We start from the raw sequence: 57,671 nt of genomic DNA, 5'->3' as shown, positions 1-57,671 counted from the left end.
CGGTTCTGCCGGGTGCGCCGGTCCACCTCGGCCAGCATCGCCTCGGTGCTGCTCGCGGTCAGTTTCCAGTCACCGAGGCCGTACGCGTCGGCCTTGATCGCCTCCTGGATCGTGGCGTTGCCGGGCGCGCCGGGCTCGATGCCGAGGATCTCACGGCCGAACGCGTCGGCGTGCGCGTCCAGGTCTGCCAGCGAGGCGACGCCGAGTTGCGTGGCGACGGCCCCCGGTACGGCGGGCGCGTACTCCGTGCCGGTCAGCAGCGTGCCGGCCACCTCGGCCCGGCCTTCGTCCAGCACCGGCTGGAACGTCTCCTGCTGGCTGGGCCACCAGTTGCCGAGATAGGCGTCGGCCTGGCCGGTGGCGAGCGCCTCGGCGGCGAGTGGCACCGACACCTCCTGGGTGCTGGTCCGGTAGCCGAGCCGGTCCAGGATCTGCATCGCTATCCGGGTCTCGACCACCAGGTCGGCCCATGGCTGCTGCACGAAGCGGGCGACATGCTCCCCATCGGTGGAGCCGGCGAAGTCGTCGCCGGACTCGCCGCTGCAGGCGGTGAGCGCGGTGGTGAGCGCGGCCACGGTCATGGCAGCGCACAGTCTTCTCAGCATGTTCTCGTCTCTCGTCGGTTGGCCGGCCCGGGCGTATGCGGGCCCGGCACGAAGCGCCATCGGCGGACAACGTGTCCGTACGGGCTGCGGCGGCGTGGCGCCGGAACGCCGACAGGTGGCCGGCTTCGCCGTTCGCGGGATGGGCGGCACAGCGAGACCGGCCAGTGCGGGACGACGCTCGGCCACGTGGCCATCACAGCACACCGTTGATCGGCGAATGCACACTCGACGGTAGTTTTGTAATGATATATAGGTATTTAAACCCCAGGTCCGGCGCGTACTTTGTCGCAAACGTGGGGATGCAGTCATGGGATCGTCATACGGCACCGAGCGACCGCCCGAGGTGGAGGACGGCATCGGGGATCGGGCTCGCCGGCCGGCGGCCCTCAGGCTGTGGGCGAGATCAGCCGCCGGACTCGGTCGTGACCGCCGACGCCTCCCAGCGCCGGCGCCACTCGGCGGGCGGCACCTCACCCGCGGCCTCGACCAGCGCGTTCACCAGCGCGGCGAAACCCAGCGGCCGAGTGATGGCCAGATCGGCGACCAGGTCGGCGATCGCGGCACGGCGCACCGCCATCGCCTCACCGACCAGATCCCGGCCCTGCGGAGTGAGCGCGACCCAGGCCGCACGCCGATCGTCGGCGCGCACGTGCCGGGCCACCAGTCCCTTGCGGACCAGGCGGTCACACATCCGGGTCGCCGTGGAGGAGCTGACGTCCAGTTCCACCGCGAGGTCGACGATGCGCTGCGGGCCACGGGAGACCAGCAGGACCAGCGTGCGGAACTGCGGGAGGGTGACCTCCTCGTCCAGCCGGGCCAGTGAACGCGCCGCGGTGCCGACGAACACCCTGCTCAACGCGAGCAGCGCGTCGGTCACCTCCTCCTCGGCGGCGCTGAGCCGCTGCACCGCACCCGCCATGCCACCACTGTAACGATCGGCCCACCACCGCCTGCCGACACCGGCACCGCCACCCACGGCAGTCCACGGTGAGGATGCCGAACACCGCCACAACAGGTGTCTTGCTGCACATAAATTGTGACGGTTCCACGACGATTACACATCAGCCTCACGACGATCTCAGCTATTCGCGCGGCAATAGGCCACGACAGTCGCCACCGTCCCCACCGCAGCACGGGCGCGGAGGCGGCGCATTAGGTGCTGTCGTACACTCAATGTCGTTCAAAGGCCTGCTTGCGCGTTCAGGAGCGACGGTGAATGACGAGGAGACGACCGCGCCGTGCAGGGTGCTGCTCGTCGACGGCGATGCCGCGTCCGAGGCCGCCGTCCGGGACACGTTCGCCGACTACAAGATCGATAATGAGCTGCAGGTCGTCCGCGACGGGTCCACCGCCCTGGCCCTCCTGCGCCGCCAGGGACGCTTCGCCGCCATGGCGCGCCCGGACCTGGTGCTGATCAACATGGTTCTGCCCGGCCTGGACGGCCACCATCTGCTGTGGGGCATCCGGCACGATCCCGACCTCGCGGACATCGTCGTCGTGGCCCTCACCGGGTCCGCCGCGGATCAGCGGGGCCTGCGGGAGCAGCACCTGCCGGTCGATGCCTGCCTGCGGCAACCTGTCAGCCTCGACGGCCTGGCGCAGATTCTCCGGGACGGGGATCGGCTCGGCATCGTCGTACACCGGAAGAGGTAGTCATGCGAACCGTGCCCGCCCTCTGCCTGATGCTGTCCGTGACGGCCTGCGCCCCGGCCGTCACCGCCGCCCCACCGGCCGAATCCCTCGGCACCGAGGTGTTCACCCCGTGCCAGGAGGTGTTCCGGCCGGGCCGGACCATCGTCCGGTCCGAGGCGCTAACCGCATGCGCGGCGATCGACGGCACCTCCCGCACACCGCAGTACATCCGGTGCGTCGACGGCCGGCGGCTGTGGCGCATCGACGAGACCATGAGCGACGCGCCGGGATGGGGTTTCGGCGGCAGCGTCTTCTTCGCCTCGGCCGACCTCGACTCCGACCCGGACCTCGCCGCCGCGCAGCGCCGCTGCCGCAACTGACCGGCGGCTTCGGCGGAGGCTGGGCGGTCAGGCGTCCGGCGGGCCCACGTCGACCGACGTGCTGCCGACAGCCGAGATGGCGCCGTTCGGCAGCGCGGCACTGGTCAGGGAGGCGTTCCCGTCGATGGTCACCTCGGGCCTGCGGATGCCAACCGCGTTCGCCGTGCTGGCTGTCCGCCGGACGTCATCGGGATCGCCGATGTCCTACCTGCGACGGCGCGATCGGCTGCTACTGGCGGGCATGGCCGCGATCGGCACGGTCGGCTTCACGCTACCGCTGTCCTACCTGCTCCTCGGCAAGTCGTTCACATGGATCCACGCCGTCGGCATGGCCGCGGCCGTCGTCGCCTACGGCGACGCCCGGCCCAGCTGACGACGAACTGCAGTCCGACCAGCACCGTGAATGCGATCGCGCCGGGGTGGCGCATCTGTCGCTGGTGCCGGGCGCGCGGCGTGGTCATGGTGCCGGATACGCGGCGTTGTCCGCCGGCCGGATCGATGAGGATCTGCTGCGGGACGTGCTGGCGTCGGCGCGACAGCGGTCGTGGCGGCCGGATTTCGCGATCGACGGGTCGGTCTGGGCACGCTGTGATGCGGAGTGCTCGCCGGGGCGTGGTTTCTACTATCACCCGTCGCGGCATTCGGCGGGGCAGCCGATCGTGGCGGGCTGGTGCTATTCGTGGCTGGCCGGGCTGTCCGGCCGGGCAGGTTCGTGGACGGCGTCGCTGGACCATCGCCGGCTGGCGGTCGCCGACAACCCGAACCTGGTCGCGGCCGAGCAGGTCCGGGCGGTCCTGCCGCGGCTGGGTGTCCTGCTGGTGCCTGCGTTGTTCGCCTTCGACGCGGGCTACGACCCGGTCCAGTTGTCGGTCGTGCTGGCCGGGACCGGAACGCAGATCGTGGTTCGGGTCCGTAACGACCGCACCTACTACGGGCCGGGCGGTCCCCGCGCTGACGGGCGGCCCGGCCGTCCGCGACGGCACGGACACCGCCTGTCCTGCGCCGACCCCGCCACCTGGCCGTCACCGGACGTCCGCCTTGACACCGCCGATGACGTCTACGGCCGGGTCGAGGTGTCCGCCTGGCACCGGCTGCATCCGAAACAGGACACCTACCGCGACCCGGATGGCGCGATGACGGTTGTCGAGGGGACCCTGATCCGGCTGCACGTGTCCCGGCCGCCCGGCCGCCGGGACCGGGAACCGAAAACGGTCTGGCTGTGGTGGCACGGCCGCATCGATACAGGCCGCCGCCCTGCTGGTCGCAATCACTGCTGGTGGTTGCGGGTTCGATGCGCTGGTGGTGGGTGAGTACGAGCGGGCGTTCTGCGGCCGCCAGGTCTTCGACCTGCTCCCGGTTCTCCATCAGGCGGGTGTGGTGTTGTGGCTTCCGGAGTTGCTCGGTCCGGTCGATGGTGATGATCCGGTGCATCGGGCGGTGTTGATCGAGTTGGGTGCGCGGTCGTTGCGGGAGGTGCAACGGTCACGGCATCGGGCGTGGGAGGCGATGCGGGTCCAGGCCCGGGACCAGGGCCGGTATCTGGGTGGTCGTCCGCCGTACGGGTACATGCTGGTCGAGATCGGCCCGCATCCGAACCCGGCCCATGCGCGGTGGGGCCGGATGCTGCTGGGCTTGGCGCCGGATCCGGTGACGGCCCGGCATGTGGGGTGGATCTTCGCCCGGCGGCTTGCCGGGGACAGCATGGCCGACATCGCCTGCGCCCTCAACGCGCGCGGTGTGCCGTGCCCGTCGGCGTATGACCGGGCCCGGAACCGGCACCGCACGGGTGCGGGCTGGCAGGTGCGGTCGGTCGCCGCGATCCTGACCAACCCGCGATACACCGGCCGGCAGGTCTGGAATCGGCAGTCCCAGCACATCGACGTCGCCGGACCCGACAGCGGCACACCGTCACGGGACTGGAACGACCGCGATGACTGGGTGATCTCCGCTGAGCCCGCGCATCAGGCGCTGGTGTCCGAGATGGATTTCGTGGCCGTACAGAAGGTCAGCGCGCTTCCGGTGCCGGCGGACGGCTCTCCGCGACGGGTGTACCGGCTGACGGGCCTCCTGATCTGTGCGTTCTGCAACCGGAAGATGGAAGCTCACTGGGCGCATGGGCAGGCGTGGTACCGGTGCCGGCATGGCGTCGATCGGACGAGGCCCGCTGCGCCGGGCACGGCGCGCGCGTTGTACGTGCGTGAGGACCGCGTGCTGGCGCTGATCTCGGAGGCTCTGTCCGCGATGGATCCGGGGCGGGAGCAGTCCGTGGTGCATCCCGAGGCGGTGCTACCTCGACGGGGTCTCGTGGTGGATTGCGGTCGTGAGGCGCTCGCATTGCGCGGGGAGCACGTGGTGACGTCGGGGCGGGGAGGTGTCCCGTGCTGCGGTTGCACCTGAGATGACTCGGGGCGTGAGTGGGTGGCCTGGCGTCGGGTGTGGCTGTTCACGATGGGTGGAGTTGGTATCGCTGGCGGTGGATGGGACCGTACAGTGAACGGGTTGTGCCCACTGCGTCACGGAGGGTGCGTTGGATCTTTCTTCCGTCATCCGGTCGCTCCAGCGGCCGGCGAGGCTTCATGTGGATTCCTCCGATCAGTTGTCCATTGATGTCGCGAAGGCGGCAGAGAAGTCGAGGGCGAGGGCGAAGCACGAGTCCAAGAGCGATGAGGACTCGCGAATCTACATGAAGACGCCGCAGGTGGTCGATGTCCCTCCACGGCTGGCGGTGAGTGCGGGTGATGTGCTTCGGGAGCTGGGGGTGGCGACGACGTTCCTGACGGACTCACCATTCGTGCCGATCGCGCAGTTGTGGGCGCATGTGCGGTACTGCGCGACGATGGAGCCGGGCCGGAGCGGGCTGCTGTCGCTGACGGCACATGCGCACAAGGAAGTCGTGCACCATCACAAGGTCGCCCAGTCCGAGCAGATCGGGATCGGCCTGGCTCTGGTGGTCGCGCGGGCGGTGATGCGGCAGCAGCATCCTGGTTGCGTCTTTCAGGTGGTGGATGCTGATGTCGCGCTGGCGGCCGGTTTCATCGATGAGGTCAAGGGGCGGGTCGAGAGCCGGCCGCAGACGAAGAAGCGGCCGGACTACTTCCTGATCGGCCGGCGGCCCGACGCGGCCGCAGGCAGGAGCACGGTCTATATCGCTGTGCTGGAGTGCAAAGGGACGCACTTCGCCCGCGCGAAGGTCGTCAAGCAACTGGGCGATGCCTGCCTGCAGGTCCAGACCGTGTCGATCGGCCGCAATCCGCTCTACGGGCTCATGGTCGGGTCGAGTTTGAACAAGTCTGGGATCACCTCATACGTCCTCGATCCACCTGGCAGCGACCAGCTATGGGAGGGCGACACCGATACGCTCGACGCCCTGATCCAACATGAACCCGACGAGCCGCACTGGCGTCCCGGCCAGTACGAGGAACCACCGGATGCAGATGGTGACGGCGTGCCGGGGCCTGAGGCAGCAGGCCGGGAAGATGCCGAGCCGGAAGAGCCGCCTGCGCCGTATGCGGTGCCGCCGCAGCGGAAAGGGTGGCTGGCACAGGTTCTCACCCGGTCGCACGCGGCCGCGGTACTGCTGTTCGCGGGCGACAACGCGACCGCGGCACACTATCTGACACCGCGTCAGCGCGGGCATCAGCAGGGCACGATTCCTGATTCGGAGCAGTGGCCCGACTACTCCCAGCGCGCGGTCAAGCTTCCGGGCGGTCCACGCCTGCACGGCACGACGGTGGCGATGCCGCTGCCCGGCGGGCAGGTCCTGGAGATCTTCCGTGGCATGGACGAGCGCCTCTACCGGGACTTGGCGGAGGGCAAGCTGTCGACGTACGGACGTCACGCGAGCCGGCTGCAGCGGTGGTGGCGCGGGCACCAGCGTCGGCCGGGTGATGTGCTGTCCGTCGGTGCGGACGGTACCGCGCTGCTGATGCGTGTCCGGGACCGGCGTGATGCCTGACCCGGCGGCACGCCGATGAGCGTCTCGGTGCCCGCGATCGGGACTCGCGATGCCAAACGGCTGATCTCGCGTGCTCGGGTGCTCTACGACGACGCGCGGTCGATCACCGGCCTACCGGACCGGATCGCCGCTGCGGTCCGGGCGCAGCACGCGAAGCTCCGTGCGGACCTTGTCAGTCAGCGCCTCGCACAGATGCCGGTCGCCGACCTGTCGCACTTCGCGGAGAGGGCACCGCAAGGGCTACGGCACCTGGCCGGCGAGGGGTATACCAGCGTGGCATCCGTGCTCGCGCTGCCCGTGCCACGCTTGCAAACGATCAAGGGGATCGGGCCGAAGTCGGCTGCGGCGATCGCGGAGGCTGCACATCGAGCACGCGCGGCAGTGGACCAGGAGACCACGGTCCGGCTCGACGCGGGCCGCCCTACGTCAGGGCATACCAGCCTGCTTCGTAGTCTTCGTCTGCTCCGGGCGACGAACCAGATCGTCGTGCGGGCCGCGGGCCCTCGGCAGCGGCTGACCTCGCAGTTGCAACGCCGGATCGCGGAGGCTGGCAATGGAGGCAGCCGGCTACGGGTCTGGTTCTCACGCCCACCCGCCCGGGAGCAGCTGCAGCGGGCCCTGACAGGGCTGGCCGAGGCATTGGCCGGCCCGGACGCCACCGCACTCACCAGCGCGTATACGGCGTGCGACGCCGCCGACACGGAGTCGCAGCGGGCCCCGGAGAGTGAGGTATGGGGCGACTTCAAGCAGCACCCGGCTGAATACCAGACGCTGCTGGCGAACGTGCTCGGCGCCGGGAAGCTCGCCGCCGCGGATCTGGGACACATCCCGCGCGCCGTGGCGAACGAGGCCAGGGCTGTTGCGCTCGATCTCACGGCGTTGACGGCCGTTCTGCGGAACTATCAGGTGTTCGGTGCCCAGTACGTGCTGTCACGCCGGGGTGCGATCCTCGGCGACGAGATGGGGCTCGGCAAGACGATCGAAGCAATCGCCGTGATCGCGCACCTGTCACGAGCCAGCCGGCTACGGTGCCTGATCGTGGCCCCAGCCAGCGTGGTGCTGAACTGGCTGGAGGAGATCAGCACGCACAGCCGTCTGTCCGCGGTCAAGCTCCACGGCGCAGACCGCGCCGACGAGGTGTCCCGGTGGATCACCGACGGCGGCATCGCCGTGACCACATTCAGCACGCTCCGACGACTTCAGCTTCCCCCTGATCTACGGCTCGACCTGCTCATCGTCGACGAGGCCCACCAGATCAAGAACCCGCAGGCGCAGCGCTCGCAGCAGGTCGGTGCGCTGGCAGCACGTGCGGGACGGGTTCTGCTGATGACCGGCACACCGATGGAAAACCATGTGCGGGAGTTCCGGAACCTGGTGCGGTACATCGACGGTCCGCTCGCCGACCGGCTGCTGCCGCACGACAACGCGTTCGTCGACCAGATCACCTTCCGCGAGAAGGTCGCGGCTGTCTATCTGCGCCGCAATCAGGAAGATGTCCTCGACGACCTCCCGAAGATCATCAGGAACGACGACCTCGTCGCCCTCGAGGCACCTGAAGCACGCGTCTACGCGGAAGCGGTCGCCGGGCGGTGCTTCGACGACATGCGCCGCGCCGCATACGACGGTGGACCGGATAGCGCCAAGATCGTACGTCTGCGGGAGATCGTGGTCGAGTCGGCAGAGAACGGCTGGAAGGTCCTCGTCTTCTCCCGGTACCTGCGCACGATCGGGGCGATCGAGTCGGCCCTCGCGAAGACACCGCATGTCGTGGTGACCGGCGCTGATACCGGCAGCCGTCGGGCGGCCCAGAAGCTTGCCTGGTTCACCGGCCATGGCGGGCACGCGGTGCTGATCGGTCAGATTGACGCCGTTGGCCAAGGGCTGAACCTGCAAGCCGCGTCCGTCGTTATCCTCGCCGAGCCACAACTCAAGCCCTCTACCGAGGACCAAGCCATTGCGCGCGCGCAACGCATGGGGCAGACGGTCAGGGTCCGTGTTCACCGGCTCCTCGCCAAAGACACCGTTGACGAACGCATCGAAGAGATTCTGGAGCAGAAAAGGCGCGCGTTCGACGCGTACGCGCGAGACAGTGCTGCCAAGAGATTGGATGCCCGTGCGGTCGACCCGACCTACCTAGGACTGGAGATCGGCCTGGCGGAGCAGGAACGGATCATCAACACCGAAGCCCGGCGGCTCGGCACGTAGACATAATCGCTTGGCCCGACCACGCCCGACGATGTGTAAGTGTCGCAGTGACGACTACAAGACGGCGCTCCGCGTGAAAGGGCAGACGGTGTCGTGGGGTCGCGTATGGTGCTCGGGATGTCCGACTCTTTGCCGTTTGCTGTTCAGATCGGGCTTGCCGCCCCTCGCGTCGCGGTCGTCTTCAACGGCGGTCAGAACTGGCACTACTGGGCACGACTGGCGATTCACGCTGCCTCGCGAATCTGGGGAGGGCGTGGCTTCTTACTGGTTCCTCATGTCGACGGCGTAGTGGATCCGCTTCTGCTCGCTGCGGCGCGGACCTACGACCCAGACTACGTAGTGCTCCTGGAGACCACGTTCGGGCAATGGGAGAAAGCCGCTCCGAATACCCAGCCGATCCGGATTGGCGGGCGGACGCGGGAAGGCGAGGAACGTGCCCGCATGATGAGGCAGGTGGCGGATCAGTGCGTGCAGGATGCTGCGGGAGCTGCAGCTCGTCAGACGGTCGCGGCGGCGTGTTCCCCGTATCGCCGCCGGCTCGATGACGGACGGGTGCGAGAACGACTGACGACGCTTGGCGTGCACAAGGTACGAAGTCCGTTGACGGCGCTGGCCTCGGTCCCGGCCGCTGCGGGTAGCCCGTACCTGTCGGCTCCGCGGGACTGGGATGGGGCGCTGGGCGTGATCGCGGCGGCACAGTGCGGGCTCTTCGAGGAGCCGGAAGTGGGCTCGAGCCCGGACCTCAGCGACGCGGACCGCTGGCAACTGCTGCACTGGCTGCTGACCAAGGGCGCGGCTTCCACCAGGCCGCCGACAGACGCCTTGCTGGGACAGTTCCTTATGCCGTTCCGCGGGGGCGACGATCCTCATCGAGCTGGCATGGCCTTCCAGCGCACCACGCTCGGTCTGGGTCAGGCGGGGTTCGGCTACCGGGACCAGGACCATCTCGCGTTCGTGATCGGCGACACCGCAGCCGACTTCGCGGCCGCCCATGCCCGCGACCTTCTCTACGGTGACGGCATCTGGCTTCCTTCTGAGTTGTCGCCGTGCGGCACCGATGAGAACGTCCAGCGCATGCGCATCATGCTCGACACCACCGTCGTAGCGTCCATAGTCCTGCGCCGCGGTCGCGTCACCGTGTCAACAGTGTCCGCGGCTCCCGTCGCCGTCGAAGAGACGGTTCAGGCACTGCGCGACCCCGACATGGGGTGCAACGGATCCGCCGTCAGGGAGCAGGAGGACCTTCACGCCGAGGCGGTTAGAAGCGGCGATCTGGCCTACCCTCGCAGCGGCGCGCTGAGCTGGGCCGTCGAGGACGACCTTGATCATCCAGCGGCTGTCCCGGCGAGCCGTGACGAAGACGGCACGACGACCATGCTGTCGCCGACGCCAGTACCTGACGTCAGTGCCGGCCTGCTGCGCGAGTCTGTCGAGTTGACCTGGCAGGTCGAAGTGCGTCCGGAGGGCACCGGTACACCGCCCGGACGTGGGCTCGCCGGCACCTATCTGCTCGCGCCGGGCGAGAATGAACTACTGACCTGGGTGCGTAGCGGCCGGAACGGCATCCGGTTCGAGTCGCACCGCTACGACCGCATCACCGCCGGAACACCGCGGCTGTCGCGTCTGGCCCGACCCCGACTACGCGAATTGTCGGTCATCGAGTGGGCACGCTGCCTGACCGCCCAACAGGGCACAACGATCCGGCTGTCAGGCGCCGGTCGTCGCGCCGAAGTCCTGAGCCGGCTCGTCGGCGGCCGGGCGCCGCTCGCCGCGCTCTTTGCCGGACCCATGCTGCCCGTGCTCCGCGGCTATCTCAGCAAGACCGGTAAGACGTCGGTCCGCTACCCCAAGAAGCAGGGCGTCGTCCTGCACTCCGGCGGGACCAACGACACGGGCTACGAAGGATATCTGACCTTCGAGGGCATGCAGGACTTCAGCACCCGCCAAGACGAGACAGCGCTCCGAGAAGACATCGACGATCTCTGCACGACTGGTCTGCTGCGCCGCGGCATAATCGTCAACTGCCGGATCTGCTCCAGGGTCAGCTTCATCGCGCTCGACGATGCGGGACAAACGTTTGCTTGCCCGCGCTGCCGGGCCACCAACCCGCTGACGAGTGAACGCTGGCGCGAGCCCGCCAGCGGACCAGGCTGGTATTTCGACCTGCACCCGGTGGCACGCGATCTGCTGCGCGACAACGGGGAGGTTCCCCTGCAACTCGCTCATTACCTGCGCAGCACAGCCCGTTCCTACACCGACGCCTCCGAATTCGAGCTGTGCGGACCCGATGGCGATCCCATCGCAGAACTCGATCTGCCTGCCTACGTCGACGGGCAGGTGATCACCGGCGAAGCGAAGTGCAGCACCACCCTCGGCAAGCGCCTGAGCGTCGAGGTGCGCAAGAAGATCGTGCTCGCCGACGCGCTCCAGGCGGATCAGATCCTGTTCGCCAGCACTGACACGTGGGAGTCCGCCAGCCTGAAGGCCATCGGTGAGCACGTCACGCGGCATCAATGGACCAGCGGCAAGACCCCTGAAATCCGCATCATCACCGAACTCGGCCAGCCTGCCTGTCAGGACCGGCGGTTGAACCCACGCAATGGCCGGCTCTTGAACAGATAGTGGGTCCGCGCGAGCGCGGGCTGCTGGCCCGCGACGGCCCGATCGCACAGCGGGCATCGCCTCTGCCCGCTGCGCTGCTGACTGCGATCAAGGCAGCACAGCGGCTCGGATTCACGCTCGACGAGGTCGCCGCGCTGACCGGCATCGGACGGCGCCGACATGCCGCTGCCGGCCTGCGGCAACGCGCGCCTGACAAGATCGCTGAGGTGGACGCACGGATCGCGGACCTGACCGCGATCCGCGGCACGCTGGCCGATGTCGTCGATGCCCGCTGTGACAAGCCTCATCGACTGCACCGGCGCGGTCGGCCTGGAACAGCGCCGGAGGGTGACCCCCGAGTGCACGGTTCCGAGGTAACGGGCAGCTCCACCGACGGGCTCAGCGGCTAGACAAACATCGTGGTCGCGCCCAGGATCTCCCAGCGCTGGGCGGCCAGTTGGACCGCGTCCCACGGGCTGCCCAGCGGCGGTGTGTACGACAGGTCCATCTCCGCCACCTCCGCCACACGCGCACCGTGGTGTAGCGCCGCCGCGAAGATGTCCACCCGGGTGGCCACCGCCGCGTCCCGATGGCCGACGAGCTGGGCGCCAAGCAGGCGTCCGCTGTCGGGATCGCCGGTGACGGCGATTGCGATCGGCTTAGCGCCCGGGTAGTACGCCTTGTGGTCGTCCGCATGCGTGAAGACGGTCCGTGAGCTGAGCGACCGCGCTATCGCATCCCCGGTCGCGCAGACCCGTTCGGGCCGCTACCAGGTCGAAAACCTTGACGACTTGGGTGCCGACCGCGCCCGCAAACCGCGTGTCGCCACCTGCCGCGTTCTCCCCCGCGATGTGGCCCTGCTTGTGCGCGGTGCTGCCCAGCGGCAGGTACACGTTGTCGTCGAGCAGCCGGTGGTACGTGTGCGCGCAGTCCCCCGCCGCGAACACGTGCGGCACGCTCGTGCGCATGTGCCGGTCGACCGCGATCGCACCGGCCTGGCCGAGCCCCGCGCCGGCGGTCCGGGCGAGCACGGTGTCCGGCCGGACCCCGACGACCACGAGCACCAGCTCCGCCGCGAGCGTGACCGGCAACGCGTCCGGGCCGCGCGCGGCGATCCGCAGTCCGTCGCGGGTGGTGGTGAGGCCGGTGACGGTGGTGCCGGTGCGTACCTGGACGCCGTGGCGGATCAGCTCGTCCTCGACGAGCCGGGCGAGCTCGATGTCCAGGGTGCCGAGCACCTGCGCCAGCTGCTCGACGACGGTGACCTCCAGTCCGCGCAGGGTCAGCGCCTCGGCCATCTCCAGGCCGATGTACCCGGCGCCGATGATCAGCGCGGTCGACGGGCCGCGGGCCAGCGACTCGGTGAGCGCGAAGGTGTCACCCATGGTGTGCAGCAGGTGGACGTTATCGGCGGGACCCAACCGGTCGAGGCCCTTGATCGGCGGCCGTACCGGTGTGGCACCGGTGCCGAACACGAGGTTGTCGTAGGGCAGGCGCTGTTCGCGTCCGTCGGCCGCGGTCACGATGACGAGCCGAGAGTCCGGGTCGATGCGCCGTGCGCGGGTGTCGAGCAGGAGTTGCAGGCCTGCGGTCTGCAGTTCGTCGCGGGTGCGGTGGGCCAGCGATCGCCAGTCCGGGACCTCACCGGACACGTGGTAGGGAATGCCGCAGATCGAGAAGTTCGGGTACGCGTCCGCCACCACGAGCAGCGGTTCCACGCTCGGGTCCGTCTGCCGGGCGCGCAGCCCGGCGCTGATGCCCGCATCACTGCCTCCGACGATCACCAACCGGCTCATCGCTGCACCGCCTCATAAGCAGAAACTGATGTGGATGTAGGTTAGAGCGTGGCGGGCGCCCGCGGCGTACCCCCGAGGCGGTGATGCTCTTGATTTGGGTGAACGTTCGGCAAACTGATGCATGAGCAGCACTGAGATGCTGAGACGATGCACGCGAGCGAGGCCGAGGAGGCTGCGACTTGACGACCGGCAACCAGATAAGCGATGGTTTACGTAAATGACAGTTGATACAGATGCCGACGAGGTCGCGGTCCTCAAGGCGATAGCCGACCCGCTGCGGTTCAAGATCCTGCTGGCGCTCGCCCGCGAGCAACTGTGCGTGTGCCACCTGGTCGAGGACCTGCGGCAGACCCAGCCGCTGATCAGCCACCACCTGCGCATCCTGCGCAAAGCCGGCCTGGTCGAGACCGAGCGGCACCGCTACTGGACCTATTACCGGCTGCGCCCGGTCGCGTTGCACGCCATCGGCGCGCAGCTCACCGCGATGGCCGTCTCCGCCCCCACCGGCGGTGAGGGCCGACGCCCCTGCGCGCCGGACGCGCCCGCCGACCTCGAGTAAGGAACGCACATGAGCACCACCACGGCCGAGACGCCACGCCTGTCGACGCTCGACCGGTTCCTGCCGCTGTGGATCGGCCTGGCGATGGCCGCCGGCCTGCTGCTCGGCCGCACCGTTCCCGGGCTCGACGACGCGCTCGATGCGATCGAGCTCGGCGGGATCTCGGTCCCGATCGCGCTCGGCCTGCTGATCATGATGTATCCGGTGCTGGCGAAAGTCCGCTACGACCGGCTCGGCACCGTCACCGGCGACCGGAAACTGCTGATCAGCTCCCTGGTCATCAACTGGCTGATCGGCCCGGCCGTCATGTTCGGCCTGGCCTGGCTGTTCCTGCCGGACCAGCCCGAGTACCGCACCGGCCTGATCATCGTCGGCCTGGCCCGCTGCATCGCCATGGTGATCATCTGGAACGACCTCGCCTGCGGCGACCGCGAAGCGGCGGCCGTGCTGGTCGCGCTCAACTCCGTGTTCCAGGTCGTCGCGTTCGGGCTGCTCGGCTGGTTCTATCTCGGCGTCCTGCCCGGCTGGCTCGGCCTGGAACAGGCCGCGCTGGACGTCTCCGCCTGGGACATCGCGGCCAGCGTGCTGGTCTTCCTCGGCATCCCGCTCGCGGCCGGCTACCTCACCCGCCGCATCGGCGAGAAGATCAAGGGCCGGCGATGGTACGAGGAGCGCCTGCTCCCCCGAATCGGGCCGTGGGCGCTCTACGGCCTGTTGTTCACGATCGTGCTGCTCTTCGCGCTGCAGGGTGACACCATCACCAGCCGTCCGTGGGACGTCGCCCGGATCGCGCTGCCGCTGCTCGCCTACTTCGCGCTCATGTGGGCCGGCTCGTTCGCGCTCGGCCGCGGCATCGGCCTGAACTACGAGCGCACCACCACGCTGGCGTTCACCGCCGCCGGCAACAACTTCGAGCTGGCCATCGCGGTCGCGATCGGCGTCTTCGGCGTCACCAGCGGCCAGGCCCTGGCCGGCGTCGTCGGCCCGCTCATCGAAGTCCCCGTCCTCGTCGCGCTGGTCTACGTCTCGCTCTGGGCCCGCGACCGCTTCTTCCGCACCGAGGTGACAGCATGACCAGTCCGCAGCAGCACCAACGCCCAGACCTGCTCGACACCGACGCCGTCCTCGAGCGCGTCGCCGCCCGGCTCGCCGACAAGTTCGCCGGCACGTTCAACACCGAAACCGTCCAGCGGTACGTGTTCGAGTCCTACGTCGCGCTCTACCGCACCGCCAGCGTCCGGCACCACCTGACCGCGCTGGCCGAGAACTTCGCGGCCGACCGGCTCATCGCGCTCGCTCAGGCGCGCGGCGAACTCGCCAAGCCGGTCCCGGAGGTGCTGTTCCTCTGCGTGGCCAACACCGGCCGGTCCCAGATGGCCGCCGCGCTGCTCGCGCACCGTGCCGCCGGGCGTGTGCACGTCCGCTCGGCCGGCTCATTGCCCGGCCATGATGTGGAGCCGCCCGCGGTCGAGGCGATGCGGGAGGTCGGCATCGATATCGCGGAGGCCTACCCCAAGCCGCTGACCGACGACGTCCTGCGTGCCGCCGACGTCATCATCACCATGGGCTGCGGTGACGCCTGCCCGGTGCTTCCCGGCAAGCGCTACCTCGACTGGCCGATCGCCGACCCCGCGGGAGCGACGCTGTCCGCCGTTCGCGCGATCCGCGACGACATCGACGCCCGCGTGCAACTCCTGATCACCGAACTCACCACCGAAGGAACAACCCGATGAGCACCAAGCCCAGCGTCCTGTTCGTCTGCGTGCACAACGCCGGCCGGTCCCAGATGGCGGCCGGCTGGCTGCGGCACCTCGCCGGGGACGCGGTCGAGGTCCGGTCGGCCGGGTCCGAGCCCGCCGACGCGATCAACCCGGCCGCGGTCGAGGCGATGCGCGAGGTCGGCATCGACATCACCGGCGGCACACCGAAGAAGCTCGAGTGGGAGACCGCGGAGAGCTCCGACGTCATCGTGACCATGGGCTGTGGCGACACCTGCCCGGTGTTTCCCGGCAAGCGGTACGAGGACTGGAAGCTCGACGACCCGGCCGGGCAAGGTGTCGAGGCGGTCCGGCCGATCCGCGACGAGATCCGTACCCGCGTGGAGAAGCTTCTGGCCGAGATCACCGGCTGACTAGGCTAGACTTTCATCGTCAATCGGCGATAAACGATGAAAGTGGTGGACGGTGACGGACCTGCTCGACCGGACGATCGCGGACGAATACGCCTCCTGGTTCCGCGCGCTCGCGGACGGCACCCGGGTGCAGATCGTCGAGCTGCTGGCCCGGCAGGCACGGCCGATGAGCGTCGGCGAGATCGTCGCGGCGGTCGGGCTGGCGCAGTCGACGGTCTCCCAGCACCTGAAGATCCTCGCCGACGTGCGGTTCGTGCTGATCGAGGCGGTCGGCACCGCACGGCACTACCGGATCAACGACAACTGCATCGCGTGCTTCCCGTCCGCCGCCGACGTGGTCATGGGCCGGCCCGCACCCGGCGCGAAAACGACCTGCTGATGCGCATCCGGGCCATGACCAGCGGCGGCGCGCCGGCCGTGCTGGCGATCTACCAGGCCGGGCTCGACGGCGGCCACGCCAGCTTCGAGACCGTCGTGCCGGACTGGGCCACGTTCGACGCCGGCAAGCTCGCCGCGCACCGGCTGGTCGCGGCCGACGGTGACGGGACCGTGCTCGGCTGGGTCGCGGTCTCGCGCTCGTCCGCCCGCGCGGCCTACGCGGGCGTGGTCGGGCACTCCGTCTACGTCGCCACGGCCGCACAGGGCCGCGGCGTCGGACGGGCGCTGCTCGACGCACTGATCGCCTCGACCGAGGCGGCCGGGATCTGGACCATCGAGTCCGGCGTCTTCCCGGAGAACACGGCCAGCCTCGCGCTGCACGCCGCCGCCGGATTCCGCACGGTCGGGGTGCGAGAGCGTGTCGGACGCCATCACGGGCGCTGGCGCGACGTCGTCCTGATCGAGCGCCGCAGCACCGTCGTGAACTGACTTCGTACCCCATCTGATCTTTGAATGTGAGGAGTCTGCCGTGGATATCCACCCGCAGGATCTGCCCGTCGTCGTGATCGGCGCCGGGCCCGTCGGCCTCGCCGCCGCCGCGCACCTGCACGAACGCGAGCTGCCGTTCACCGTGCTCGAAGCCGGCGACGGACCGGCCGCGGCCGTGCGCGAGTGGGCGCACGTGCGGCTGTTCTCGCCGTGGCGCTACAACATCGACTCCGCCGCCCGGCGACTGCTCGCCGCCTCCGGCTGGACCGAGCCCGACCAGGAGACGCTGCCGACCGGCGGGCAGCTCGCGGACGACTACCTGCGGCCGCTCGCCGCGCTGCCCGCCATCGCGCCGCACGTGCGCTACGACACCCGCGTGGTCGCGGTGACCCGGCTCGGCATGGACCGGGTCCGCACCGACGGCCGCGAAGCCGCGCCGTTCCTGATCCGGCTCGCCACCGGCGAGGACCTGCACGCCAGCGCGGTCGTCGACGCCACCGGCACCTGGGGTCTGCCGAACTGGCTGGGCGCCTCCGGCATCCCCGCCCACGGCGAGCGGGAGGCGGCCTCGTTCGTGTCGCACGCGCTGCCGGACGTGCTCGGCACCGACCGGGACCGATTCGCGGGCCGCCGCACGCTCGTCGTCGGCGCGGGGCACTCCGCGGCGAACACGCTGCTGAAACTGGCCGACCTCGCCGGCCAGACGCCAGGCACGACCGCGCTGTGGGCGATCCGGTCCGCGAGCCCGGCCCGCACCTACGGCGGCGAGGACGCCGACGCGCTGCCGGCCCGCGGCGCGCTCGGCAGCCGGCTGCGTGAGCACGTCGAGTCCGGCGCGATCACATTGGTCACCGGCTTCTCCGTGCGGTCGGTCACCGCCGCCGGCGACGAGGTGCAGGTCTCCGACGGCGACCGGACGCTCACCGTGGACCGGATCGTCAGCGCCACCGGCTTCCGGCCCGACCACGACATCGTCTCCGAGCTGCGCCTCGACCTGGACCCGATCATGGGTTCCACCCGCGCGCTGGCGCCGCTGATCGACCCGAACGAGCACTCCTGCGGCACCGTCCCGCCGCACGGCGTGGAGGAGCTGACCCACCCGGAGGCCAACTACTACGCCATCGGCGTGAAGAGCTACGGCCGGGCGCCGACGTTCCTGCTGGCCACCGGATACGAGCAGGCGCGCTCGGTGGTCGCCGGGCTCGCGGGCGACTGGGACGCCGCGCACGACGTTCAGCTCGATCTGCCCGAGACTGGCGTCTGCAACAGCAACCCGATCCTCGGCGACGACACGATCTCGTCCGGTGGCGGCTGCTGCGGCGCGCCCGCCGCCGAGCCAGTCTCGGCCGGCAAGGGACTGGCGAACGGCCTCAGCGGAGGACTGCTCGCCGCTCCGCTCCAGCTGGTCACGATCGGCGGTAAGCCCAGCACGGACGAGCAGGCCGGCGGCTGCTGCTAGCCGCATGAAGCGGTGGCCATGTCTCACCGCGTCGTTACGAAGTCCTGACGACCTCGTCGTTGGCGCGAGCCTGCGCGGCGAGGTCGGCCAGGTGCAGCGCGGCGCCCTGCAGCGCGCCGGGTACCAGCCGGTGGTGGGTGAACCGGCCGCGGGACTCGCTGGTCACCACACCCGCCTCGCGCAGGAGCTTGAGGTGGCCGGAGACGTTGGGCTGCTTGGCGCCGGTGTCCGCCACCAGGTGCGAGGTGGTGGCCGGGCCGCCCGCGAGGGTGCGGACGATCTGTGCCCGGAGCGGATCGCCCAGCAGACGCACCACATCAGGATTGCTTGATATCACTGGAACCTGATTCATCGGCTGCGCCGGCACGCCGGACTCGCCAGGGGAGCCGGGAGGACCGGCCTGACCGGTGGCGATCAGGGCGCCGAGCAGGTTCAGGTTCTCCCGCTGCGCACGGTAGTAGACCCAGGTGCCGCGCTTCTCGCCGTCCACCAGACCGGCCTCGCGGAGCACGCGCAGGTGGTGCGAGATGGTGGGCGGGGTGACGTCGAACGCGTCGGTGAGGTCGCACACGCAGACCTCGTCCGCGGCCGCGATCAGGGACAGCAGCCGCAGCCGGATCGGGTCGCCGAGCGCCTTGAACACCGCCGCAAACTGGCCCGCGACCTGCGGCGCCAGCGGCTGTTCCGAGATGGGCGGGCAGCACGCCTGTGCCACGGACGTGTTCAGCACCGGGAGGACCGACATGCGTATAGCTTGACACCAGTCTAATAGCCGTGCAAGGTGAGGACATCGATTCGATACTGGTCGAGATAGTGATGCCGGGCCGGTGATGCACTCCCAGCCCAGCTTGACAACATCGGGAGAGTTCAGATGGGTAATGACACGGCCGCCTCCTGTTGCGGCGACAGCAAAAACACATCATCACAGAATGATGTGAAGAGCCCTGTGGTCGTGATCGGTGGCGGGCCCGTCGGGCTTGCCGCCGCCGCGCAGTTGCATGAGCGTGGCCTGCCCTTCGTGCTGCTGGAGGCCGGCGCCTCGGCCGGCGCATCCGTCGCCGAGTGGGGACACGTGCGGATCTTCTCGCCATGGCGTTACAACATCGACAAGGCCGCCCACCGCCTGCTCGACGCCGCCGGATGGGCCGAGCCGAACCCGGAGGCACTGCCCACCGGCGCCGAACTCGTCGACCTCTACCTGCAACCACTGGCGAAGCTCCCGGCCCTGTCCGGCAGCATCCGCTACCACGCCGAGGTCGTGGCGATCGGCCGCGCCGGCGTGGACCGGGTCACCACCGCCGGCCGCGAGTCCGCCCCGTTCGTGGTGCGGCTCGCCACCGGCGAGGACGTCCTCACGTCCGCGGTGATCGACGCCTCCGGCACCTGGCGCACGCCGAACGTGATCGGCGCGATCGGCCTGCCCGCGCACGGCGAGCGCGACGCCGCCGCGTTCGTCGAGTCCGCGCTGCCGGACGTGCTCGGCGCCGCCCGCGACCGCTACGCCGGCCGGCACACCGTCGTGGTCGGCTCCGGGCACTCCGCCGCCAACACGCTGCTCGCGCTCGCGGAGCTGGCCGAGCAGGAGCCCGGCACCCGCATCACCTGGGCGACCCGCGGCGGCAGCATCGACCGCGCGGTCGGCGGCGGCGACGCCGATGCCCTGCCCGGCCGCGGCGCGCTCGGCACCGGAATGAAGCTGCTCGCGGACTCCGGCCGCGTCGCGCTGCTCACCGGCTTCGCCGTGCACGCCGTGACCCACGACGGCACCAGCGTCACGCTCACCGCCGCCGACGGGCGCACCATCACCGCGGACCGGATCATCGGCGCCACCGGCTTCCGCCCGGACCACACCATCGCGGACGAGCTGCGCCTGGACCTCGACCCCGCGCTCGGCTGCACCCGCGCGCTCGCGCCGCTGATCGACCCGAACGAGCACTCCTGCGGCACCGTACGCCCGCACGGCGTCGACGAACTCGCCCAGCCCGAGCCCGGCTACTACGCGGTCGGCATGAAGAGCTACGGCCGCGCGCCCACGTTCCTGATGGCCACCGGATACGAGCAGGTCCGCTCGATCGCCGCCGCACTGGCCGGCGACTGGACGGCCGCCCGCGACGTGCAGCTGGACCTGCCGGAGACCGGCGTGTGCTCGTCCACGCTCGGCGCGAAGGCGATGCTCGACGACGCCGCCGCCCGCTACGGCCTCGCTCCGGAGGTGCCCGGACAGCTCGTCAGCGCCGCACTGCGGCACCTTCCGGCCGCCGGGAGCGTCACCGCGGCCACCCATGCGGCCGCCGCGGAACTCGGCATCGATCCGCAGGTGGCGCTGCAACTCGCCGCCCTGGCCGGAGAAGAGTTCGACCTGCCGCGCGCCGATCTCGGCCTGGTGACCGTCCCGGCCGCCTCGGGTGGCGGTTGCTGCGCGTGAGCACCAGCTCCGGCCCGGTCCCCGCCGCACCTGCCGGCGGGGACCGGCGCCACCGGAAGAACAAGGCGATGATCGCCGTGCTCGCGATCACCCAGACCATCGGCTACGGCACGCTCTACTACGCCTTCGCCGTCTTCCTCGGCCCGCTCGCCGCCGACCTGCACACCTCCGCCACGGTCGTCACCGGCGCGTTCACCGCCAGCGTGCTGACCAGCGCGGCGCTGGCCATCCCGGTCGGCCGCCGGCTCGACCGGCACGGCGGCCGCGCGCTGATGACCGGCGGTTCGCTGCTGGGCGTCGTCCTACTCGTCGCGTTCAGCGGGGTGCAGGAGGTGTGGCAGCTCTACGCCGTGCAGATCGGCATCGGCGTCGCCAGCGCGGCCAGCCTCTACGAGGCCGCATTCGCCGTCATCATCGCCGGCGTCTCCGCCGCACGACGCAGCGCCGCCCTGCTCGCGGTAACCGTGGTGGCGGGCTTCGCCAGCACGGTGTTCCTGCCGCTGGCCGGCTGGCTGACGGCCGCGCACGGCTGGCGTACCGCGCTGCTCGTCCTGGCCGCCGTCCAGGCGATCACCGTGCCGCTGCACGCGCTCGCCACTCCGCGCCGCGCACCCCGCACAGACAAAGCCGCCGGGGGTACGGGTGAGCCGCGCCCCTCGTCGAGGCCGGTCGTCCGCGCCGCCCTCGCCGACCGGGACTTCTGGCTGCTGGCCCTCGGATTCACCGCGCACACCGCCGCCGTCAGCACGTTCACCGTCCACGTGGTCGCCGCCCTGGTCGGCTGGGGACACCGGCCGGACTTCGCGGCCGCGGTCGCCGGCCTGATCGGCGTGCTCTCCGTCGCCGGGCGGCTCATCACCACCGGCCTACAGCGCCGCTACCGCACCGCGAGCGTCACGGCGGCCGTCTTCGCCGTCCAGGCCGCGGCCGCGCTCACGCTACCGGTTGTCGGCGCTCTGACCGCTGGTGCCGCCGGTGCCGTGATCGGTTTCGGCCTCGGCTTCGGCGTAGCCACGATCGCCAAACCGGTCCTGCTCGCCGAGCGCTACGACACCACCCGCTACGCCACGCTGGCCGGCATCATCGTGGTGCCCGCCACCCTGGCGAAGGCCGTCGCTCCACTGGCCGCCGCCGCGCTCTACGCGGCCACCGGCGGCTACACCGCGGTCTTCACCGCGGTCGCCGTGTGCTGCGCCGTCGCCGCCACCGCGATAGCCGCTCTCCGGCGGGGAGCACCTCAGGCCGCATCGGACGCCGCTCTGACGGACGGTCGTGTCGGCGCACGGCGGTGGCCCGTTCTGGAGCTGGGGCTTGCATCCGATACCCAGGTACAGACTTACCGTCGAGTCATGACCACCACCGAAGGACAGGCATGGGTACCCGACGCCTGCACCCTGCCAACCGCCGAACAGCCGCTGCGGCAGGCGGAGTTCGACGACCTGTTCGCCACCGCGCTGCGCGGCCAGCAGCGGCTGTCCCCCACGACGCTGCGCTGGGTCATCGATCCGGCGGCGGAAAGCACGGCCCGGGACCTGACCGACCGGGAAAGCAGCTGCTGCGCGTTCTTCACCTTCACCTTCCGGCAGGATGGCGCCGGACTTCGGCTGGACGTGGAGGTCCCTGCCGCGCACGTCGCGGTCCTCGACGCCCTCGCCTCGCGCGCCGCGCCCTGGACCAGATCATGACCGGCCTGCGCAGCGGTCAGGTCGCCGGCGCGGCCGGGGTCAACCTGCAGACGCTGCGCTACTACGAGCGTCGCGGACTGCTGGCCGCACCGGCACGCAGCCTCGGCGGCCACCGGCTCTATCCGCCCGAAGCGGTCACCGTGCTGAAGGTGATCAAAGCGACCCAGCGGCTCGCCTTCACGCTCGACGAGGTCGCCGACCTGCTCGCCACCGGCGGCCACCGGCACGGTGGTCAGGAGTCCGGACTCCAGGAACGCGCCCGCGCCAAACTCGCCGAGGTGGAGGCGAAGATCGCCGACCTACAGGTGATCGCCTCCACCCTGCGGGAGACGGTCGCCGCGGGATGCGACGACCTGGTCACCTGCGCCGGCGAGCCGTGCTGCCCGATCCCGTTCGCCACCATCGCCGCGCCTTCGCCCGCCCCTGAGGACCCGGCTTATCGCGCCCGCCCGTGACGGCGAGTCGGCCTGGCGTCAGCAGCAGTTGCGGACGTTGTCCGCGTTGGTGCGGGCCTCGGCGGCGAGGTCGACGAGGTGCATGGCGGCGCTCTGCAGTGCACCGGGCACGAGCCGGTAGTACGTGAAGCGGCCGCGGGGCTCGGTCACCACGGCGCCGGCCTCGCGGAGGAGCTTGAGGTGGCCGGAGACGTTGGGCTGTTTCGCGCCGGTGTCGGTGACCAGTTGTGAGGTGGTCGCGGGGCCTGCGGCGAGGATGCGCACGATCCGTGACCGTAGTGGGTCGGCCATCAGGCGGATCAAATCAGGATTTGCTGATATCAGCGGTTCCTGATTCTCAGAAGCAGCGGGTGTCGTCGGCGCGGTGCCGCACGAGGAGGCGGATCCACCTTCGGCCGGCGCCGGCTCGCTGCCCAGCACGTTGCCGAGAACCGTGAGGGCGCCGGTGCGTGCGCGGTAGTACGCCCAGGTGCCGCGGCGCTCGACCTCGACCATGCCGCTCTCCCGCAGCACCCGCAGGTGATGGGAGATCGTTGCGCCGGTGAGCTCGAAGGCGTCGGTGAGGTCGCAGACGCAGACCTCGGGCGCGGAGGCGATCAACGACAGCAGCCGCAGCCGGACGGGGTCGCCGAGCGCCTTGAACAACGGGGCGAGCTCATTGGCCATCCACGGCTCGAGCGGTTGCACGGCCAGCGGCGGGCAGCATCCCGGTGCCGCTGCGGTCCGTGCTGCGGGAACGACCGACATTCCCTTAGCTTGACATCGATCTAATGGGGACGCAATACATGCCTGATCATCAACGCAAATCGGTCAACGGATCAGTCGGCAGTGATGTCCGGGCCGATTTTCGTCATGATGACCTGATCATGGCTTGTCTATGTGCCGGCCGGCTCGCCAGGACGAGCCGGCCGGCATCGGTCAGTTGCAGCAGGCCGAGTTGCCCGCGGCCGGAACCACCACCAGCTGCGGGTCCGGGCCGAGGTTGACCACCGGCGCCACGTCGAACTGCTCGGCGGCGAACGCCGCCAGCTGCAGCGCCGAGGTCTCGGAGACGCCGAGTTCGCGGGCCGCGGTCAGCACCGCCGCGCCGGCGCTCGGGCTGCTGGGCAGGTACTTCGCGGTCAGCGTCAGCAGCCGCTCGTGCTCGGCGTGGGTGAGGCCGAGGCGCTGGGCGATCGCCTCGGAGCCGGCCGTGGCCGAGCAGACGCCGGTGTCGGGCAGCTCCAGCTGCACGTCACGGGCTGCCACCCAGTCGCCGGCCATGCCCGCGACGATCGAGCGGACCTGCTCGTGCCCGGTCGCCATCAGGAACGTGGGCGCGCGGCCGTAGCTCTTCATGCCGACCGCGAAGTAGCCGGGCTCGGGGTGCGCCAGCTCGTCGATGCCGTGCGGACGGACCGTGCCACAGGAGTGCTGGTTCGGGTCGATCAGCGGGGCGACCGGCTTCGGCGCGGACATGATCGGGTCCAGCTCCAGCCGCAGCTCGTCGGCGAAGCGGTAGTCGGGACGGAACCCGGTGGCGCCGACGATCCGGTCGGCGACGATCGTGTGCTCGGTGCCGTCCGGCCCGCGGGAGGTCAGCTCGACGCCGCCCTCCTGCGGGGAGCCGGCCAGCGCGTGGACCCGGACGGTGCGGAAGTCCGCCGCCAGCTGCACGCGGCCGGTGTCGACCAGCATCTTCAGGCCGCTGCCGAGCGCGCCACGGGCCGGAAGCTCGTCAGCACCGCCACCGCCGAACGACCCGCCGGGTGAGGAGGACCGGATCGCCCAGGTGATGCGGGTGTCCGGGGCGAGGTCGGCCAGCTCGGCCAGCGCGAGCAGCGTGTTGGCCGCGGAGTGCCCGGCGCCGACCACGATGGTGTGTTTGCCGGCGTACTGCTCGCGGTCGGCCTTGAGCACGTCGGGCAGGGCGTGGTTGATCCACGCGGCGGCCTCGGCCTCGCCCGGCGCGGGGAGGCCGTTGCCGCCCAGCACGTTGGGGTTGGTCCAGGTGCCGGACGCGTCGATGATCGCCTGGCCCAGCACCTCGTCGCCGTTGTCCAGGCGCACCACGAACGGCGTCCGGTCCCGGCCCTCGCTGCGCACCCGATCGATGCCGAGCCGGCTGATCGCGGTGACCCGGCAGCCGAAGCGCAGGTTCGCCTTGATCGCGGGCAGCTCGGACAGCGGGCGCAGGTAGCGCTCCACCAGGTCGGAGCCGGTGGGCAGCAGGTCCGGGTCGGGCTCGGTCCAGCCGGCCGCGGTGAGCAGGCGGCGGGCCGCGCTGTCGGTGTTGTAGCGCCACGGGCTGAACAACTGGACGTGACCCCAGGCCTGCACGGAGGCGGCGACCTGCGGGCCGGCCTCCAGGACGGTGAACGCCATCCCGCGTTCGGCCAGCTGAGCGGCGGCGGCCAGGCCTACCGGCCCGGCGCCGATGACGATGGTCGGTAGCCCTGCCATGGCTGGTGAATCGGTCACGCTGCTTCCCCTTTCGGACGGTCGGCGCGCGGCGGACTGCCGCGGCGAGGTCTGCACACGGTGCGGTGGAACGACGTCGTCCCAGGCCAGTCGCGTACTTGTCAGTAGGCCGACGTATCAGAACTTCGCCGAAACTCGACTCTCGCCAACCACCAGCGAGAACGCTCCCAGGAGCACGTCAGAGCGCGAGCGCAAGGTTGACGAAGGTCCACATAGGCACCATGATTTCGAGCGTACCTCAATGGCTGTCGAATTATCTCGGTGGGACACGACAGTTACCCATCGTCATATTCGTGATCGCACGCGCTACGCCGAACGGTGACCACCGGCGACGGTCACCACGCGGGGGAGGAGCCGTTCATGTCGGCTGCACAGAATCGGGAAGACACATCCGCGTCCGGGCGGGAGCTTCCACCGATCGCGATCATCGGGATGGCCTGCCGCCTCCCGTCCGCGCCGGACGTCGAGTCGTTCTGGCGGCTGCTGCACGACGGCGTCGACGCGATCACCGAGGTCCCGGCGTCGCGCTACGACGCCGACGCGGTCTACGACCCGGCGCCGCGCACCCCCGGGCGCACCGTCAGCCGCTGGGGCGGGTTCATCGACGACATCGACGCGTTCGACGCCGAGCTGTTCGGCGTCTCCCCGCGTGAGGCGGTCCGGATGGACCCGCAGCAGCGGATCCTGCTGGAGACCGCCTGGCACGCGCTCGAGGACGCCGGCCAGGCCGCCGACCGGCTCGCCGGCTCGGACACCGGCGTGTTCGTCGGCCAGCTCGGCGCCGACTACTGGACCCTCCAGCTGCAAGAACATGACTTCGGCCTGTACGGGCTGACCGGTGCCGCCTCGCGAGCCGTCATGTCCGGCCGGCTGTCCTACGCCTTCGACCTGCGCGGCCCCAGCTTCACGATGGACACCGCCTGCTCGTCGTCGCTGGTCGCGGTGCACACGGCCGTGCAGAGCCTGCGCGCCGGGGAGTGCTCGCTGGCCATCGCCGGCGCGGTCAACCTGGTCCTGCTGCCGGAGGAGGGCGTGGCCTACTCCGGCGCGGGCATGCTCGCCAAGGACGGGCGCTGCAAGTTCGGCGACGCCTCCGGGGACGGCTTCGTCCGCAGCGACGGCGTCGGCGCGGTCATCCTCAAGCCGCTCGACCGGGCGCTCGCCGACGGCGACCGGATCCGCGCGGTCATCCGCGGTTCCGCGATCGGCAACGACGGGCAGAGCAGCGGCTACCTCGTCACGCCGGGCGTCGACGGGCAGCGTGCCGTCGTCGAGGCCGCCTACCGCAGGTCCGGGATCGCGCCGTCGGACGTGGACTACGTGGAGGCGCACGGCACCGGCACCTCGGTCGGCGACCCGGTGGAGCTGGAGGCGCTGTCCTCCGTGCTCTGCGCGGACCGGCCCGCGGACCGCCCGCTGCTGGTCGGCTCCGCCAAGACGAACATCGGCCACACCGAGGCCGCCGCCGGCATGGCCGGTCTCATCAAAGCTGTCCTCTGCCTGGAGCACGGCCACGTACCCCCGAATCTGCACTTCAACGACCCGAATCCGGCGGTCGACTGGGCGGCGCTGCCGCTGCGCATCCCGACCGAGGGCATCGCGCTGCCCGACCGAGGTCGGCCCGCGATCGCGGCGGTCAGCAGCTTCGGCTTCTCCGGGACCAACGGCCACCTCGTGCTCACCGCGGCCGAGCCCATTGAGCCGGACGAGACCGAGCAGTCCGACGGCCGCGCCGAACTGCTCGTGCTCTCCGCGCGCTCCCCCGAGGCCCTCACCGCGTTGGCCGGCGCCTACGCCACGCACCTGACCGGCGAAACCGGACGCGCGCAGCCGCTGCACGCCGTCGCGCACACCGCGGCGACCCGGCGCGCCCACCTCGAGGCCCGGCTGGCCGTCACCGGCAGCACGCACGACCAGCTCGCCGAGGCGCTGCGCGACCATGTCAGCGGCGACATCTCACCGGCGCTGACCAGCACCGACTACGCGCCGCAGCAGCGGCCCCGGGTGGCGTTCGTCTTCCCCGGCCAGGGCTCGCAGTGGCTCGGGATGGGGCGCGAGCTGCTGGACGGCGAGCCCGCGTTCGCCGAGGCGCTACGCGCGTGCGACCGGGTGATCCAGGACGAGAACGGCTGGTCGGTGATCGACCTGCTCCGGGGCGACGACGACGCGCCGTTCGAGAAGGTCGACGTCGTCCAGCCGGTGCTGTGGGCGATGGAGATCGCGCTGGCCGCGCTGTGGCGCTCCTGGGGCGTCGAGCCGGACGTGGTGATCGGGCACAGCATGGGCGAGTCCGCGGCCGCCTACGTCGCCGGGGCGCTGAGCCTCCAGGACGCGGGCGCGGTCATCTGCCGCCGCAGCCGCCTCGCCGCACGCATGGCCGGCCGGGGCGCGATGGCCTGGGTGGAGCTGTCCGCGGAGGAGGCGGCCGAGGCCGTCGCCGGGCACGAGGACCGGGTCGCGGTCGCGGCCGCCAACAGCCCCACCTCGACGCTGCTGTCCGGCGACACCGACGTGCTGCAGCAGATCCTCCAGACGCTCGACGCGCGTGACGTGGCGAACCGGCTGGTCCGGGTGAACTTCGCCTCGCACTGCCCGCAGATGGACGCGCTGCGCGACGACCTGCTCGCCGAGCTGGCGCACCTCATGCCGCGCGCCGGGGACATCCCGATCCACTCCACGCTGTTCAACCGGGTCATCGACGGCTCCCAGCTCGACGCGCCGTACTGGGCGCGCAACATCCGCGAGCCGGTCGACTTCGTCGGCGCGGTCCGCGCGCAGCTCGACACCGGCGACACCGTGTTCGTCGAGATCAGCCCGCACCCGCTGCTGGTCAGCGGCATCGGCGAGACCGCCCGGCACCGCGGCGGCGACACCACCGCGGCCGGCTCGCTGCGGCGCGGTGAACCCGAGCGCGCGATGATGCTGACCGCGCTCGGCCGGCTGCACCAGGCCGGGGTGCCGGTCGACTGGGACGCGGTCACCGGCGGCGGGCAGGTCGTGGACCTGCCGCGGTACGCCTTCCAGCGCAGCTCCTTCTGGCTGCCGGAACGACCCGTCACCGCGCCGCCGCACCCGCTGCTCGGCCGCGCGGAGCAGCGGCCGGACGGGAGCCGCGTCTGGCAGCACGAGCTCGACCTGACCGTCAACGCCTACCTGCTCGACCACCGGGTGCAGGACACGGTCATCATGCCCGGCACCGCCTACGTCGAGATGATCACCGCGGCGCTGCGGGACCTGCACGGCGACCGGCCGGTCAGCGTCACCGGGATCCACTACGCCCAGGCCATGTTCATCGACCCGGCCCGGCCGCTCACGATCGCGGTCACGGCCGTGCCCGAGGGCGACGGCTGGCGGTTCACGGTGCACACGCGGCGCGACGGCGAGGACTGGACCGAGCATGCGGGCGCGCACGGCCGTACCCTCGGCGCCTCTGATCGGTCCTTGTCCGTCGACGACCTGCGCCGCAGGAGCGTGACCACGCAGAGCGGGGCCGACTTCTACCCCTGGAACGCGGCGCGCGGCAACCAGTGGCTGGGCGCCTTCCAGGGCATCGACGTCATCCACCGGGGTGAGGGTGAGGCGCTCGCGGAGATCCGGCACCCCGCGCCCGGCGACGGGCATCACTTCCACCCCGCGGTCCTCGATGCAGGCGGGCAGGCGCTGGTCGGCGCGCGCCCGGACGTGGCGCCCGGCGCGGAACACGTGTTCGTGCTCGGAGGCATCGACGAGGTGCGCATCTACGCCTCGCCGGGCGGGAAGGTCTTCAGCCACGCGACGCTGATCCCGTGTGAGCGTACGGACTCCTTCGCCGGCGACATCACGATCATGGACGAGAGCGGCACGGTCATCGCCGAGATGCGTGGCCTGCGCCTGCAGTACCTCGCCGGGACCGCGCCGGACTCGCCGCACCCGGCGCTCACCGACCGGGACGATTGGCTGCACGAGGTGGTGTGGCCGGCCAGAGCGCTGACCGGCCGGCCGCGCCGAGGGCGATGGCTGGTGCTGACCGACAGCGGGCCCACCGGCCGTGCCGTCGCCGCGGGGCTGGAGGAGACCGGCAACGAGGTCGTCGTGGCCACGGCCGCCGCGAGGCTCGACGTCACCGCGACCGAACGGCTCCGCCTCGACCCCGCCGATCCGGGGCACTTCGCCACGGTGCTGGCCGAGGTCACCGCCGGCGGGCCGCTCGACGGCGTGGTGCACCTGTGGGCGCTCGACGCCACCGAGGCGGCCGACGCCAGCGCCGGAGAGATCCGCCGCGCGGAGGTGCACGCCGTGACCAGCGCGGTGCTGCTGGCGCAGGCGCTCGACAACCTGCCGGCGGAGATCACACCCGAGCTGTGGCTGATCACCAAGAGAGCCCAGCACCCGGTCGGCGCGCCTCTTCAGGCGCCGCTGTGGGGCATCGGCCGGACGCTCGCTGCGGAGCAGCCGCGCACCGTCACCCGGCTGGTCGACCTCGACGGGACCACGGCGAGCCTGCGCGCGCTGGTGGACGAGATCGGCGCACCGGACGACGAGAACCAGATCGCCCTACGCGACGGCCGCCGCCACGTCGCCCGGCTCGTGCACCGCCAGGACCGGCAGGCCGACGGGCGTCCGTCCCGCGTGACGATCGAGACGCCGGGCGTGCTCGGCGATCTGACGGTCGCACCGGCCACGGTGCGGCAGCCGGGCGACGGCGAGGTGGTCATCCGGGTCAGCCACGCCGGGCTCAACTACCGCGACGTGCTGAGCGCGCTCGGCATGTACCCCGGCCAGGACCTCGACGCCCCGGCGAAGATGGGCTGGGAGTGCGCGGGCGTCATCGCGCAGGTCGGCCCCGGCGTGCACGACGTCCACGTCGGCGACGAGGTGATCGCGATCGCGGAAGGCGCGCTGGCCAGCCACGTCGTCGCGAAGGCGAGCCTGACCGCGCCGAAGCCGACGCGGCTCACCGCGGCGGAGGCGGCCACGCTGCCGGTCGCGTATCTCACGGCCTACTACGCGCTGCACATGCTCGGCCGGATCGGGGCCGGGGACCGGATCCTCATCCACTCCGCCACCGGCGGGACCGGCATGGCCGCGCTCAACATCGCGCAATGGAAGGGCGCGCAGGTCTACGCCACGGCCGGCAACGAGCAGAAACGCACACTGCTCCAACACCTGGGGGTACGGCAGGTCGCCGACTCCCGCTCGCTGGAGTTCGCCGACCGGTTCCGGGAGGCCACCGGCGGGGCCGGCTTCGACCTCGTGCTGAACACCCTGGCCGGGGACGCGGTGCGCGCCAACCTGGACCTGATGGCGCCCTACGGGCACTACCTGGAGCTGAGTAAACGCGACATCGCGGAGAACACCCCGATCGGGTCGGCCGTGTTCGCCCGCAACCTGTCGCTGCACGCGATCGACGTGGTCCACATGGTCAGGGAACGGCCGGAGTACGCGGGCCGGATCCTGCGGGAGGTGGCGGGGCTCGCGCAGGACGGGTTGCTGCGGCCGCTGCCGTACGAGGAGTTCCCGGCCGCGAAGGCCAGCGATGCGTTCGGTCTGATGGCCCGTTCCGGGCACATCGGCAAGATCGTCCTCGACTTCACCGCGCCGGTCACGGCGCAGCAGTTCTCCGCCACGGAGCAGCTGGAGGTCCACCCGCACGCCACCTACCTGATCACCGGCGGGCTCGGCGGTATCGGCGGCGAGATCGCGTCCTGGCTCGCTGACCGGGGTGCCCGGCATCTGTTGCTGCTCGGTCGCACACCGCATGCCGGTCTCGGTCCGGATGTGACGGCGCGGCTGGACGCGCTGCGTGCGGGTGGGGTGCGGGCGGACTATGCCGCGATCGATGTCACTGACCGGGCCGCGCTGCGTGGGCTGCTCGACGGGCGGGACCGGGACGGTCTTCCCGTAGTGCGCGGGCTGTTCCATGCCGCCGGTGTCATCGGCTACCAGCCGCTGTCGGACGTGTCCGGCGCGGACGTGAGCCGGGGTGTCGAGGCGAAGATCGCGGGCGGCTGGGCGCTGCACGAGGTGCTGTCCGGCCGGCACCTGGACATGTTCGTGCTGTTCTCGTCCGGGTCCGCGGTGCTGGGCTCGCCGATGCTGGGCGTGTACGCGGCGGGCAACGCGTTCCTGGACGCGCTGGCCGCGTACCGGCGAGCGAAGGGTCTGCCGGCGACCACGGTCAACTGGGGGTACTGGAACCAGGTCGGCATGGTCGCCCGTAAGCAGGAGGAGGAGCAGCGGTCGCTGGTCCCGAGGGGCATGTCGTCGTTCAGTCCGCAGGACGGGCTCGCGGCGCTGGAACACGTGCTGGTGTGCGGGATCGACGAGGTCGTGGTGCTGCCGGCGGACTGGCGGCAGTGGGGCGCGGCGTATCCGCAGGCCGCGGCCGCACCGCTGGTCAGGGATCTCGTCACGGGGGCTCGGCGGCCACGGCCGGTCGGCGAAGCCGACTCCGGATTCGTCTCGCCGCGACCAGCGGACCGCTCCGCGGCACCGAATGTGCTACGGCCTGCGCCCGCACCGGCTGCACCGCGGTCGGCGCCCCTGATGCCCGCATCACGATCCGCGTCCACCCTGGCTGTGCCGGAAACGTCGCCAGCACCGGCCGTGTCCCGGCCGGCCTCTGCACCACAGACGGTCGCAAGCGTCGCGCCGCCCGTGACAGTCTCGCGGGCGCCGGCCGTAACAGCGCCGCCGGCCGGGGCAGCGCCCACGCCGGGTGTCGTCGCCCCGGTGGCCGCGGCCGACCCCTCTGCGCAATCAGCGACCGCACCGGCAGCACCCGTCGCCGACCGGTCCGCGCTGCGCGACCGTCTGACCGCCCAGGCCGCGCAGGTACTCGGGCAGCGCCCGGAGAAGATCGCGACCGGGCGGCCGCTGAAGCAGATGGGCATGGACTCACTGATGGCGGTGGAGTTCCGCAATCGCGTGCAGCGGGAGTTCGGCTGGCGGCTTCCGGTCGTCGACATCCTCAACGGCATCACCCTCGACCAGATCGCGGACGCGGTCGCCGCTGCGCCATTCGACGACGGCGCCCTCGCCCGTCCGGCGGATCCGGCGCCGTCACCCGCGCCGGTAGCTCCGCTGCCCGCCGTTCCCGCACCCGCGCCGGTAGCACTTGCACCCCCGCCCGCAGTAGCTGCCCGCACGGTCCCGGCCGGCCCACCGTCGGTCCGCCCGACGCCTCCGGTAGCGGTACCGGTCGTGTCCGCGACGGACGGCGACCTGATGCCACGGCTGCTGGCCCAGGCGGCGCAGGTGCTCGGTCAGCGCCCGGAGAAGATCGCGACAGGCAGGCCGCTGAAGCAGATGGGCATGGACTCGCTGATGGCGGTGGAACTGCGCAATCGCGTGCAGCGGGAGTTCGGCTGGCGGCTTCCGGTCGTCGACATCCTCAACGGCATCACCCTCGACCAGATCGCCGCGGCCATCCGCGCCGGCGCACCGGCCTGAAAGGAGCCACCCGGATGAAGACCCACGGCATCCGCATCGCCGGGCTCGGCGTCTACCTGCCGCCGGTGTTCGACGCGCAGCGCGCCGTCGAGCTCGGCCTCTACGACCAGAACGAATACGAGTGGTACGGGTGGACCAGCGCGGCCGTCGCCGGTGACACCCCGGCCCCGGACATGGCCGTGCACGCCGCCCGACAGGCGATGGACCGGGCCGGGATCGACCCGGCCGACCTGGCCCTGCACCTGCACGCCTCCGGGCACCCGCAGGGGCCCGAGGGCTGGTCGCCGCAGCACTACGTCCTGCGGCACGTCACCGACCGCGACATCCCGTCGTTCGGCACGTTCCAGGCCTGCGCCGGGCTGATCGGCTCGCTGGAACTCGCCGCCAGCTACCTCAACGCGGTACCGGAACGTGGCGCGGCGCTGATCACCGGCGCGGACAACGTCGGCACACCCAGCATGAACCGCTGGGCGTTCGGCATCCAGAACGGCGTGCTCGGCGACGGGGGCAGCGCGGTCGTGCTGTCCCGGCACTCCGGGTTCGCCAGCCTGCTGTCGATCAACAGCGGTTCCACCGCCGAGGTCGAGGAGCAGTACCGGGGCGCGGAGCCGCTGTTCCCGCCTTCGGTGACGGTGGGGCGCCGGATGGACTTCAAGGAGCGGTTCGCGTCCGTCGGCGGCGTCGAGCAGACCGTGGTCAACGTGGTGCGGCGGCAGGGTGAGCTGCGCACCGAGCTGGCGCTGCGGTCGATGGCCGAGGCCGACGTGACGCCCGCGGACATCATCCGGGTCGCGCACGTCTTCACCGGCCAGGAGACCTATCTGAAGGTCATCATCGACCCGATGGGGCTGTCCACCGATCGTGGCCTGCTCGACTTCGGCCGGCAGCTCGGCCACCTCACCGTCAACGACCAGGTGATGGGCCTCAACCACCTGGTCGAGACGAAGCAGGTCGGGCCCGGCGACCACGTGCTGATCGTCGCGCACGGCGGCGGCACCGCGATCTCCTGTGCGGTCGTGCGCATCGACTCCGCCCCTGACTGGGACGTCACCCCCGTGCTCCGCCATCCGGCCGAGTGGAACGCGAACTCATTCGAGGACTGAATACAGTGGACTTTTCCGTCTTTCTCGACGCGGAGAAACTGATAGCCGCGTTCGGTGTGCTGGGCATCCTGGGCCTGGTCTTCTTCGAGTCCGGGATTCTGATCAGCGCCGCGCTGCCGTTCCTGCCCGGCGATTCGCTGCTGTTCACCACCGGGCTCGCCCTGTCGAGGGACATCCTCGACGTACCCCTGTGGCTGATGTGTCTTTTGATCTCCGCGGCTGCGGTCGCGGGCGACCAGGTCGGCTACATCTTCGGCCGTCAGGTCGGGCCGGCGCTGTTCAACCGGCCGGACTCGCGCTTCTTCAAGCAGGAGAACGCGCAGCGCGCCCACGACTTCTTCGTGCACCGCGGCGCGCAGTCGATCATCCTGGCCCGGTTCATCCCGATGTTCCGCACGCTGGTGCCGATCATGGCGGGTGTGGGCCGGATGAACTACCGGCATTTCCTGCTCTACAACGTGATCGGCGCGGTCGCCTGGGGCACCGGGCTCACGCTGGCCGGCTACTTCCTCGGTCAGATCGACCTGGTGGCGGACAACCTGGAGAAGGTCCTGCTGCTGATCATCCTGGCGTCGTTCGTGCCCGTGGTGGTGGAGATCGTCCGGGCCCGGCGCGCGAAGCCGGCCGGCACGGAGAGCGCGCTGCCGTGATCGCCGCCCAGGAGTTCCTCGACGCGCTCGACGCCTACGGGTTCACCACCGCCTCCGGTGTGCCCTGCTCGTCGTTCGGCGGGCCGATCGCGCTGCTGGCCCGCAACCCCGACCGGTACGTGCCGGCCGCCAACGAAGGGACCGCGCTGGCCGTCGCCGCCGGCGTCGCGCTGGCCGGCGGCAAGCCGTACGTGATGCTGCAGAACTCCGGGCTCGGCAACCTGATCAACCCGCTGACGTCGCTCGTCATGACGTACCAGGTGCCGGTCCTGGTCTTCGTCAGCCTGCGCGGATGGCCGGACCCGGCCAGTGACGAGCCACAGCACGTCGTCATGGGCAGCACCACGCACGCGCTGCTGGACACGCTCGGCGCCGACCACCAGACGCTCACCAAGGACACCGACGCGCACGAGTTCCGCGTGCTGCTCGACCGGGCGGAGGCGTCGCTGAAGAACGGCCGGGCCGCGTTCGTCCTGGTCCAGCGCGGTGCGGTCGGCAGCGCCGCGCAGGAATCGGACGAGCCGGTGCGCGGGCTGAACAGCCCCGAGGTGATGCGGGCGATCGTCGACGGCACGGACGGCTGCGCGGTCGTGGCGACCACCGGGTACACCGCCCGGGAGCTGTTCGGCACCGCGGACCGGCCGAACCACTTCTACATGCAGGGCTCGATGGGGCACGCCTCCGCGATGGCGCTGGGGCTGGCCGTCACCCGGCCGGAACGGACCGTCGTCGTGATCGACGGCGACGGTGCCGCCCTGATGCACCTGGGCGCGCTGTCGGTCATCGGCGACCGGGCGCCGGCGAACCTCGTGCACGTGGTGCTCGACAACGGCCGGCACGAGTCCACCGGCGGGCAGCGCACCACCTCGTCCGCGACCGACTTCGTCCGCGCCGCCGAGGCGAACGCCTACCGCACCGCGGTGCGGTGCACGTCGATCGGCGACGTGGCCGGCGCGCTCGCCACCGCCCGGAGCAGCCCCGGTCCGCACATGATCGTCGTGCCGACCCTGCCGCGCACCGGTGCCATGCCACCGCGCGCCACCAACGCGCTGAGCGCGCCGCAGATCGCCGCGCGCTTCGGCGCCGACCTCACTCGATAAATCCGGAGGAACACCGTGTCTTCAACCGTTCGCCCGCGCCTGGCGCTGGTGGGTGACCGAGGCAACCACAACGAGCGCTCACACCCGGTGCTCGACGAGATCCTGCCGCAGCTCGACCTCGACTACGTGTGGGTGCCGACGCCGGAGATCAGCTCTCCGGCGGACCTTGCCGGATTCGACGGCATCTACGTGGTGCCGGGGGCGCCGTACCACCACCAGCGCGGCGTGCACATCGCGATCCGGCACGCGCGGGAGCAGCAGGTGCCGTTCATCGGTACGTGCGGCGGGTTCTTCAGCGCGCTGATGGAGTACGCGCAGAACGTCATCGGGCTGCCCGAGGCGCAGGGCGTGGACGAGGACCCGTCCGTTCTCGAACCGCTGATAATGCCGCTGACCTGCTCGTACAACGGGGAGAAAGCACCATTGACGATCAGGGACGGGTCGCTGCTCGCGCGGATTTACGGTCGGGCCGACGACGTGGAGGAGATCTTCCACTGCGCCTACGGCCTGCAGACCGGGATCATGACCGCGGCCGAGCAGGGTGCGCTGCGCTACTGCGCCTGGGACAGCGACGGCTCCGCCCGCGCGCTGGAGCTGGAGGGGCACCCGTTCTTCTTCGGCTGCCTGTTCCAGCCGGAGCTGTCCTCGACCGCCGACGATCTGCACCCGATCCTCGCCCGGTACCTGGACGCGGTTGCGGCACGCGCCGCACTGAAGGTGACCCGCTAGCACGTTCCCTTGTCGGCCGATCTGAAGGGCAGTTCATGAGCGATGGCATCTCGCGGCGCGGTTTCGTGCGCGGCACAGTGATCGGTGCGGCGAGCGTGGGGGTTCCCGCGTTCTCGGCTGCCCCCGCCTCGGCCGCGCCGGCGTTGGCTCCACCAGGCACCCGGCTGCTGGAGTTCGCCGACGGGTCGGCCGCGCTGACCCCGGACCGGATCGTCGACAGCGCCTGCCAGTTCTGCAACTCCAACTGCCGGTTGAAGGTCGGCCTCAAGGCGGGCCGGATCATCGAGGTCCGTGGCGAGACCGGCGACCCGGTCCAGGCCGGGCAGCTGTGCGTCAAGGCCGAGATGATGCCCGAGCTGGTCTACAACGACCTGCGCCTGACCACCCCGCTGCGCCGCGTCTCCGGCCGCAAGGGCTCCAAGGACTCGAAATTCGCGCCGATCTCATGGGACGAGGCGATGACCACCATCGCCGCCAAACTGCTGAAGATCCGCGACGAGGGCGACGTCCGGTCGATCGCCAACCGCACCAGCGGACGGCTGCCGCGCGGCACCGGCTCGCTCGTCGGACGGCTGTTCGCGCTGCTCGGCAGCCCGAACAACACCGACGTCGGGCCGGTCTGCAACGACGCCGGCGGCAACGCGCTCGCCACCACGTTCGGCCTGGGCAACTTCACCAACGGGTACGGGCTCGACCCGGCCACCGGGCAGCAGGATCTCGGCGCCGCGAAATACCTGCTGTTCCTCGGCACGAACCAGGCCGAGACACACCCGGTCACGTTCGACCACCTGCTGCGCGAGCGGGAGAAGACCGGCGCCAAACTCGTCGTCGTCGACCCGCGGCGCACCGCGACCGGCGCGCTCGCCGACACGTGGGTGTCGCCGAAGCCGCACACCGACCTCGCGCTCGTGCTCGGCATGCTGCACCACATCCTCAGCAACGACCTGCACGACGCGGACTTCGTGCGCCGCTGGGTGGTCGGCTTCGACGAGCTGCGCCGGCACATCCTGGGCAGCGGATACGACGTGCGCTGGGCGGCCGGGATCACCGGTGTGCCGGCCGAGACGATCGCCGCGATCGCCACCGAGTACGCGTCCGCCACCCCGGCCGCGATCTTCTGCAACGCCGGGATCTCGCACCAGCTCGGCGCGTTCGACACGTACCGCTGCCTGACCTTCCTGGCCGCGATCACCGGCAACATCGGCGTGCCCGGCGGCGGCTGCAACTTCATGCACAACACCTGGCCCGGCGACCTGCACCTGCCCGCGCTCACGGTGGACGTGCCGGACCGGGACGTCGCGCTGCCGGTCGGGCCGGACCATTTCGCGGACGCGATCCTGACCGGTACGCCGTACAAGCTGCGCGCGGTCATCACCGAGGGCAACCCGCTGGTGTCGTCCGCGAACAACACCAAGGTCCGCAAGGCGTACGAGCAGCTCGAGTTCTACGTCTACACCGGCCTGTTCATGGAGGAAGCGGCCTGGTACGCCGACATCATCCTGCCGATCGCCACCGGCCTGGAGATCAACGGCGTCTACATGCGCCGCGACGACCGGGCCATCCGCTGGCAGGAACAGGTCGTCCCCGGCCCCGGCGACGCACGCCCGGACTGGCACATGTGGATCGACCTCGCGCACGCGCTCGGCCGCCTGGACCGCCGCCACAAACCGGGCTACTGGACCGACGCGTTCCCGAAGCGGTGGAAGGACTACGAGCAGCTGTGGGCCGAGTTCGTCCGGCACACGCCCGCGATGGGCGGGATGACCGCCGCGCGGATGAAGGCCCGTGACGAGCCGCTGCGCTGGCCGTGCCCCACGCCGGAGCACCCGGGCGTCAGCACGCTCTACCTCGACCACCCCGGCTGGTACGAGGCCGCGGCCGCGCTCGGCCACCCGGGCAAACGGTTCCTCACCGCCTCCGGGAAGGTGGAGATCACCACGCCGGAGCTGGACGCGCGGCTGCGCGCGGCCGGGCACAGCGCGCTGCCGGTCTTCTACACCCACCCGGAGGTGACCGGCCGGCACCCCACCATCCGGTACACGGACACGTTCGTCACGAACCCGCTCAACCCGCAGGCCGTCACCCGCAAGGTCGAGGTCGGTGTGCGGCAGACCGGCGAGGACGTGCACCGGCGCTACCCGCTGATGGGCATGTCCGGGCGGCCCAGCGTCGTGCACTTCGCCACCGTCACCCACTGGACCCGCACCGGTAAGCAGCTCAACGGCGTACGCCTGATCCAGCTGCACCCGACCGTCGCCGCCCGCGCCGGGATCCGCGACGGCGACGAGGTCCGGGTGGAGAGCCCGCGCGGCGCGGTCACCGGCACGGCGCTGCTGTGGGACGGCATCCGTGAGGACACGGTCTTCGTCCCCAATACGTTCGGCCCGGCGCAGCAGGTCGGCGACCTGTTCGGCGACGAGCGCTACGAGGCGGCCAACGTGCTGCCCGACGACCGGTACTTCGACAACCTCTCCGGCCAGCAGGCGTACAAGTGCTTCGCCTGCCGCGTCGTCAAGGCCTGACCGCCCTCCGATGAAAGGTGCCACACCGTGACCGACCCCCGTCTGAAGGCGCACGAGCTGACCGTCATCCCGCTGGAGAGCATCGACGCCGAGGTGCGCGTGCTCGGCTCGAAGAGCTACACCAACCGGTACCTGGCGATCGCCTCACTGTCGGGTCAGGAGACGCTGATCCGCGGCGCGCTGCTGTCCGACGACACGCTCTACTTCGCGTCCGCGATCGAGGCGCTCGGGCACGTGCGCACCGAGATCGACCACGACAACGCCGCGATCCGGGTCATCCCGACCGGCCAGCCGATGCGGGCGCCCGCGGACGACGTGTTCATGGGCGGGGCCGGGACGCCGCTGCGGTTCTTCATCGCGATGGCCGGCCACGCCGACGGCACCACCACGATCACCGGTAACACGCGCATGCAGGAACGGCCGATGGGCGACATCCTCAGCGCGCTCGGCCCGCTCGGTGTGGAGGCGGTCGCGGTGCGCGGCAACGGGTCACCGCCGATCCGGGTCACCGGCGGGTCGTACCGTGGCGGGAAGACCAGCATCAGCGGCGCGGTATCCAGCCAGTTCACCTCCAGCCTGCTGATCAACGCGATCAGGGCCGCCGATGACACCGAGGTCACGATCAGCGACTTCCTCATCTCCAAGCCGTACGTGGAGATGACCATCGCGGCGCTGGCCGAGATGGGCGTGCGGGTGGACCGGGACGGCTACGACCGGTTCTCGGTCGCGGCCGGGCAGCAGCCGCGCGGCGGCGAGGTCGTCGTCGAGCCGGACGCGTCCGGGATGAGCTACCTGCTGGCCGCGGCCGCGGTGCTCGGCGGGCGGGTCACCATCCCCGGCATCGGGGCGGGCTCGCACCAGGGCGATGTGGGGCTGGTCGCGGCGCTGGAGCGGATGGGCTGCCAGGTCGACGTGCAGGACAAGCAGATCACGCTGCGCGGCGGGGAACTGCACGGCATCGACATCGACATGGAGGCGATGCCGGACGTGGTGCCGTCGCTCGCGGTCGTCGCCGCGTTCGCGACCGGCACCACGCGGATCTCCAACATCGCGTCGCTGCGCGTCAAGGAGTGCGACCGGATCGCGGCGGTGACCACGGAGCTGCGCAAGATGGGCATCGCGGTCGAGGAATTCCCGGACGCCATGCACATCACCGGGGGTACGCCGCACGGCGCGACCATCGACACCTACGACGACCACCGGATCGCGATGACGTTCGCGATCGCGGGACTGCGCACCGAAGGCGTCATCATCAAGGACCCGGGATGCGTGGCGAAATCGTTCCCGACGTTCTGGAAGACGCTGGACTCGCTGCACGCCTCCGGGGTGAGCACCCGATGAGTTTCCACTCCGGAGTCCTGCTCGTCCTCGACGGATGGGGTGCCGGGCCCGCGGGGCCGGACAACGCGCTCACCACGGCGACGACGCCGGTGCTCGATCGGCTGGTCGCCGGGCCCGGCAGCACGCTGCTGGCCGCGTCAGGTGAGGCGGTCGGGCTGCTGCCGGGGACGGTCGGGAACTCCGAGATCGGGCACATGGTCATCGGCGCGGGGCGGCCGCTGCCCTACGACAGCCTGCTCGTCGCGCAGCAGATCGCCTCCGGTGAGCTGCGCCGGCACGAGCTGCTCAATGATATGTGCGCAGACCTCGCCGGTACGGGCGGGGCGTTACACCTGGTGGGGCTGTGCTCGGACGGGATGATCCACGCCAACGTGGAGCACCTGAGCGAGCTGCTCGCGGTCGCGGCCGGCCACGGGGTCGCCACGGTCCAGGTGCACGCGATCACGGACGGCCGTGACGTCTCCGACGGGACGGCCAGGGCGTACCTCTCCAGGGTCGAGGAGATCATCGCCGGTGCCGGTGCCGGGCGGATCGCGACCGTCGTCGGGCGCGGCTACGCGATGGACAAGGCGGGCAAGACCGCGCTGACCACGCAGGCCGGCGCGCTCGTCGCCGACGGCGTGGGCGAATCGGTCTCGGTGCCGCAGGAGGCGATCTCCCTCTCCGCACGCGGCGACGAGTGGGTGCCGGCCAGCGTGGTGGGCACGTCGGCACCGATCGTGTCCGGGGACGCGGTGCTGTTCTTCAACTTCCGCAGCGACCGCATCCAGCAGCTCGCCGACGACCTCGTCGGCCGGTTCGCGGACACCGGCCGGGAGGTGCGCGTCGTGTCGCTGACCCAGTACGACACGCGCGCGTCCATTCCCGCGCTGGTGCCGCGCGCAGACGCCTCCGGCGGGCTCGCGCACGAGCTGGACGTGGCCGGCGCCCGGTCGGTGCGGATCGCCGAGCCGGAGAAGTTCGAGCACGTCACCTACTACGTCAACGGGCGGTCGTCGGCGGTGAGCCCGGTCGAGGAACACGTGCGGATCGGCGACGGCAACGATCCGGCCGCGCATCCGCAGATGCACGTGGCCGAGGTGGCGCAGGCGGTGGTAGACGCGCTGCAGCGCTCCGAGGTGGCGCTGGTGGTGGCGAACCTCGCGAACATCGACGTGGTCGGTCACACCGGTGTCTTCGACGCCACCGTCCGCGCGGCCGAGCACACCGACGCGGCGGTCTCCGGCATCCTCGCGGCCGCGGCGGAGGCCGGACGGTGGGTGGCGCTGGTGGGTGACCACGGGAACGCGGAGGTCATGCGCAAGCCGGGGGTGAACGGCGACCCGCGACCGTACGGCGGCCACACCACCAATCCGGTGCCGTTCGTCCTGGTGCCCGCGCCGGGTCACAAAGTCCCAGAATCGCTGCCCGCGGGCGGCACGCTGGCCGACGTGGCGCCGACGGTGCTCACGCTGCTCGGGCTCAAGCCCGGTGCCGTGATGACGGGGAGGTCACTGGTGTGACGACGCTCGCTGCCTTCTCGGGGGCGCTGACCGCGGGGTTGCTCGGACGGCATGACGCGGGCTGCGGTGCCGCTGATCTGGCGGCGGCACCGGCGTTCGACGCGGCAGCCGTGGTCGAGCCGGCCGAGGTCGGTCCGGGGCTGTGGGCGTTCACGCGCAGCTCCGCAGACGGCGAGGTCCGGGTGTGGTGTGTCTACAACCCGTCCACACGGCCGGCGTCGTTCCGGCTGCCCGGGACGGGCGCCCGTTTCTACCGCGGCGGGGTGCGGACCAGCACCGACCCGGACGGAGGTATCCGATACCACCTGACGCCGTACGGCTACGTATGGATCAGCTTTTCCGTCGTCCTGCCGGGCTGACCCTTATTGCCGTCGAATAGGCTCGCGCACTCAACCAGTGCCGAGCCTATTCGGCGTGCATTTTCTGCCTCTTCCCGGCCACAAAATAGGCATTGACTTTCGACAATCGAAAAGTGAACACTCAGCAAACGGCGGCTAAACGGCAGGCGTTGCCGCCGAGAGCTGAGGGGGTCCTTGGTGACTGCCGCGATCGTTGTCATGCTCGTCGCTCTTGCCGCCGCCAACGGTGCAAACGACGTGTCCAAAGGAGTCGCGACACTCGCGGGCGCCGGCGTCGCCGCCTACCGGGTCGCCATTCTGTGGGGTGCCGCGACCACACTCATCGGCGGCCTGCTGTCAATCCAGCTCGGCCGGGGAATGGGCTCGCTGTTCTCGAAAGGAATCGTGGACGCCACCCCGTCCACGGCATTCGCCCTGGCCGTACTGCTCGCCACCGCGGCATGGGTGCTGCTCGCGAGCCTACTGAAACTGCCGGTCTCCACCACGCACGCCATCGTCGGCTCGCTCGTCGGCGCCGGATTCGTCCTGGCGCCCGGGTCCGTGCAGTGGAGCGGAGTCGTCCAGAAGGTCGTGCTGCCGCTGCTGCTCAGCATCGTCGTCGCGTACGCGCTCTCGCTCGTGCTCGGCATCGCCGCCAAGGCCGTCGTGCGCTGGACGGACGCCCGCCAGGCCGCCGCGGACCGGCTCCTCGTCGCCGCCTCCACCGGCGAAGCGGGCACCGCCGTGGAGGCGCAGGCGCGGTCGGTCGAGCACAACGTCTCCGCGGCGAGCCGTACCGGCCGGGTCATCACGATCCTGCACTGGATCTCCAGCGGGGCGACCGGCTGCGCCCGCGGACTCAACGACACACCGAAGATCGCCGCGATCGGCGGTTTCGCGCTGGTCCCGGCCGGCTTCTCCGCCACCGCAGTCAGCGTGCTGGTCATACTCGCGATGGCCGGCGGGTCACTGGCCGGCATCCGGGTCGCCCGCACCCTCGGCGAGAAGGTCCTCAAGATGTCCCACGTCGAGGGCCTCACCGCAAACCTGACCACCGCCGGGCTGGTCGGCTCCGGCGCACTGCTCGCCCTGCCCATGTCCACCACCCAGGTCTCCACCGGCGCCATCGTCGGCGCCGCCGGCGGCCAGCTCAGCCGCCTGTCCGGCAGCACCCTCCGCGACTTCGCCATCGCGTGGCTGATCACCCCCGTGTTCGGCGCGCTCGTCGCCGCGCTTGCCTACACGGTCCTGCGCTGAGGTCCCCGCAGCCGGCGGCGATGCCCGCGATCCGGGGTCGCCGCCGGCTAGACCAAACCCTGAACGAGGTAGCCCCCGCCGCGAGCGTGGCGGCGAGCGCGCCGAGAGTCAGCCGCAGCAGGCGCCCGGGCATCCGGGGCTGCAGGCGAACGCCGGGGATAGCCGGCGACCAGCCCGCCCGCGCCGACAGAGCAGACCAAGAATCCAGTCCGCGACAACACTCAGTCGGCGCGCACCGGTCGAGCAGCCCGGATCGCTGGCGCCGATCCCGATCACCAACAGTGTGCGCACGCGCAGGAGACGTCCCGGGGATGCGGGTCCAAGGTCTGACTGTGACAGTGGCGCGACCGTGCCAGAATTCCACCGACTTCCCGTGCGCCCACACGGCTTGTCCCGCCGGACGCCACGGGCGCACCGCGAGACCCATCAACCACGCCGGGCCCGCAGGCGACGAAACGTACCGGACCCACCGGTCGCGGCCCACGGCGGTAATGCCCATCGCCCAGTCGCCGAACGTGACGCTCGTACTGCATAGCACAGGACAACGCCTATCCCGCCCCGCCGGTCCACGGCACGCAGCGTCCGGTGAACGTCCACAATCGACCCCGGCGGGACCGTTCTCTGCCATGCCGATACCTTCTGCCGACCGGCAAGAAGGGCACACGTTTCCCGTGACATCATCCGACGGCGATCGTCTAATCGACCGACTGCACCAACAGCAGGCTATGGACCACCCGCGGCGGGCCAGTACCCTCGTTCGCGACCCGGCTCCGGGCCTCAGGTTCGCGTTCTACGGACGGATCTCCACCACCGGATTCCAGGACCAGGAATCCTCACGCCGCTGGCAGCTGGAGAGCGCGGGCCGGGTGGTTGACGGCGCTGGTGTGATCGTCGCGGAGTTCTTCGACGTCGGCTACTCGCGCAGCCTTCCCTGGACCGAACGTCCGCAGGCGGCGGCGCTGCTGCGCGCAGTGACCGCTCCGGAGCGCGGGTTCGATGCGATCGTGATCGGGGAGTACGAGCGGGCGTTCAGCGGCGACCAACTCCTGCGGATGCTGCCGTGGCTGCGCCGGCACGGGGTCACGGTGTGGCTGCCGGAACTCGGCGGGCCGGTCGACCCCGACGACCCCGCACACCGGGCCCTCGTGCGGCTGCTCGGGCACCAGTCCCGCCGGGAGGTGCTCCGATCCCGATTCCGCACCAGGGAAGCGATGCGGGCGCAGGTCCGCGCGCAGGGACGGCACCTCGGCGGCCGCGCGCCCTACGGATACCGGCTCATCGACGCCGGCCCGCACCCGAACCCGGTCCACGCCGCCTGGGGGCGCAGGCTGCAGCGCCTTGATCCGGATCCGATCACAGCCCCGCACGTGCGGTGGATGTTCGCCCAGCGCCTGGAGGGCCGCAGCGTACCGGAGATCACGATGGCGTTGAACCGGCGCCGGGTGCCGCCGCCGTCAGCCGCACCAGACGCGGAGTGGACGGCGGGCCGGTACTGGTCGATACGGACGGTCGCGACGATCCTGGCCAACCCGCGCTACACCGGCTTCCAGGTCTGGAACAGGCACTACACCGACCACCGCGAGACCCTGCCGGGCGACAAATCCACCCAGGTGGGCGGGCCGGGACGGCGGGCGAACCCGCCCGCGGACTGGGCGGTCTCCGACCGGATCGCGCACCCGCCGCTGGTGAGCCAGGACGGCTTCGTCCGCGCCCAGCAGGTCAGCGCACGCCCGGCGCCGCAGGACGGCAGTGACCGCCGGTACCGGCTGACCGGGCTGGTGATCTGCGGTGGCTGCGGCCGGCGGGCCGAGGGCACGTGGGTACACGGCCGGGCTGCGTACCGATGCCGGCACGGCCAGGACGCCCGGCGGGCGCTGGGCCGGCCGCGACCGTTGTATGTGCGGGAGGATACGTTGCTGGAATACGCACGGGGCCAGGTCGGCGCGCAGATCCTGGATGACGCCGAGAAGGCATTCGACGAGATTTCCGGCAGATTACGAGCCCAGGGAATGACGCTGGTCTGCGACGGCGACGTGATCACCCTGCATGACCCGGGACTGCACGCACCCGAAGCACCGGACAATCCAGCGCAGGAGTCTGCCCATAATCTGCAGATCAGCACTCTGACCTGGGATAACTCTCACCTGCGACGGTTTAACAAACCTCGCTGGAAACGACCCGATAAGAGTCGTAGAAAATGTCGGTGCAAGCCGCTGAAATCGCGGCTCAAATCCCGATCCAACCCCCGTAGGGGTTGACGTGTCCGAGCTGATACCACCGACCAATCCTCCAGCAGCCTCGCAGGGCGATTGCGTAGTCCGACGGCAAGGCCTTGAACTGGGGATTCGTGGAGTGAGTGGCCTCTGTGGAGGCGAAGGCGGCGGGTGAAGTCACGTCGGTGATGATGAAGTTCTCTACGCTACAAAACCCCGAGGACCTCACCCGCCGATGGCATCATCCCTCATCACTGCACTGACCGTCACGACACCACACCCCACGACGACACCCAGACTGATTACTGACGGTGAGCAGAACGGCCCGCTGGCCGCGTTGACGAAGGTTCCCGACCCGCGTGACCCCCGCGGGATCCGTTACCCGTTGTCCGCGGTGCTGACCGTCGCGGTCTGCGCGGTCATGGCCGGCGCGTCATCGTTCGCGGCGATCACCGATTGGCTTCATGACCTCGACGAATCTGCCCGTGTCCGGCTTGGGTTCGGTGACGGCGTGCCTGCAGGCACGACGATGTGGCGGCTGTTGATCCGGCTCGATCCGACCCTATTGACCAGCGTTCTTGCCGGCTGGGTGCATTCCAGGACCTGTAGGCAGGGCCTGCCGCCTCGCAGGTATCGCCGGGTGATCGCGGTCGACGGAAGACCCTGCGGGGCGCTCGTCTGGGCGACGGCCGTCAGATTCATCTGCTGTCCGCTCTCGACACCACCACCGGGCTCGTGATCGCCCAGGTCTCCGTGGACACGAAGTCGAACGAGATCACGTCGTTCGCGCCGCTGCTCGACGCCGTGGAGAAGGTGCTCGGCACCCTGACCGGGGTGCTGTTCATCGCTGACGCCCTGCACACCCAGACCGGGCACGCCGACGAGGTCACCGCCCGTCACGCGCACCTGCTGGTCCAGGTGAAGGGCAACCAGCCGACCCTGTTCAAGCAGCTCAAACAGCTTCCCTGGGCACAGATTCCGGTCGGTGACCGGACCCGCGACCGCGGACACGGCCGCCGCGAGACCCGCACCCTCAAAGCTGTCACCGTCCGCACGCCCGGCGGCCTCGCCTTCCCGCACGCGCAGCAGGCCGTCCGGATCACCCGAACCCGCATCGTCGCCGGCCGGACCAGCCGAGAGACGGCATACCTGACCGTGTCACTGCCCGCCGGGCAAGCCCTGCCGGTCGACCTGCAAACCTGGATCCGCCGCCACTGGCACATCGAGAACCGCATCCATCACGTCCGCGATGTGACTTTCCATGAAGACCTGCATCAAGCCCGGACCGGCAACGGACCCGCGGTCATTGCGACGCTGCGTAACACCGCAATCGGCTGGTATCGGATCACCGGCGCGACCAACATAGCCCGCGCTACCCGACAGGCCAACCGCCGATCACACGACCTGATCACCGCCGTGACCAGCAGTTACCCGAGAACGCAATGACCCTGACACCATCCGTCTCTTCAAATCTCAAAAGCCACGACGCGCATCCAATCTCCCGCCATTTCATTTAGAGGACCCAAAGACGCTCCCTTCAATGAACGAACGGAGCCCCGAACGGCAGTTGCGACCGACCGGGAGAAAACCATCGGAAAATATTCGGAAGTGACACCATTCGGACCACCCTCAAGGAAAGGAAGCAATCTCAAGAAAATCTCACCTTCCTTGCCAGCCAGCCAATCAATATCAGCTTGAATGCACAGCCATTCATCAACACGGCAAATGCGCACGTCCGTCGCCCCCGACAGCATCGCCTCAAGCGCGATCATGGAAGCGGCCTCAAAGGGGTCATACCGCCCACCGCGGAAATATCGACCCTGCTCCTTAATAACGTACTCACGCACATCAATTGGCTTTAGCTCATCAGGGGGTGACACTGATTTCTCCGCTCGCCTTTAGGCTATTGAATAAATCAAAAGCATCTGTCGGAATATGGAATTCCTCACCAGCAAAGTTAGGCGACTTCGGACTACCAGGTATCGAACGAGACACAGCACCAGCTTCACGCAGTTGGCTCATTGCACTATCCGAAATCCTTACCTGGATCACCGCACTGGACTCACCATTGCGAATAGCAAAATAGACTGCGTCATCTGCATGTGTCGCCAGAAAGAACCCGCCCGGACCATCAGTATAGTTGGCGGCCGCCCTACCGGCATCCAATCCGTTATTCAGAATATTCACCAGCGAGGGAATGTCTGAGCCGTGATAAAGAGTAGTGGCACAGGCATCTGCATTGTGCACCAGCACTGATACTTCACCGGCAAGCACATAGAACGTATGCAAGCCTTCAACCGTAAGGTCATACGCCGCAGCATCGAACGCTAGAGGCACTACGGCCGACTCAACCGCCACGGGAAGCCCGATCGCGCTACGCAAAATGTCACCAACGTCAAGAGCATCCGCCCTTCGCCATTGGCGGTCAGACGCGTTCCAGAACGGGTGGTCCTCTGTAGTTTGGACCACACTGCCAGCGATTGCCAAAGAGACGAGATCGTCACGATGCGGCCACACATCCGTGACAATCCGCATCCCCTGCTCGCCGGTTAGGGGGTCGCCAGCGAGAACCCTGTCACCAACCGCAATTTCTTTGATCGGCCTTGAGCTGCCGTCAGACATCAAAACTTGGGTATCTCCGCCAAAGCTACAGGCGGCGTTTGCCAGCCTGAGAGCGGCACCGCCACCGGCGAGGCCCGCACCACCAACTACGGCGCCCTCAGCGGTAATCAGACCGGTACTGATGAGCGATCCGGTTGCGGCGAACTCGCCCGCCTCCACACCGAACGTCACCGCAGCCGGAAGGCAAACCTCGATGAAAAGTGCGCACGCTATTCCTCCGACAACCGCCACCTGAAACAGTAGCGCGTCCGCCCCCTCTCGGTACGGCCTAACGAGGTTGGTAGTGGAGCAGTAGCCATAGGATGCGTTGAGGCCACGAGTGCACAGCTGCATCCAGTTTTCTGTTTCGATCTTGGCCCAGTCGATTACCTCGTTCCAGGTCAAGCGCTCGGATCCGCTGTACCACGGGTGACTGAGGATATATTCGCCAAGTCCCTGATCGAGGAACTCGTCCGGTACCTCTTCGTCTAGATAGTCGGCGGGAACCGGAGTGGGAGACGGTCCCGGAGCCGGGCCGGACGAGCCCCCTCCGCTCCACGGCCACGGATCGAAGTAGTCGGTGCGGAGTCCGGTGGGGTCGGAAGAAGTGATGGGGCTGTTGTTGGCGTAGGCGTAGCCGTTCCACTGCTGCGGGTCGGTCAGGTCCATGATGGGGTCGACGGAGATGAAACGACCGATGGCGGCGTCGTACTCGCGGGCGCCAACATGGATCAGGCCGTTGGCGTCTTTGTCTCCGCCGACGAAGGTTTTCTGGTTGGGCCAGGTGACGGGGGTGCCGCGGTCGGCGCCGTACGGGGTCTGGCGGCGGATAGTGGTGGCGTGGGTGCCGGCGGCCACGGCGAGGTTCTGGGTGCTGTGGTGGTCGCTGTAGATCCAGGAGAGGGTGGAGACCGCTGTCCCGGTGCGGGAGGCGATGGTCTCGCCGTTGAAGGTGTAGTAGCGGGTGGCGGTGTTGCTGGTGGCGCCGGTCGCGCGGCGGACTTCCATGCCGGGTAGGTAGAGGGTGACGCCGGTGGGGTCGCGGCGGATCAGGCGGGTGCCGTCGGCGTCGTAGACGTTGATGTAGGTGTTGCCGTTCTCGACGGTCTTTGCGAGGTGGCCTTCGGCGTCCCAGGTGAGTGTCTGGTTCGCTGCCGTTCCGTACCGGCTGATGGTGTTGCCCGCGTTGTCGTAGGTGTACGCGCGGGTGACGGCTGTGGAACCTGGGGCCGTCGTGGTGGTGCTGGTGACCGCGTGCGGCCGGATCGTGGTCGCGCCCGGTGTCGGGAAGGTGTAGCTGGTGCTGGTGTCGCCGGTGGTGGAGTGGCTGACCTGCTTGGTGCGGTTGCCGAGGTCGTTGAGGGTCCAGTCGGTCCAGTACGGTGCCGGGCCGGCGAGGTTCGCGACCGTGGGTGCGGTCTTGCACTCGGTCGTGGGTTTCGGTGTCCATGCGGAGGTGAGCCGCTGGAGCGGGTCGTAGGTGAAGCACTGCTTCTCGGTGGCGCCGATCGTGGGGGCGTCGAGGGTCGAGAGGATGTTTCCGGAGGGGTCGTATTCGTAGCTGGTGTCCGCGATCGTGCCGGTGGTCTTGTCTGATTGGACCGCGGTGTTCTTCACCCGGCGGGTGGTCTCGTCGTAGAGGGTGTTGTTCCGGATCTCGGTGCCGCCGGTCTGCTTCCTGCGGTTCTGGGTCGGCTCCCCGAATGCGGTGTAGGTCTGGTTGACGACGTAGCTTTCCACGGATGCCAGGCTGGTGGTGAGGGTGTTCGGCAGACCGCTGTTGGCGTGGAACGTGGTCGTCACGGTCTCGTTGGCGAGGCCTCCCGCGATCGGGAGGGTGATGCTGTTCGGCGTGCCGTCGTAGGAAGAGTATCCGTAGCCGATCACCCAGGTGGCGCCGACGCCGGTACTGCCTGAGGCGTTCTCAGCCGGCGGGATGACGTAGTTGACGGCGGTGGGCTGGTATCGCTCGTTGAAGAGACGGACCTGCCATTTGTATGCGGCCCTGGTGCCGCTCGCGTTGCTGGTGTCGTACCGGATGGTCTCGGTCAGCTGGCCCTTGAACGGGTCGCCGCCATAGTTCTCGTCGTACTTCCACTCGGCACGGAGCGCACCGGTTGCGGTGTCGTCTCGTAGGGCGGTCTTGCGTCCGAGGCTGTCGAAGCTATGGAAGAGGACCTCGCCGGCACCGTTGGTGGTCGTCTCGATCTCGTCGTAGTCGTTGTACGTGGTGGTCGAGGTGCCGGAGTCGGGGTCCTTGGCGGTCTTCTGCCGGCCCTTGACGTCGTAGGTGTAGATCCACTCGTTCTTGCCGGTGTCGGTGACCTTGGTGAGCTGGCCCTTGCGGTCGTAGTCGTAGATGGTGCTGGTGTAGGCACCGTTCACGCCGACGCTGGTGGTGTGGGTGCGCAGCTCGGTGGTCTTGCCCCACACGTCGGTCAGGGTCGTGGTGGCGGTGCCGCCGGGTGGCGGGGTAAGGAGGGTGCGGTCGCCCTCGTTCACGGTCGTGGTGCGCCACTTCTCGACCTGGTTCGTCGTCCCCTCGGGGGCGAGAAGGATGCTCGCGGTCGCGCGACCGGCCTGGTCGTAGAGGGTCTTATTGACCGCGGGAACGGTCCAGGGGGCGTCATACCGGAACGTTCCGGAGGCGACGTCGGTCTTCCGGCGCGCACCGTAGGTGGCCTCGACCCGGCCCCACTCGTCGTAGATGGTGTCGGTGACGACCCGGCCCTCGCCGCCGTCGAGCGGGGGCGTCTGCATCTGCCGGGGACGCAGCAGTCCGTCGAGGATGGTGAAGGTCGTGGTGTATCCACCACCGGCGTGCAGGCTCTCGGCTTTGACGTATGGGTATGCGGATCGGTCGGCCGAGTAGTGGTAGGAGAATCGTGCCGCCGGGGTGTTCGGGTTGGTGGCCTTCGTCCAGCCGGTGTCCCACGCCTTGGTGACGCGTCCGAGGGCGTCGTATTCGGTGCTCGTGACCTTCTTGTTGGGGTCGATGCTGCTCGTCGTGCTTCCCCAGTAGGGGTTGGTCTCGGCGATGGTGGTCCAGCCGAGGTGGTTCGTCGTCGTCAACTTGGTGACCGGTCCGCCGGAGGCCGGGGTGTAGGCGGTCGTGGTGGCGTTGCCCTTGATGTCGGTGCTCGACGTGGCACGGCCGAAGGCGTCGTACGCTGCTGTGCTGAGGGTCTCGAACTCGGTGCCGGACGTCGGCGTCCAGTTCTTCAGGCGCTCGACCTTGGTGACGTCGCCGAGCACCGGTGTGGTGTCCGGGCTGGTGGCCTTGTCGTAGTACGTCCGCACGTCGCCGGTGATGTGGTCCGTGCTCGTCGGCGCGACACCACACGGCAGCACGGTGCTGACGACGCGTTTCGGGAGGCTGATCAGGTTCTTCGCCGTGTTGCGGTTGTAGGTGTTCGTGATGCAGGACTCGTCGCCGGCGACGCCGTAGATGCCGTCGTCCTGTACGGACGTGACCGTGCCGTAGTCCTCATCGGTGTTCGTCAGGGTACGGGTCGTGCGCCAGCCGCGGGCACCGTCGACGCCGAGCGCGGTGGCCGTGTAGCTCGCTGACGTGCCGACGAATCGAGAGGTGACGGTGTCTCCGTTGATCGTGCGGGATGCGGTTGGCCTGGACTGCCAGGGCACGTCGACGTTCTTGGAGACAGGCTTGTCGAGGCTGCCGTTGTAGGTGACGGTCTCGCGGGTCATGCCGGCGAACGCGTCCTCGTCGTAGACGGTCTCCGTGCCGAGCGACGCGCCGACGGTGACGGTCCGTGTTCCTCCGGTATGCGAGGCCCTGTCCCCGTGCATGCCGCGCAGGAAGGTCGTGCGGGTCAGGGTCTTGACCGCTCCGGCGCCGACCTGGGTGTCTACCTTGGCGTACCCGCGGTATTGGCTCCAGGTCTTGCGGTTGTTCCTGATCAGGCCGTTGTCGTCGGCGTAGTGCCAGGCAGGGCCCTTGTCGTCATACGTGTACGACGTGACGATCGACGGCGACTGGGTGCCCTCCTTGAACTGGATGTCGTTCTCGGTGATGGAGGTGACGACGTACTTGTGCCACCACTCGACCATGTCGTGCCCCGGATTGGCCGGGTCCGGGCCGAGGACCGGGTAGCAGCGCATGGCGTTGGTCGGGGCCGTCGCCGGCAGATGGTCCGCGGTGCATTCCGGCAGCGAGTACCGCACGTGCGTGGTGGAGCCGGTCTCGTTGATGACCTTCGACAGCCGCTGCCAGTTGCTGGTGGTGTTGTGCACGTTCAGGACGCGGTTCGGCATCGCCTCCGGCTCGAACGAGACCTTCGGAAGTACGATGTCGTCGCCGACCAGGCCGGTCTTGACGATCGAGGACAGCCACAGACCGGCGCCGCCGCCGTCACCGGACGACGGGAAACTGTGGGTGAAGGCCCAGGACGCCACGTCCTCCCAGCCGGCGCCGCCGCTCTTGGCCGGATCCCACACCCGGGTGATGATCTTGCTGAGGCGTTTCGTCGACCAGAACGTCGGCGAGTAGGTGGTGCACTCGGTGGCGGTGAGGGCGCATTCCTGGTCCCAGGGCACGTCCGGCCAGTTCAATCCCGCTTCGTCGTCGTGCGTGGCGCAGTCCGAGGTGATGCAGCGGTCCGCGATCTCGAAGTCGATCTGCGCGCGTGCGGCCGTCGAACGGTCGGCGGCGCCTCGGTCCCACGTGCCGTAGTCGATACGGTCGAGGGCGCCGCCGCGTACGTAGTCGACGTTCTCGGTGTCGGTGCCGCGGGTGGCGTACTGGTTCAGCTCCTTGGTGTACCAGTAGGAGGTGGTGTTCCCGTGGATGTCCACGACGTAGTCGAGATTCCACCGGTACGCCTCGTCGCACATCGAGTCGGCGAACGCGGCCGCGTGACAGGGCTCGTCTACATGGTTGCTGTAGACGGGCATCGTCCAGGTGGACTCGGTACGGCTGCCCTGTCCGGGGAGGTTGTTCAGGCCGAAGTAGTACTGGGTGCCGTCGCTGGACGTCACCTTCCAGTGCTCGCCGTCGCGGGCACCGTTCGACGCACCGGTGAGCTTCTCGACGACCGACCCGTCCCGCGAGCGGCCGTGCCAGCCCTTGCCTTCCTCGAAGATGAGCTCGGTCCCGGACCCGTTGAGACTCATCGAGGCGTTGTCGGTGCGCCAGCACATGTCGCCGGTCAGCGTGTCCTTGGTGTTGTTCGCCGAGTCCTCGGTGTCCTCACGGCAGGGAACGTAGGCACGCTCGATGAACCCACCGGCGAGCTCGAAGCCCTCACCGACCCACGAGGGCTGGTTGTTCGACGCCGACGAGCGGCCGTCGACGCTCCCGGAGGAGTAGGACAGGCCGACCGTCGGCGCCTTGCCTGCGGCGACCGGCGGGCTCTCGATGCCGTACGACCAGTTGAACGACCCCGAGTTCCCGCCCGCAGACCACGTCGACGACGGCGACAAGGACGTGGCCGCGAAGTCACCGGACGGCCCGGACGGACCCGCGTTCACGGCCAGGATCGTCCCCGCCGCGGCAGGAATCGCCGCGTTGCCGGCACGCTGTTCGCGCGTGAGCGCCGCACCGGTGCCGCCGATCGGCTCGACCACGGCGTCTGCTGACACCGTCGCGGCCGCCGTGTCGTTGACCGTCTGGAGCGGGCGTGCGGCGCAGCGCGCCTCCCCGGGGGTGGCCAGCGCGCACTGCGGCAGCTGCCATACCTGCAGGCGGGACGCCCAGTCGGCACCGAACGCGTGCTGGAAGCCGCTGTAGTCGACCGTGACCGTCGCCGCACCGGCGGTCGTCGTCCCGATCGCCCCACCGACCCGGAGCAGCACCCCCTTACGCCAGGCCTCCGGAGCCTGTGCACGGTCGATGACCTCCACCGTGACATCCGACGGAAGCCGATCCCCGGACGCACCCTGCGCCCGCGCGACCCCGACAGGCAGCGACCCGGCCTTCGCCTGCCCATCGGCGCGGATCACGGCGCGTGCCGAGCCGGCCTGCGGCCAGACGGTGGGCGGCAGGTCGAGCGCGGGGATGACGCGCTCCACAGGCGGGATGCCCGTGACCGGGCCGCCCCGAGAGTCGATCTTGTCGACCTGTCCCTGCAAGAGAGCGGGGGCGGGCTCGACAGCGGCCGCCGGCGGCACGGCGAGCAGGCTGCTCACCAGCACGCCACCGAGCGTTCCCGCCAGCACTGCCCGCAGCCGCTGGATGGTCGTACTCACGTTGCTCCTCATTCGTCTCACGCCTGCGGTGGGTGTCGGGGTCAGCCGTTGACGGCGTTGGACTCGCGGTCGAACAGGAGCTTCACCTGGGCGTCGCTGAGCACGCCCTGGTAAACACCGACGTCATCGATGCCGCCGAACCACCTGTCGGTACGCACGTTGTTGAACAGGCATCCGCCCACGATCAGCGGCCCGCTCGCCTGCCAGGACGTATATCTCTTGTGGAGCGTGTTCTCGAGTTCACCGTTCACGTACAGCCGTACCTCGTGGCGGTTCGCGTCATATATCGCGACGAGGTGCGTCCACGCCCCGGTGTTGCTGTAGTCCACCGGGTGACGTGAAATCACGACGTCTCCTCCGTCGCCCGTCGCCGGCACCATGGAGAATGTCCAGTAGTCGCCCTGAACTCCCGCGTTGGTGGCTGGTCGCAGCGAGAGCGCGAACGGGGTCCTACCGGGCCCGTCCTGCGACACGATCGAATGCGCGCCGGTTCCCACGTCGTCCGGGTTGGCCCAGGCCGAGACGGTGAACGATTGATCGGTACGCAGCACGGGTGCGTCCTGCCATGCCGGATCACCTTCGGGTGTGGCATTTCGCTGGGACCGGCCGTACTCCAGCGTGAAGTCGGTGGAGCCCTCGATGAGGTGCGTGGTGTCCAGGAAGAGGCTCATCTGGTCGCCACGGCCCGTGCCGATGGCCGAGCCCGCCGTCAGCGCCAGACGCCGGTTGAAGCTGTCCTCGGCAAGCACCTCGCAGGTATTCGGCCGGTCCTCGTACCTGCAGGAGAAGCCCAGTTCGAAGCTCCAGCGCCCCACCTCGGAGGCATCAAGAATGCCCGGCTCGTCGATCTCGCCTTCGTTCGTCCGCACGCCGACCTTCCCGGTGAAGTCATCGGCCACCAGCGGACGGTCGAAGAACTGCAGATCGGCGAGGTTTCCCCGGAACAGCTCTCCGGCACCCGCGACCGCGTCCTGACTGCGGCCGACGATGAGCCTGCTGGTGTTGGTAATCGCAGCGGTGAAAACGGCCGAGGACTCCACGCCGTTCACCCAGACCCTGATGCGGCCATCGGTCCTGTCGAACCCGGCCGCCACATGGGTCCACTTGTCGACGGTATTGAGGGTGGTAGAGCAGACCTCGGTGCCCGACGTGCTCGTAGTCGTCGGCACCATCAGCAGACACCAGGCATTTCCACCGGTGCTCAGCGGCCTGGCGCGCAGCCGGAACGGGCTGCTCTGCCCGGCCTCCGCGTTCTTGGCCACGAGCGTCACCGGTGTGCTCACATCCGTGAGCCGGACCCACGCGGCGACCGAGAACGACTTGGTCGTGTCCGGGATGAGGCCGCGCGTCTCCGCGCCCTGGCCGGTCGTACCGGTGAACGTGGCCGTCGCGCCGTCCATGATCCGCACATCTTCAGCCCACGTCAGACCGGTCGGCAGCAGCACATTCACGTCGTCGCCGACCAGCCTGTTCTGCAGCGCGGCCACCGTGCTGACGCCCGGATTCGTCTCCAGGCCATAGCGAGCGACCGGCAGGGCCGGCGAAGCGACGGTAAAGGCGTAGCTGGTGACGATGCCCTCGTTGAGGGTGTTGTCGATGCCACGCGCGAGAAGGACGTTCTCGCCGTACTGATACGCCGATAGTTTCACCTGCGCGGTCATCGTCTTCGTGCCGTTCGCCGCCGTCGTCTGCGTCGCCACGATCTCCCGGTCCGGCGGGTTCTTCCACCCGTAACGGAACGTCGTCACGTCCATCTCCGGCGTGCTGAGCGTGAACGACACCTCACCACCCGCCTTGACCTCACCGGAAGTCTTGGTGATGCTCAGCTCCTGCGGGCGGGTCGTGTCCGCGTAGAACTCGCACCAGCCCGACCACGGACTCAGGATGTTGTACGGCGCCGGGTCCCTGGTCTGCACTCGGAACGCATACCGCTTGTCCTTCTCAATCGTGACCTGCACGGGCGACGACCGGGCGTCCGCGGACTGCTCCGACACCGTCGCGGTCGACGTCGGATAGGTGCCGTCGTTGACCTGCCCCGGCCCCGGGATCCGCCGCCACTCGAACGTCGCGACCAGCTTTTGCGTGCTGTCCCTATCAGGCAGCCGGGCATAGAGCCGCGGCGTCAGCGTGCCGGTCGAGATCGGCGTCCCGCAGTCGGTGTTCGGCTCGACCATCAGCTGGTCCGGCATATCCGGCGGGGTGTCGTACTCGACGACCAGCACCGCACCGTTCGGATGGAACGTCTTCCACCGTTCGCCGAAGTACTCATTCGCACCGCTGAGGTCACAGGCGCAGAAGCCAAACGTCAGGTCGCCCCACCGGTTGGTCGCAGCCGTCTGGACCTGATTCTTGACCGCGTTGTTCTGGAACTGCACGGTCATGTCGTCCTGCTTGCTACCGCACCCATCGGCCTCGTTGCCGTGCGACGACGCCGCGACCAGACCACCGCGCAGCTTCGTGCTCCACCCCACGCGCACGCCACTGCTCCCGATGCCGATCGCATCGGCCCACCACATCGACGTCGGCGTATCCCCGCACGACCAGGAGTGGTCGACCTTCATCTCCACCCGCGCGGAGTGGATGTACTTACCGGCCAGATCCGGCGTCGAAAACTTGAAGAACGATCGGTGCTTCTTCCCGGAGGCCGGGTTGACTCCGACCCGGGCGTTGGTGTGATGGTTGTCGGCGTTGTTCTCCGTCGCGTACGCCCACTTCAACGGCTTGCGGTCCCAGGCCGGGTCGATGAACAGCGGGAAGTGCTGCTCCGGCGACGCCAGCAAGCCCGCATCCGGCACCAGCCGCAGATCACCCTGCGCGGTCACCTCCGTCGCCACCGGCGCACTGTTCGCCGCCAGACCCGGACTCACCGGCGTCGAACCGTCACCCGGCATCGCCGCCTGCGCCGCGCGCGCCGGCCGGTCCACCGTCAGCGGCGCCGAATCCCACATCACCGGCCTGGCCGCCGTCGCCAGGACCGTCCGGCCGACCGCCGCCCGCAGCCCGCCGTCCTCCAGACGCTCCACCGACGCATCCCCGCCGACCTCGACCGTCACCGACGCGACATCGTCCACCGCCTCGGGCGTCTTCACCACCAGCACATGCGAGAACCCGGTCCACGTCGCCCGCAACACCAGATCGACACCGGGCAGCACCTCCCGGTACGTCGCCGCGTCCCCCGACACCGACGGCGACGGCAACACACCCGGGAACGACAGTTCGAGGGTCTTCCCCGCATCGTTCAGCGTCACCATCGGACCGGCGCCACCATTGGAGAACCGCACGTCCGCGATCGACGCACCCGGCCGGACCGTACCGTCCGGCCGCACGGACAGCTCCAGATTCACATCCGACCACGAACCGTCACCGTGCCGCACATGCGTCGGCACCACGGTCGACTCCATCACCAGCACACCGGACGGCTCCGCGAACACCTGCGAGAACTCGGTCCGCTCCGACATCACC

General features: G+C 69.7%; 41 protein-coding genes and 3 pseudogenes (1 of these 44 running past the window's edge). 33 read left to right on the top strand and 11 right to left on the bottom strand.

Annotated features, from left to right (window positions below):
* Together OP04_RS44225 and OP04_RS44220 are read right to left on the bottom strand one after the other, a co-directional pair.
* Window positions 1–605, bottom strand: partial view of an ABC transporter substrate-binding protein gene (locus tag OP04_RS44225; protein ID WP_198154214.1) — the 5' portion only. Its footprint begins 343 nt before the window's first position; only the first 605 of its 948 coding nucleotides appear in the window; it begins with the start codon at window positions 603–605; the stop codon falls past the left edge of the window.
* A gap of 403 nt (window positions 606–1,008) precedes the next feature.
* Window positions 1,009–1,524, bottom strand: coding sequence for a MarR family winged helix-turn-helix transcriptional regulator (locus OP04_RS44220; RefSeq protein ID WP_033346031.1), 516 nt, complete (start codon window positions 1,522–1,524; stop codon window positions 1,009–1,011).
* Window positions 1,525–1,817: 293 nt separating this feature from the next.
* On the opposite strand from OP04_RS44220, the gene OP04_RS52630 reads away from it, so the two are divergent.
* The 9 genes from OP04_RS52630 to OP04_RS50810 all read left to right on the top strand — a co-directional run bounded on the left by OP04_RS52630 (window position 1,818) and on the right by OP04_RS50810 (window position 11,788).
* A complete protein-coding gene (locus tag OP04_RS52630; protein ID WP_051799998.1) occupies window positions 1,818–2,258 on the top strand; it encodes a response regulator in 441 nt (146 codons plus the stop codon).
* A 2-nt stretch (window positions 2,259–2,260) separates the two neighbouring features.
* Entirely contained in the window at window positions 2,261–2,617 is a 357-nt protein-coding gene (locus tag OP04_RS44210; RefSeq protein ID WP_033346030.1) for a hypothetical protein, read from the top strand.
* A 58-nt stretch (window positions 2,618–2,675) separates the two neighbouring features.
* Window positions 2,676–2,990 carry a hypothetical protein gene (locus tag OP04_RS44205; RefSeq protein WP_033346029.1) on the top strand — a complete coding sequence of 105 codons (315 nt, stop codon included), beginning with the start codon at window positions 2,676–2,678 and terminating at the stop codon, window positions 2,988–2,990.
* A 46-nt stretch (window positions 2,991–3,036) separates the two neighbouring features.
* Window positions 3,037–3,927 (top strand): transposase, encoded by an 891-nt coding sequence (locus OP04_RS44200; RefSeq protein ID WP_051799997.1) that lies wholly within the window; start codon window positions 3,037–3,039, stop codon window positions 3,925–3,927.
* Entirely contained in the window at window positions 3,917–5,014 is a 1,098-nt protein-coding gene (locus OP04_RS44195) for a recombinase family protein (protein ID WP_051799996.1), read from the top strand. The genes OP04_RS44200 and OP04_RS44195 overlap by 11 nt, the downstream gene beginning before the upstream one ends.
* Before the next feature lie 130 nt (window positions 5,015–5,144).
* Window positions 5,145–6,572, top strand: a complete 1,428-nt coding sequence (locus tag OP04_RS44190; RefSeq protein ID WP_157241167.1) for a hypothetical protein — start codon at window positions 5,145–5,147, stop codon at window positions 6,570–6,572.
* A 15-nt stretch (window positions 6,573–6,587) separates the two neighbouring features.
* Window positions 6,588–8,777: a DEAD/DEAH box helicase gene (locus tag OP04_RS44185; RefSeq protein ID WP_051799995.1), complete on the top strand. Its 2,190-nt coding sequence runs from the start codon at window positions 6,588–6,590 to the stop codon at window positions 8,775–8,777.
* Window positions 8,778–8,894: 117 nt separating this feature from the next.
* Window positions 8,895–11,399, top strand: a complete 2,505-nt coding sequence (locus tag OP04_RS44180; protein WP_157241165.1) for a hypothetical protein — start codon at window positions 8,895–8,897, stop codon at window positions 11,397–11,399.
* A complete protein-coding gene (locus OP04_RS50810) occupies window positions 11,399–11,788 on the top strand; it encodes a MerR family DNA-binding protein (RefSeq protein ID WP_051799994.1) in 390 nt (129 codons plus the stop codon). The genes OP04_RS44180 and OP04_RS50810 overlap by 1 nt, the downstream gene beginning before the upstream one ends.
* Here the strand turns inward: OP04_RS50810 and OP04_RS55110 are convergent.
* Both OP04_RS55110 and OP04_RS48855 read right to left on the bottom strand, forming a co-directional pair.
* A complete protein-coding gene (locus OP04_RS55110; protein WP_232323980.1) occupies window positions 11,785–12,027 on the bottom strand; it encodes a hypothetical protein in 243 nt (80 codons plus the stop codon). The genes OP04_RS50810 and OP04_RS55110 overlap by 4 nt on opposite strands.
* 10 nt (window positions 12,028–12,037) lie before the next feature.
* Complete coding sequence (locus OP04_RS48855; RefSeq protein ID WP_198154213.1) at window positions 12,038–13,174, bottom strand: NAD(P)/FAD-dependent oxidoreductase; 1,137 nt, start codon at window positions 13,172–13,174, stop codon at window positions 12,038–12,040.
* Between the two features lie 217 nt (window positions 13,175–13,391).
* Here OP04_RS48855 and OP04_RS44160 point away from each other — a divergent pair, with 217 nt between their 5' ends.
* From OP04_RS44160 to OP04_RS44130, 7 genes are read left to right on the top strand one after another with little or no spacing between them, the layout of a single operon-like run.
* Window positions 13,392–13,733, top strand: coding sequence for an ArsR/SmtB family transcription factor (locus tag OP04_RS44160; protein ID WP_033346026.1), 342 nt, complete (start codon window positions 13,392–13,394; stop codon window positions 13,731–13,733).
* 9 nt (window positions 13,734–13,742) lie between these two features.
* A complete protein-coding gene (arsB, locus tag OP04_RS44155; RefSeq protein ID WP_033346025.1) occupies window positions 13,743–14,807 on the top strand; it encodes an ACR3 family arsenite efflux transporter in 1,065 nt (354 codons plus the stop codon).
* Entirely contained in the window at window positions 14,804–15,466 is a 663-nt protein-coding gene (locus tag OP04_RS56210) for an arsenate reductase ArsC (RefSeq protein ID WP_033346024.1), read from the top strand. The genes arsB and OP04_RS56210 overlap by 4 nt, the downstream gene beginning before the upstream one ends.
* Complete coding sequence (locus OP04_RS44145; RefSeq protein WP_033346023.1) at window positions 15,463–15,864, top strand: arsenate reductase ArsC; 402 nt, start codon at window positions 15,463–15,465, stop codon at window positions 15,862–15,864. The genes OP04_RS56210 and OP04_RS44145 overlap by 4 nt, the downstream gene beginning before the upstream one ends.
* 52 nt (window positions 15,865–15,916) lie before the next feature.
* Window positions 15,917–16,243: an ArsR/SmtB family transcription factor gene (locus OP04_RS44140; RefSeq protein WP_033346022.1), complete on the top strand. Its 327-nt coding sequence runs from the start codon at window positions 15,917–15,919 to the stop codon at window positions 16,241–16,243.
* Window positions 16,243–16,731: a GNAT family N-acetyltransferase gene (locus tag OP04_RS44135; RefSeq protein ID WP_051799993.1), complete on the top strand. Its 489-nt coding sequence runs from the start codon at window positions 16,243–16,245 to the stop codon at window positions 16,729–16,731. The genes OP04_RS44140 and OP04_RS44135 overlap by 1 nt, the downstream gene beginning before the upstream one ends.
* A gap of 40 nt (window positions 16,732–16,771) precedes the next feature.
* Window positions 16,772–18,190: an NAD(P)-binding domain-containing protein gene (locus OP04_RS44130; protein ID WP_051799992.1), complete on the top strand. Its 1,419-nt coding sequence runs from the start codon at window positions 16,772–16,774 to the stop codon at window positions 18,188–18,190.
* 34 nt (window positions 18,191–18,224) lie between these two features.
* Here the strand turns inward: OP04_RS44130 and OP04_RS56205 are convergent, their stop codons facing one another.
* Both OP04_RS56205 and OP04_RS56200 read right to left on the bottom strand, forming a co-directional pair.
* Window positions 18,225–18,542: an ArsR/SmtB family transcription factor gene (locus OP04_RS56205; protein WP_232323978.1), complete on the bottom strand. Its 318-nt coding sequence runs from the start codon at window positions 18,540–18,542 to the stop codon at window positions 18,225–18,227.
* 57 nt (window positions 18,543–18,599) lie between these two features.
* Window positions 18,600–18,935: pseudogene (locus OP04_RS56200) on the bottom strand (ArsR/SmtB family transcription factor); the annotation flags it as partial.
* A gap of 189 nt (window positions 18,936–19,124) precedes the next feature.
* Here OP04_RS56200 and OP04_RS44120 point away from each other — a divergent pair.
* From OP04_RS44120 to OP04_RS44110, 3 genes and pseudogenes are all read left to right on the top strand, one after another.
* Window positions 19,125–20,333 (top strand): annotated as a pseudogene (locus OP04_RS44120) (FAD-dependent oxidoreductase); the annotation flags it as partial.
* A gap of 278 nt (window positions 20,334–20,611) precedes the next feature.
* The gene (locus OP04_RS44115; protein ID WP_232323975.1) at window positions 20,612–22,300 is read left to right on the top strand and encodes an MFS transporter; all 1,689 of its coding nucleotides are present in this window, start codon (window positions 20,612–20,614) and stop codon (window positions 22,298–22,300) included.
* The gene (locus OP04_RS44110) at window positions 22,297–22,755 is read left to right on the top strand and encodes a MerR family transcriptional regulator (protein WP_033346021.1); all 459 of its coding nucleotides are present in this window, start codon (window positions 22,297–22,299) and stop codon (window positions 22,753–22,755) included. The genes OP04_RS44115 and OP04_RS44110 overlap by 4 nt, the downstream gene beginning before the upstream one ends.
* Window positions 22,756–22,773: 18 nt before the next feature.
* Here OP04_RS44110 and OP04_RS56920 read toward each other — a convergent pair whose 3' ends face one another.
* Window positions 22,774–23,421: an ArsR/SmtB family transcription factor gene (locus OP04_RS56920; protein ID WP_408606857.1), complete on the bottom strand. Its 648-nt coding sequence runs from the start codon at window positions 23,419–23,421 to the stop codon at window positions 22,774–22,776.
* Between the two features lie 537 nt (window positions 23,422–23,958).
* Window positions 23,959–25,197, bottom strand: a pseudogene (locus OP04_RS44100) (FAD-dependent oxidoreductase); the annotation flags it as partial.
* A gap of 378 nt (window positions 25,198–25,575) precedes the next feature.
* Between OP04_RS44100 and OP04_RS44095 the strand changes: the two are divergent.
* The 13 genes from OP04_RS44095 to OP04_RS51260 all read left to right on the top strand — a co-directional run bounded on the left by OP04_RS44095 (window position 25,576) and on the right by OP04_RS51260 (window position 46,847).
* Entirely contained in the window at window positions 25,576–32,646 is a 7,071-nt protein-coding gene (locus OP04_RS44095) for a type I polyketide synthase (protein WP_033346040.1), read from the top strand.
* A 14-nt stretch (window positions 32,647–32,660) separates the two neighbouring features.
* Window positions 32,661–33,749: a ketoacyl-ACP synthase III family protein gene (locus OP04_RS44090; protein ID WP_051799989.1), complete on the top strand. Its 1,089-nt coding sequence runs from the start codon at window positions 32,661–32,663 to the stop codon at window positions 33,747–33,749.
* A gap of 5 nt (window positions 33,750–33,754) precedes the next feature.
* Entirely contained in the window at window positions 33,755–34,399 is a 645-nt protein-coding gene (locus tag OP04_RS44085) for a VTT domain-containing protein (protein ID WP_232323974.1), read from the top strand.
* Complete coding sequence (gene aepY, locus OP04_RS44080) at window positions 34,396–35,499, top strand: phosphonopyruvate decarboxylase (protein WP_033346019.1); 1,104 nt, start codon at window positions 34,396–34,398, stop codon at window positions 35,497–35,499. Before OP04_RS44085 ends, aepY begins: the two co-directional genes overlap by 4 nt.
* 15 nt (window positions 35,500–35,514) lie before the next feature.
* Entirely contained in the window at window positions 35,515–36,228 is a 714-nt protein-coding gene (locus tag OP04_RS44075) for a glutamine amidotransferase-related protein (protein WP_085067263.1), read from the top strand.
* A gap of 35 nt (window positions 36,229–36,263) precedes the next feature.
* Complete coding sequence (locus OP04_RS44070) at window positions 36,264–38,750, top strand: molybdopterin-containing oxidoreductase family protein (RefSeq protein WP_033346017.1); 2,487 nt, start codon at window positions 36,264–36,266, stop codon at window positions 38,748–38,750.
* A 27-nt stretch (window positions 38,751–38,777) separates the two neighbouring features.
* Window positions 38,778–40,091, top strand: a complete 1,314-nt coding sequence (gene aroA, locus OP04_RS44065) for a 3-phosphoshikimate 1-carboxyvinyltransferase (RefSeq protein ID WP_033346016.1) — start codon at window positions 38,778–38,780, stop codon at window positions 40,089–40,091.
* A complete protein-coding gene (gpmI, locus tag OP04_RS44060; RefSeq protein WP_033346015.1) occupies window positions 40,088–41,593 on the top strand; it encodes a 2,3-bisphosphoglycerate-independent phosphoglycerate mutase in 1,506 nt (501 codons plus the stop codon). The genes aroA and gpmI overlap by 4 nt, the downstream gene beginning before the upstream one ends.
* Window positions 41,590–41,952: a hypothetical protein gene (locus tag OP04_RS44055; RefSeq protein ID WP_033346014.1), complete on the top strand. Its 363-nt coding sequence runs from the start codon at window positions 41,590–41,592 to the stop codon at window positions 41,950–41,952. Before gpmI ends, OP04_RS44055 begins: the two co-directional genes overlap by 4 nt.
* Before the next feature lie 198 nt (window positions 41,953–42,150).
* Window positions 42,151–43,188, top strand: a complete 1,038-nt coding sequence (locus tag OP04_RS44050; RefSeq protein ID WP_033346013.1) for an inorganic phosphate transporter — start codon at window positions 42,151–42,153, stop codon at window positions 43,186–43,188.
* A 626-nt stretch (window positions 43,189–43,814) separates the two neighbouring features.
* Window positions 43,815–45,446 (top strand): recombinase family protein, encoded by a 1,632-nt coding sequence (locus OP04_RS44045; RefSeq protein ID WP_232323973.1) that lies wholly within the window; start codon window positions 43,815–43,817, stop codon window positions 45,444–45,446.
* A gap of 190 nt (window positions 45,447–45,636) precedes the next feature.
* A complete protein-coding gene (locus OP04_RS56185; protein ID WP_232323972.1) occupies window positions 45,637–46,140 on the top strand; it encodes a transposase family protein in 504 nt (167 codons plus the stop codon).
* The gene (locus OP04_RS51260; RefSeq protein WP_332309712.1) at window positions 46,065–46,847 is read left to right on the top strand and encodes an ISAs1 family transposase; all 783 of its coding nucleotides are present in this window, start codon (window positions 46,065–46,067) and stop codon (window positions 46,845–46,847) included. Before OP04_RS56185 ends, OP04_RS51260 begins: the two co-directional genes overlap by 76 nt.
* A gap of 20 nt (window positions 46,848–46,867) precedes the next feature.
* Here the strand turns inward: OP04_RS51260 and OP04_RS54170 are convergent, their stop codons facing one another.
* From OP04_RS54170 to OP04_RS44030, 3 genes are read right to left on the bottom strand one after another with little or no spacing between them, the layout of a single operon-like run.
* On the bottom strand, window positions 46,868–47,281 hold the full coding sequence (locus OP04_RS54170) for a hypothetical protein (protein ID WP_157241161.1): 414 nt from the start codon (window positions 47,279–47,281) through the stop codon (window positions 46,868–46,870).
* Window positions 47,268–54,209 (bottom strand): RHS repeat-associated core domain-containing protein, encoded by a 6,942-nt coding sequence (locus OP04_RS44035; RefSeq protein WP_198154211.1) that lies wholly within the window; start codon window positions 54,207–54,209, stop codon window positions 47,268–47,270. Before OP04_RS44035 ends, OP04_RS54170 begins: the two co-directional genes overlap by 14 nt.
* 41 nt (window positions 54,210–54,250) lie before the next feature.
* A complete protein-coding gene (locus OP04_RS44030) occupies window positions 54,251–57,460 on the bottom strand; it encodes a LamG domain-containing protein (RefSeq protein WP_198154210.1) in 3,210 nt (1,069 codons plus the stop codon).
* Window positions 57,461–57,476: 16 nt separating this feature from the next.
* Here OP04_RS44030 and OP04_RS56180 point away from each other — a divergent pair.
* On the top strand, window positions 57,477–57,671 hold a 195-nt coding region (locus tag OP04_RS56180), incomplete at its 3' end, for a hypothetical protein (RefSeq protein ID WP_033346787.1).

Origin of the sequence: Catenuloplanes japonicus, assembly GCF_000717135.1 — a bacterium.
Classification (GTDB): domain Bacteria; phylum Actinomycetota; class Actinomycetes; order Mycobacteriales; family Micromonosporaceae; genus Catenuloplanes; species Catenuloplanes japonicus.
This window is presented reverse-complemented; position numbering and strand designations above follow the sequence as displayed.

What these genes read in the sequence shown, in the direction of transcription:
- OP04_RS44145 (WP_033346023.1), top strand. Translation starts at nt 15,463, where the DNA reads ATGAGCACCAAGCCCAGCGTCCTGTTCGTCTGCGTGCACAACGCCGGC.
- OP04_RS44220 (WP_033346031.1), bottom strand. Translation starts at nt 1,524, where the DNA reads ATGGCGGGTGCGGTGCAGCGGCTCAGCGCCGCCGAGGAGGAGGTGACC.
- OP04_RS48855 (WP_198154213.1), bottom strand. Translation starts at nt 13,174, where the DNA reads ATGAGCCGGTTGGTGATCGTCGGAGGCAGTGATGCGGGCATCAGCGCC.
- OP04_RS44045 (WP_232323973.1), top strand. Translation starts at nt 43,815, where the DNA reads ATGCCGATACCTTCTGCCGACCGGCAAGAAGGGCACACGTTTCCCGTG.
- OP04_RS56210 (WP_033346024.1), top strand. Translation starts at nt 14,804, where the DNA reads ATGACCAGTCCGCAGCAGCACCAACGCCCAGACCTGCTCGACACCGAC.
- OP04_RS44050 (WP_033346013.1), top strand. Translation starts at nt 42,151, where the DNA reads ATGCTCGTCGCTCTTGCCGCCGCCAACGGTGCAAACGACGTGTCCAAA.
- OP04_RS44090 (WP_051799989.1), top strand. Translation starts at nt 32,661, where the DNA reads ATGAAGACCCACGGCATCCGCATCGCCGGGCTCGGCGTCTACCTGCCG.
- OP04_RS44180 (WP_157241165.1), top strand. Translation starts at nt 8,895, where the DNA reads ATGTCCGACTCTTTGCCGTTTGCTGTTCAGATCGGGCTTGCCGCCCCT.
- OP04_RS44135 (WP_051799993.1), top strand. Translation starts at nt 16,243, where the DNA reads ATGCGCATCCGGGCCATGACCAGCGGCGGCGCGCCGGCCGTGCTGGCG.
- OP04_RS56205 (WP_232323978.1), bottom strand. Translation starts at nt 18,542, where the DNA reads ATGAATCAGGTTCCAGTGATATCAAGCAATCCTGATGTGGTGCGTCTG.
- OP04_RS44030 (WP_198154210.1), bottom strand. Translation starts at nt 57,460, where the DNA reads ATGGTGACGCTGAACGATGCGGGGAAGACCCTCGAACTGTCGTTCCCG.
- OP04_RS44210 (WP_033346030.1), top strand. Translation starts at nt 2,261, where the DNA reads ATGCGAACCGTGCCCGCCCTCTGCCTGATGCTGTCCGTGACGGCCTGC.
- gpmI (WP_033346015.1), top strand. Translation starts at nt 40,088, where the DNA reads ATGAGTTTCCACTCCGGAGTCCTGCTCGTCCTCGACGGATGGGGTGCC.
- OP04_RS44110 (WP_033346021.1), top strand. Translation starts at nt 22,297, where the DNA reads ATGACCGGCCTGCGCAGCGGTCAGGTCGCCGGCGCGGCCGGGGTCAAC.
- arsB (WP_033346025.1), top strand. Translation starts at nt 13,743, where the DNA reads ATGAGCACCACCACGGCCGAGACGCCACGCCTGTCGACGCTCGACCGG.
- OP04_RS44070 (WP_033346017.1), top strand. Translation starts at nt 36,264, where the DNA reads ATGAGCGATGGCATCTCGCGGCGCGGTTTCGTGCGCGGCACAGTGATC.
- OP04_RS44185 (WP_051799995.1), top strand. Translation starts at nt 6,588, where the DNA reads ATGAGCGTCTCGGTGCCCGCGATCGGGACTCGCGATGCCAAACGGCTG.
- OP04_RS56920 (WP_408606857.1), bottom strand. Translation starts at nt 23,421, where the DNA reads ATGGCCAATGAGCTCGCCCCGTTGTTCAAGGCGCTCGGCGACCCCGTC.
- OP04_RS56185 (WP_232323972.1), top strand. Translation starts at nt 45,637, where the DNA reads ATGGCATCATCCCTCATCACTGCACTGACCGTCACGACACCACACCCC.
- OP04_RS44095 (WP_033346040.1), top strand. Translation starts at nt 25,576, where the DNA reads ATGTCGGCTGCACAGAATCGGGAAGACACATCCGCGTCCGGGCGGGAG.
- OP04_RS44160 (WP_033346026.1), top strand. Translation starts at nt 13,392, where the DNA reads ATGACAGTTGATACAGATGCCGACGAGGTCGCGGTCCTCAAGGCGATA.